A 54,084-nucleotide genomic window follows, 5' to 3' on the forward strand; every position below is an offset into this window, starting at 1 on the left:
GCGGCGAGCGCGGCGTTCCAACCCTGCCCACCGCCGATGTCCCACACCCGGTGCCCGGGCTCCAGCAGCAGCGAGTCCAGCATGTCCACCACCACCCCCTGCGCGGACAGGCTGGACGACGCCAGCCCCTCGCTCACCTGGGTGACCGCGGCCGCGGACTGGTCCGCGTACAACTCGCCGGCCCAACCCTGCGGATCGGCCCACCGTTCCACCGCCACGTACGCGTCCCCGTCCCACCGCCACAGCCGCTCCGGCGCGAACCAGTCCCGCGGCAACGCGGACACGGCCTCGCGCAGCCACGGAGCCCGCTCGGGCCAGGCCCCACGCGCCTCCATCGCCTCATCAAGGCCGGCCCGCCACCCCACGAGGTCCAGGTCCACGCTCAGTCCTTCTTCGGCAACCGGTGCTTCCCATCACTACCCGGATCCGGCTTGTCGACCTTCCCGTCCGCGTTCCCGGGCGGCGCCTTGCCCTTGTCCAGCGGCTGATCCTTCTCCCGCTTACCCATCAGGGCTCCCCCTCTGCGCACAGAACAACAACCCGGCCATCCTGACCGCTACGCCACGCAGACGGTAGGGGGCGCAGCAGCGCACAAGGGGCGCCGGATGTCGTACGCGCGCCCCCGGGAAAGCAAGCGGCCCCGGCAGTGCCCTGCCGGGGCCGCTCAGGCCTTCTCGGGACCACCGCACAACCTACTGGTGGGCACCGACACCGTCGTCGGGGGGAGCGGCGATGGTCAATGCGTCCAGAGCCTGCTGCGCCTGGCCTTCGTTGCCCCTGCCGCCACGGCGCGCCCCAGACTTGGCGTAGTGCGTGGCCATCTTCTCCGAGGCCCAGTCGCCGTCCGTGATGGCCAGGATCTCGGCCCCGCTGTACCCCTGTGCACCGAGGTCGGCCGGCACGCCGGCGCGCAGGCCGTGGCTGGTGGCGGTCGGCGCGTCGAAGTCCGGCGTGCGGGCGATCATCCGCTTCAGCGCCCGGTTCACGGCGTGCCCGCTCAGGCCGATCCCGGTCTTCGGTACGGGCATCAGGCCGCCCTTGGGGGTGATGCCGCGCAGCAGCGGCATCTCGGGGTCGGCCTGGCCGTACTCGGCGAGCAGCTCCAGATACCGGCGCACCACCGCGATGGCCACCCGGTCCCGCACGGTGTACTCCTTGCCCGTGGACCAGTGGTCGTTCTTCGAGGTGCGCTTGCCGACGATCATCTCCTCGCCGCCGTCCGCGAGCATCACGAACGCGATCGAGTCGATCCGGTAGGCGGCCTGTTCCGAGCGGCGGGCCCGAGTGCGATAGCCGAGATGCAGGATCACCAGGTCCCGGTAGCGCGCGAGTTCGCTGCTGGCCGTCACGCCCGCCTGGAGCTCGGCGACCCGGGCGCGGTCGACCGGCGGCGACGACCTCGGGACGCGCTTCTCCGCCGCGAACCGGGCGGCCTGCTTGCGGATCAGGGCGTTCGCCGCCCGCGTGGGCGGCCACTTCGCGAACCCCGCGTCCGCGTTGCGGTCCCGGATCGCCGCCATCGCCAGCCGCAGCGAGCTGACCGGCGCTCCCGTCCTGTCCCGGCCGCCGTGCCGGCGCAGGTGGGAGATGTAGGAGACCATCGTGGTCTCCTCGGTCCGCGGGCCCGGCCGGCGGCCCTCCGCCGCGCACCAGCGCTCGAAGTACCGCCACTGTTCGTTGTACGTCGTGCTGGTGCGCTCCGGCCGGGAGTCGGCCAGGTCCTCGGCCGCCTCGGCGGTCAACGGCTCCTCGGCGTCGACCCCGGGCAGCGCGAACTGCACGAGCGCCTGGTCGTCATCCTCGACCAGCTCGCCCTCGATCACCTCGACGCCCGCCAGCACCGGCAGCCTGTTCCCGCTCACGGCTCCTCCGCGCCCGCGACCACCCAGCCAGCCAGCGACTCCACCATGTGCGTGCCGCACCCGGCGCAGATGGCCGTCGGACGGGGATCGCGCAACTTCGTGGTCTCCACCGGACGGTGCTCGACGCACGTGCTGGTGCGGCGCAGCGCGACGGCCAGGGCGGCCGGGCTGCCTGGGACCGGCTTGATACCGAGCAGGTCGTGCTCCAGCACGGCGATCAGGGCGGGGTCCGCCCGCTCGGCCGGCGGCGCGGCCACGGCCGGGCGGCGACGGAACCACGTCACGCCGCCTCCAGAAAGTGGTTGAAGGGCTGATCGGCCGTTACCGGGTAGAGGGGGTGGCCGCGCCAGGTGTGTGCGGCCGCGGTCAGGATTGCCCAGGCCGTTGACGCGATGACACCGGCCTCGTAGGCCTCCTCATGGCCGGCGGTTGGCGGCATGTCCGCGAACCGGCTCACCAACTTCCTGGCCGCCCGGACGGCTTCGACCAGCGCGTGCTCCGGCTTGTTGTCGGCGCGCGCGAGAACCTCCTCCGCCACGCGGGCGAGCACGAAGTCGGCGACGGTGTCGATCTGCTCGCGGGTGATGTACACGGACATTCCCCTTCCGGTGCGGTTCCGCCGGCCCGGGCCGGGTGCGGCGGACGGGTCCAGCGTAGGGAGGGGTGCTGACGGCCCGTGGAGCACAGGATATCTGTACCAACCTTCGTGTTGCGTCCTCTAAATACAGTTAGAGGACGCAACACGAACCCTGGTACAAACGTCAGCGGGGGACCGGAGCGCCGTTGGCGAACCGCGCCCAGGCCGGCCGGTGGCCCGGGGCGTCGTGCCACGGAGCGGCCAGCTCCACCAGCGCGTCCCAGGCGGTGTGCCAGCGCTCCGATGCCGGATCCGGATCCTTCAGGTCGGCCAACAACGACGTCGTGAGCGTCACGGTGGCGTTCACCACGGCCCTGGCAGCGCGGTCGCCGACACGGACCCCGGACATGTTCTGGTTGTAGACGAACGCGCTCAGCGCCCGTACCTCGTCCTCGTCCGGTCGGGCGGGCGCCTGTTGCTCGGTCGTCATGGGGGAAGCGTACGGCGCGACCGGCGTCGACCGGTGCCCGCAAAAGGGCGGTTCACCCCTTCGGGCGGAGATCATCCGGCGCAGAGATCGGGTGGGACCACAGCGCATCCCAGTCCGGCCGGTCGCGCCACGGTCCGGCCATCCTCGCCAGGGTGCCCCAGAGGCGGACGATCTCCCGGGCGCAGGCGGCGGCGGTTGCATCGTCGGTCGCCCGGTCCCGCAGGGAAAGGGCGGCCAGCAACTCCTTCCGCAGACGCGCGGCGGCCGTCCCCAGCTGGTACGTCCCGATGTCGCCGGCCGGTGACGCTTGCAGCTCCGGGGCCCGCCGGGAAACGAACGTGGCCAGCATCCGGACGTCCGTCGGGGTGAGGCGGTCGGAGGAGACGGGCGGACACGGAAGACGGACCAGCTCGGCGTTCGTCATGCCTCCACCGTAGGGCGGTCCTCGGACAGTGTCGACGCCCCGAAAGGTCTGTCACCCGTCTACCACGGTTATTTGTGTTCAGGGCCCGGACCTGGGAGGGTGCGCGCCATGCGAATCACCGTCACCGTGGAGGACCCGACCCCCGAGGTCCTGGAGCGACTCCTGGCCTTCACCTCCGAGCCGGGTGCGGAGGTGGCCGCGATGCCGGACACCCGCTGGACTCCGGAGCGGGCGCGCGCCTACTACCTCAACCTGCCGCCACGAGCCCAGCAGATCCTGCGCGCGGTCGTCGCCGGCGGTGGCTGGTGCTCGGCGGACGTCGCCCGCGGGGAGGGTGGGCGCAGCCTGCGCGGCTGCACCGGCGCCTTCGCCCGCAGAATCCGGGAGGGGGCTCTGGTTGGACGATGGCCGGCGTCCCTGCCGGTTCCGGTGGAGACCGTCACCACGATGGGGGCGGTGGTGAGATTGGAGATGCCGAACCACGGCACCGAAGCCGACCCGCTGCCGGCCTTCCGAGCCGCGCTGTCCGACCTCCACGGTGAGGGCTGAGGGAAGGTCAGGGGGTCCTGCGAAACGAGCTGCTCGCCCCATAAAGGTTGCGATAGCGAAACCATTATGGCAGAATAATGGTTGTCGGAACGCAACTATAGGGGATACGATGCACAAGGATCTGCGGGCCCTGGTCAAGAAGCTCACCGTCCAAGGGTTCGAGGTGGAGGCCACCAAGAACGGCCACCTCACCGTCCGACAGGACGGGCGCCGGGTGGCCACCCTCCCCGGAAGCCCCAGTGACCACCGCTCCATGGCCAACTGCCTCGCAGTCCTGAAGCGAGCCGGGTTCAAGCCCTGACCCCCACCCCGGGGGCGCCCCCAGGGGTGCCCCCGGGCCCCAACCGCGCACCGACAGCCCACCGCCCAACTCGCCACCAGGAGAACCCAGATGGCCACCCACAAGACCGCATGGAACGCGTACATCGAGTACGCCACCACGGTCACCGACGACGTCCACGACCAGCTCTTCGACCAGCTCGCCGAGTACGCGGGAGCGCCCACCACCGCCCCCAACGGCAACTTCGCCGTCGAGATCACCCTGCCCGCCCCCACCGTCGAACTCGCCATCCCGGCCGCGCTGGAGATCGTGGGTGCCGCGCTGCGCGCCGCGCACGGATCCGCCCCGGTCGCCGTCATCGAGGTCATGAGTCGCGCCGAACGGAACCGTCGCACCCACGCCCCGGACATCCCCGAGCTGACGGGCGTACCCGGCGTCGCGACGATCCTCAACATCAGCGGCGCGGGCGCCCGCAAGCGGATCGCCTCCCCGGAGTTTCAGCGGCACGTCCCGGTCGCCGCCACCATCGACGGCCGCCCGGTCTTCATCGCCGACCAGGTGAAGCGCTACGCCGCCCAGCGCAGCGCCGGGCGCCCCCGCACAGCCGCCGAGCAGTGACCGACCACCAGGACGGGCCCGTTCCGTCCCCACCCGCCTCGAAGGAGAACACCATGGACCGCGAGCAGCTGGTCCAGGTCCTGACCGACGACCTGGAAGCGCTCGACAACGAGACCGGTGAAGGGCTGGCCGAGATGCCCTACCAGGACATCGCCGAAGCCCTGGCCGACTCGATCCTGCGGAAGGTCGTGACGACGTGACGCCCGAACTCCTCTGGGGCCGCTGGCTGCCCGGGCCGGCCGACACCGAGCCGATCGACCACGGCACCCTGCTGGAGTGGTGGCCGTCCCAGCGTGCCGCCGAACGCGCACTCCGCGAGCGCCTCGGTACACAGCCGGCCACCATCGACGGCATCGCTCGCAGCACCCAGAACCTCGCCGACGGCCGCACCCTCACCAACCAACAGTTCTACGGCGACAGCGGATCCCGGATCTACCTCTACGCCGTCACCGGTCGGCCCGGCCACCACCCGCAGGCCGAGCCGCGGCCCTACGGGATGCTGGAGTTCGGTCCCCGCGGTGGCGTCTGCTTCCGTAACCTGGTCGGCGCCGATTCGGTCACCGTTCACGTCGAGGTCGTCCACCAGGACAGCGGCCACGAGTTGTACCTGCGAGACGCCGTCGTCTACCCGTGGAACCTCGCCGCCTTCGGCAGGCCGGACAACCCGAACCGCTGGACCCGGTGGCTGCAGTACGTCGCCGCCCGCGGCGTCGCCACCCTCGACATTCGCGTACCCGGTCCACACCAGGCCACCGCCACCGATCTGGACACCGGCCAGCAGCTCGCCGCGATCACCGGCGACCTCACCCTGGAGCCCGCCCGATGACCACCGCCCTGGCTGTCCCGGACGCCCTGACGCTACCCCCGCTCGATCTCGACCCGCGCCCGGCCGAGCAGACCTTCGCCGACGGCCTGGCCGACGACCTCGAGCCCGAGACCTTCTTGTGGATCCGGATCCGTCAGCCCGACGGCGGATCCCACGTCCACTACCGATGGACCGCCGGCGGCCGCGAGCTTGGCGACCACATCGACCAAGCCGCCCTCGCCGCCGAGCTCGACAGCTCCGACACCCTCTACATCGCCAACCGGCACCTCACCGAACACGAGCACGGGGAAGTTCTCATCCAGGCCCACCCGCTGCGCCCGATCCAGGCTGACGTAGTGGCCGGCGTACGGGCGCCCGAGGGGGAGCGGGCGAAGCTGCGCAGGATCATCCAGCTCGCTGCCGAGCACAGCGGCCGGTACGACATCGCGGCCAACCCGCGGGTGCCCCGCTGGTTCGGTGTCGGGCCGAAGCTGTTGACCGGTCGGTAGCGGAACCGCGAACTTTCTGCGACCAGACCCTACGGGCCCCGCCCATGATCACAGTTGGTGCTTTCAGAGCTACACAGAGCTGAAAGGGGGTACCGTCCCGTGCACACGGGTCTAAGGCGCGCACGGGACGGGAGTACATCATGGCACCACCGAACACCATCAGCATCGGACAACGCATCAAGGCGTACGAGGACGAGCGCGGAATCAGCCATCTGAAGCTGGCCAAGCTCGCCGGCGTCTCCTACAGCCTGCTCACCAAGGTGGTCACGGACTACAAGCCGCCGACACCCGACTTCATCAACGCCGTCGCCCGTGCCCTGGGCGTCGAGCCCGCTGACCTGATGCCACCCCCGACGTACAGTGACGGTATGTCCGCCGATCCGCTGGCGCCGCTCATGGGGCCCATCCGAACCGCGCTCGACCTTTTCGACCTGCCGCCCCAAGAAGACGTCAGGCCCAGGCCGCTGGGCGCCTTACGAGCAGCGGTGAAGCGCATCAACACCCTCGCTCAGGCCGCCGCGTACAAGCCGATGTGCCAGACCCTTCCGGGCCTGATCACCGAGCTGCACACCGCTGCGCACGAATTCACCGGCGAGCAGCAACGACAGGCCTGGGGTCTTCTCGCCGAGGCGTACCGGTGTGGCCACTCGGTGGGTATCGCCATCGGAATGACCGACCTGTCCGCCACCGCGCTCGCCCGGATGGACTGGGCGGCCCAGCGTGCTGGCGACCGTGCTCCGGGCCTGCGAGCAGCCCGCGAGTACCTGAGAGTCACCGCCTACCTGCGGGAGCAGAACCTGGGTGCCTGCCGTCGGCTCCAGGCTGCCGGCCGTGCCCACCTCGAAGGCACGGACCCGGAGACCCCCGGCGTCTTGGCCGTGGGCGGCCAGCTCCACCTCGGCTCGGCGGTGGTGGCCGCGCGCTCCGGAGACACGGACCTGATGGAACACCACCTCAAGGAGGCGGGACGGGTCGCGGCTGTCACCGGGGAGACCGACGACTTCTCCCTGCACTTCGGGGGGACGAACGTAGGCGTGCACAGGGTGATGACGCTCGTCGAGTCCGGACAGCACGACAAGGCCGTCCGGGCCGCGCAAGGGGTTCGGTTCCCGCCGGGGTGGGCGCCCACCAGGATCGGACACCACCACATCGACTTGGCCCGAGCCAACTTCTGGCTTGCCCAGCCCGAAGCCGCGCTCGATCATCTCGACGCGGCCTACGAGGTGGCTCCTCAACAGGCGTCTCGCCATCCCCTGGTACGCGAGACCGTCACTGGTCTGGCCCGCGCGGGCGGACGGCGCAACCCCCGTTTGTCAACCTGGATCGTTCGCTCCGGGGTGTGACGATCTTTCACTTTTCGTGAAATTCAAGGGCTTTCATCTTCGGCAAGCTTGGTCATGCAGGGCCCGGTGCGCGGGCAGATCTCCCGCACCGGGCAGCCGCCCCAGCTGCCGATCGCCAATGGGAGCCCCACCATGGCAACTGCCTCCCCGCGACCGTCCGGTCGCACCCCCTCCTCAGGGTCCAGGTCCTCAACGGCGCCTCAACGCCGATTGCAACTGGCCAACGCCGCCAGCGGATGGGGAGCGAACTCTGTCACGGTCGCGTCCTATGTCGTCTCGCCCGGCCCCGGATGGCCCGCCCTGCAGTTCTCCGACTGCCGAGCGGCTGCCGAGCGGCACGGCTGGACCGTTGGCCGCGAGTTCACCGACTACACCCCGCCCGGCTTCGAACGCCTGGACCTCGGTGAACAGTGGCGAATGACGCTGCGCATGGCCGAGAGCGGCCTGCTCGACGGCATCGTGCTCCACGACCTCACCACGGTCACGAGCGACACCCAGGACTACCTCACCCTGGTCAACTGGGCCGCCGACCACTGCACCTTCGCCCTCGTCGTCAACGGAGGCGAGTACGGCCGTGACCACCTGATCGGCCGCCGGCCGGTGACCACCACGGCGGTGGCCTGATGAGCACCGCCGGAGAGCAGGCCGCCGCCCGGTTCAGGGCGGCGCTGGCGCTGACCGGCTGTTCCTGGCCGACCGTGGCGGCCTCCGCCTGGCCGGCCGGCCCCGACGGGGTGCCGCTGGTCGACCTCGGACACGGGCCCGCGCCCCTGCTCGACCAGCTGTCCGCCTGGATCGAGCAGCACGCCGACCCGGCGCACCCGTAGGCACGAGGCACAGGTGTTCCAGGTGCAGCTCCTCGTCGTCGCCCATGCCTCCCACGCCTGCGGGCTGCGCGAGCGGGTGCTTCACCGGCTCGCCGGCTGGGGCATCTGGTTGGACGCGGAGGCGTCGGACACCGTGCGCGTGGTCGTGAGCAACCTGTTCGCGGCCGCGCTGCTCCACGGAGTGCGGGGACAGACCGTCACGGTGCGGCTCTCCGCGAGCCGCGGGGAGCTCACCGTGGAGGTCATCACCGGCGGCACCGCCCACCCCCACCGGCGCCCGCGCGGAACCGTCGGCACCGGCCGGCTCCCGGTTGCCCTCGCCGTCTACGCCACGGCCGGCGGCGTGACCGACCATCCGCGGGGCCGCACCTTCTGGGCCACCGTGCCCGTGTCCACCCGACACCGCCGCACCGAGCGGGCCGCACCGCTTCGCTGCCGCCTTCCGTCCCGGGCCGCCCCCCCGCAGCCGGGCCTGACCCGACCATCCGCCGAACGACCGTGAGAGGACCACCGTGCACGCCGCACCTCCCGTCATCCCGCCCGCCAACGTCGCCGGGCTGCGCTGGCTCGCCGGCTTCCATCCCGACCCGATCGCCTGCCTGGACGCCTGGGACCGCGGCGACCAGGCCGAAATCCCGCTGCGCCACCTCGCGGCCGTGCAGGTGAGCGCGACCCTCGGGATACGGGCGGCGCAGCGGCTGGAGCCGATCGGGCCCGTGCTGCACAGCGTCGGCCGCGGCACGGTGGAGTTCCTCGTCGCGCCGACCACGATGGCCGTCGACCGTCCCGACGTGAGGCTGCTGACCGGCGGGGCGCTGCCGTGCCCGCCGCCGGGCCGAGCCCCGCAGCGGCGCCGGGCCCCGCGTTGGGTGGTCGAGCCGGACGGCCTCGGCCGGCTCATGGACGTCCGGGTTGTGCTGGACGCGGTGGTCGCGGAGCACGCCTACTTCGCGACGCTGCCGGACGACGCCGACATCCCCGTCGGTCGTGCGCCGTCCGCCACGGCGGCGGCCGCCTTCATCACCGCCGGCCGAAGAGCGGCCGGGCGGCCCTGAACTCCTGGCGGCTGTGCAGCGGCTCTGACCGGCCGCCAGGGACCGAACCCCGCCCACGACCGGGCGGGGCGGCGGGAGAACAGCGTGCCCCACCCCCGTGGGCACGCCACGTTCACCGCGAGGAGCGCCGTCTGCTGGACAGACGGGCGCTCGGTCGACCGTCACGCCCGGAGGGAACGTGGCGGCGGGCCAGACGGGGGTCCGGCCTTGGACGGGAGGCCGGGCCCCACCACTCGACGTAGGCGCAGCGGGAGAGGAAGCGAGCGGGGTGGGTGTGGACGACGAGTCCGCTGGGCGGCTGCCGGTAGTGGCCGCCGACGAGCAGTTTCGGATGACCGCCGAGGAGGCGCGGCAGCGTATCGCCGCGGACCTACGCCGCTGGGGCGCCCCGACACTCCTCCAACCCTCGACCGACCGCCTGGCCCAGGCCTGCGCCGCGCTGGCGCTCACCGGCCTGCACCTCGCCCTGCCCCCGGACGCGGTCACCTTCCTGCACGAGTGCAGGGACTGGCTCGACACCGCGGCGGACCTGGAACTGGCCGGCGCCGATCCCAAGCAGCCGCTGGAGGCGCTGCACCGTGTCTGCGGTGCGCTGCGCGCGAGCACCGCCCTGCTGGAAGGGCGGCGATGAGTTCCGCTGGCCGGGTTCCGATCCCCGAGCCGGCGGGCCGCACCGGAGGGCGGCGCGACACCCTGCCGCCGCGGGTGCGGCGAGCGGCGACCGGTACGCGCTCTGGGGAGAGTGCTGGGCGTGCTGGTCGTGCCCTGCCTCGGGCCGCCCGGCCCGGGGCAGGGGTTGCTCCGGGGGCTGCTCCGTGGCCCTCGCAGTTCCTGGCACCCGCACCCCGGGATCATTCGGTCACCTCGACCTGGCCCAGCCTGTTCACCGTCCTCCCGGTGACCGGTGACCCCAGACCACCGATCCCCGACGACCATCGGCCCTGGCGGGACCGCCCCCGCGCGCGGACCCAGTTCCGGCCCTGACCGGCCGATCGGCGCGGCCTCCGGCCACGCCCCGACCTCGACCTTCGGAGCCCACCCATGCTCTCCGTTCTACCCGCGGTGACCGGCCACCCCTGCCCCGCCTGCGGCAAGCCGGCCAGCCTGCGCCACGACCTGCACCAACTGCTCACCCGCATCGCCGTCGGCCTGACCAACCGGCGGATCGCCGCCGCCACCGGCCGCACGGAGTCCGAGGTCATCCGGTGGACCAGCACGCTCTACCAGGAGCTGCCCGCCCGAAGCCGGATCCAGGCCGTCGACGTCGCCTTCCGCGCCGGCCTGCTGCCGCTGAGCGCCGACGCCCGCCAGCCAGAGCAGGGCTTCGCGCCCACCACCCTGCTCGTCGCCACCCAGCGCGCCCAAGGCCTGCGCCTGGAGGAGATCGCGCTGCGCAACGGCCTCACGCTTGGCACGGTCAAGACCCACACGGACCGGCTCCACAAGCAGCTGGGCGTCGGCAACGGGGCCCGCGCCGTCTACGACCTGCACTCCCTGAACGCCCTGCCCCGCCCGCACCCCTGCCCATGCACCACCACCGGACGCCCGGACCACGGGCCCGGACCCTCCCGGCCCACTCCTGACTCCGTGGAGACCCTCTGATGTCCTCTCTGCCGAAGGCCGGCCGGCGCTGCCCGCGGTGCGGCGCCGCCCCCGTCCTCGAAGCCCCGGGCCACCGCGTGCTCGGCCTCCAGGCGTATGGCCTGACGCACCGGGCGATCGCCGGCCGTCTCGGGTGGTCGAGCGACACGGTCGGCGCGCTGGCCGGCCAGGCCCGCCAGCAGCTCGGTGCGGCGACGGCCGTGCAGGCGGTCGACATCGCCTGCCGCACCGGCCTGCTCGTCCCGCCGCCGGGCGACCCTCTCGTGGCGGCGCGGGTCACCGGCGGTCAGCTGACCGCGTTCGAGCCCATCACCCGCGGCCTCAGCCACCAGGAGTGCGCGAAGGTCCTCAGGGTCGGCACGGCGACCGTGGGCAGCCACCTGCGCCTCCTCTACCACCGGATCGGCGCCCGCACCGCTGCCCACGCCGCCTACCTGCTGCACGGCCTTCGTCGTCTGCCGTCCGGTCACCCGTGCCGCTGCCCGGGCCGCGGCACCGCCGACGCACCGGCCGTGACGGCGCCGGCCGCCGGGCTCGCGTCGGTCGGCCGGTGAACGCCCTGCCCGCGGTGCCCGGGCCAGGCCCGCGCCCGGGGGCCGGTGGGCGGGGGTCAGGCGGTGGCCAGGACCGTGCCGGCGCGGTGCAGGAAGTCCGCGACCTGGTCCTGGCCGCGCCAGGGGCGCAGCGCGGTGGTGACGTCGCGCAGGTAGGCGTGGGCGCGGGCGGAGCGGACCGGTCCGAGGATCGCCGTCGCGCGTTCGCCGGCGGCCAGCGCGGACGGGAGGTCGTCGTTCTGCAGGTGGGCGACGGCCAGCACGGTGCAGCGGATGCCGGTGGCGCGGGCGAAGTCGCTCGCGGACATCGGTCCGGCCTGGTGGCCCCAGCGCAGGGCGGCCTGCGGCTGCCCGAGATCCTTGTGGATCTCGGCGGCGTCGGTGCTGATCCGCTGGTGGGTGAGGTAGGCGAGGTGGGCCGGGTCGCGGGTGCCCGGGTGGATGGAGTCCAGCATGCTCTCGCACGCGACCAGCGCCCGTCCGGCGGCCCGGCCGTCGCCCGCCCGGCCGTGCGCGCGGGCCTCCGCGAGCTTGATGAAGGCCAGCACCCGGGGCGCGGCCGCGTGCTGGGCCTGCTCGTAGGCACCCTGGGCCATGTCGATCGCCTCCTCGGGGTAGCCGCGCAGCATCGCCTGCAGACTCATCGTCGCCAGGGTGTACGCCCCGGCCTCCCGGTCGCCGGCGGCGCGCGCCAGACGCAGCGACTGGACGAAGTCGCGCTGCGCGGCGCCGTGGTCGCCCATGTCGAAACTCGACCAGGCCGAGACGCGAGCCAGTTCGGACACCGCGGTGAGCAGCTCACGGCCGAGCTGCTCCGTGAAGTGTCCCTGGAGCAGCGGCACGGCGCGCTCGCGCAGCAGACGCGAGACGGCCGGCGCCTTCGCGTGGCCGCCACCGAACCGCGAGTCCCAGCGCCGTGCCTCCTCGGAGGCCTCCCACAGCTGATCCAGGTCGGTCCGTCCGACGCGGCGCCCGCGCGGGTCGGGGGTGACGGGGACGGCGTCGGCGGGCGTGCCGAGCCAGCGCAGGGTGGGCACCGTGTACGCGCCGATCGCGAAGGAGCCGTGGAGGAGGGAGCGTCGGTTGATCATGGGGGTGCTCCAGTGCTGGATGGCGCCGCGCAGGGCGGTATCGGGATCGCGGGGGAAATCCAACCCGACGTCGGGGCCCGCCTCACGCGCCTCGCCCATGCCGATCTCCGCCAGGGTGACCGGCCGCCCGAGGCGTTCGCCCAGCGCAACGGCCACGCACGCCGGCGCCGGGTCGCGCGGAACCATCCCCTTGGCCGTCCACCGGGATACGCCCGTATGGGTGTAGGCGGTCGTGACACCGCGCTCGGCGGCCAGCTCGTTGACCCGCCGGGCGAGCCACTTGTGGCTGACGCCGCAGGCCTCGATGAGCGCGGCCAGGTCCGTGTTCGGGCCCTTGGCCCGGGTGGTCGCCACGACGGGATCCCCCTGTTCGTCCGGGCCCGGCCCCGACGTGCGCGGGCCGGTGCTCCGAGCGTAGAACGCCCCAGCACCGCCCGGAGCCGGTTCGTGTTGTGTGCCCCCCTTGTGTGCCTCCCCGCAGGAGCGCCGCGGGTGTTCCCTGGACACCCACCCACCAACGGTCCAACCGAAGGGGAGCAACTCACATGCAGTCAGCCATATATGACGATTCGTAGGGTCGGCTCACGGGCCCGTAGGATTCGGCCCCATGAGCCAGAAGAAACTCCTTGTCACCGGGGGCGCCGGCTTCATCGGCGCGAACTTCGTCCGCTACACCCGCGAGCACCGCCCCGAATACCGCGTCCAGGTCCTGGACGCGCTGACCTACGCCGGGAACAAGGACAACCTCGCCGGCCTCGACGACGTCGACCTGGTCGTCGGCGACATCTGCGACCGCGACCTCGTCGACCGCCTCATCGCCGACTCCGACGTCGTCGCCCACTTCGCCGCCGAGTCCCACGTCGACAACTCCCTGCACGACCCCGAGCCGTTCGTCCGCACCAACGTCCACGGCACCTTCACCCTCCTGGAAGCCGTCCGCCGACACGGCAAGCGCCTCCACCACATCTCCACCGACGAGGTCTTCGGCGACCTGCCCGTCGACAGCACCGACCTGTTCACCGAGGACAGCCCCCACAACCCCTCCAGCCCCTACTCCGCCACCAAGTCCGGCTCCGACATGCTCGTGCGCGCCTGGGCCCGCTCCTACGGCGTCCAGGCCACCATCTCCAACTGCGCCAACAACTACGGCCCCTACCAGCACCCCGAGAAGTTCATCCCCCGCCAGGTCACCAACCTGATCACCGGCACCCGCCCCCGCCTGTACGGCGACGGCACCAACGTCCGCGAGTGGACCCACGTCGACGACCACAACGCCGCCGTCCACACGATCATCGACCACGGCACCCCCGGCGAGACCTACCTCATCGGCTCCGCCGACGAGCGCAGCAACCTCGAGATCGTCCAGCTCATCCTCGAACTCCTCGGGCACGACACCACGGCCTACGACCACGTCGCCGACCGCCCCGGCCACGACCTGCGCTACGCCAACGACAGCACCAAGCTGCGCGCCCTCGGCTGGACCCCCAGCTACGCGGACTTCCGCCAGGGCCTCGCCGACACCATCGCCTGGTACCAGAACAACCAGCCCTGGTGGCAGGCCCAGAAGACCCGCACCGAATCCAAGTACACCGAGATCGGGCGCTGACCCCACGGCACGGGGCCGGCACCCTGGAAAGGACCCGCCCCGTGCCTCGCACACTGATCGTCGGAGCCGGCATCGCCGGCCTGCTCACCGCCCTGCGCCTGGCACATGCCGGCCACAACGTCACCGTCCTCGACGCCGAACGCATCGGCTCCGGTGCCACCTGTGCGAACCACGGCATGCTCCACTCCGGCGCCCTCTACGCCCGCCAGGCTCCCCACATCGTCGACGCCTGCCGCCAGGCTCAGGAGTTCTACACCCTCCTCGCCCCCGACGCGCTCGTCCCCGCCGCCGAGGCCGTCTACGTCCTCGACCACGCCGACGAGCCCGAGTTCCGCACCGCCCTGGACACCCACCGACTCTCCCACCGCCGCGTCCAGCCCGCCGACGTCCAGCACCTGCGCCCCGAGGCGGTCGCCGGACAGCACCTGATCGCCACCACCGAACGAGCGGTCTCCTCCCGCCGGCTCATGACCGCCATCACCGCCCAGTGCCTGGCCGCCGGCGTGCGCTTCGTCCTCGGCACCGCCGCCCACTCGATCGTCCTCGACGGCAACCGGGCCGCCGCCGTACGCACCGGCACCGGGGACCACCTGGAGGCGGACCACACCGTCCTCGCCGCAGGACTCGGCACGACCCGCCTGCTGGCCGAGCTGGAGTCCAAGCACGCCGCTGACCTGCGCTCACGCCTGGACATGATGATGCACCTGCCCGGCAGCCTCACCCAGGGCATCATCTTCACCAACCAGTCCGGCCCGGTCGTAATGCCCACCCACGGCGCCGTCCTCGCCTCCCTCTACGGCGGCATCCAGCCGCAGATCACCGGATGCCGCCGCTTCCCGGTCACCCTGGAACGCACCCAGCTCCTGCTCCACCAGCTCGGCCGGCTCCTGGAACCCGGCGCCGTCGACCTTCCCTCGGCCACCGCCTACACCGTCGGCAAGACCGACTACGTGGCCACCCACCAGGCACTCGCGGGCCGATTCAACCCGGGCTGGCACATCATCGACCACACCGACCGCGACAACATCACCGGCCTGCACACCATCTGCACCGGCAAGATGACGCTGGCCGGCCACGCCTCCGCCGCCTGCGTCGAACAGATCCTCGGCCACCCCGTCGACCTCCTCATCCGCCCGCGTCCCGCCGTCGACGTCCCCACCGGCCTGGTGGCCGTCGAGCCCTGGGCCCCGGCCCTGGCCGCCTGAACCCGAAGGGAACAACCCCCGTGATCCCCCCGTTCCGCATCGAGTTCACCACCGCCCAGAAAGCCGCGTTCCTCACCGCCGCAGCCGCCATCCTCGACAGCGGCCGGCTCACCCTCGGCCCGCACACCGCCCAACTGGAGCAGCTGTTCGCGGCCACGACCGGCACCCGCCACGCCGTCGCCGTCTCCTCCGGCACCACCGCCCTCGAGATCGCGTTGCGCGCCCTCGGCCTCAACGACGGCGACGTCCTCGTCCCCGCGAACACCAACTACGCCACCGCCGAAGCCGTGATCCGCGCCGGCGCGCGTCCCGTCCTCTACGACGCCGCGCTCACCGCCACCGCCGACGCCATCGACGCCGCCCGCACCCACGCCACCCGCGCCGTGATCCTCGTCCACATCGGCGGCCACATCACCCCCGACCTCGACAAGATCACGGACCACTGCGACACCCACAACCTCCTCGTCGTCGAAGACGCCGCCCACGCCCACGGCTCCGCCACCGCCGACCACTCCGCCGGCACCATCGGCGCGGCCGCCGCGTTCTCGACGTTCGCCACCAAGGCCGTCACCACCGGCGAAGGCGGCCTCATCACCACCAACGACCCCACCATCGCCGACCGCGCCCGCCACTACCGCGACCAGGGCAAGGACTCGACCGGCCGCAACACCCTCTTCGGCAGCGCCTGGCGGATGCCCGAACTCTCCGCAGCCCTCGGCCTCGTCCAGCTCACCACCGCACCGAACCCCATGGAGCGCGGCCACGACCTCCTACGCGCCTACGCTCAGCAGATCAGCAGCCCCCACGTCGCCGTCCCCTTCGAACCCAGGCACCGCTACAGCGGCCACAAGGCGATCATCCAGCTGGCCAACCGCGCCCAGCGCGAAGACCTGCGTGCCCACCTCGAAGCCGCCGGTATCACCCCCGCGCGCGGGGTCTACGAACACCCGCTCCACCACCAGCCCGCGCTCGCACTGACCGGCAGCTACCCGCTTGCGGACCGCTTCGCCGCCACCCACCTCTGCCTCCCCCTGTGGCCCGGGCTCGCCCCCGACCAGCAGCAACACGTGATCAACACCGTCAACGCCTGGACACCACGACAGGAGTGAGCGACACCCGGGGGGCGGCCGAACGGCGGGCGCCCCCCGGCTCAGCTGGCCCTGAGTCGTGCATTTCTCCATTCCAGGGAGGTATACCGGGCCCGTTATTATCGTGCCACCAGAATCGGACACACCTCCTCGCCGAGAGTGGCGAGGGCCTAAGGGGCACTCGTGAAGGAACAAGAGCAGGTCAACGCCCCCTCGGTCCGTGACCTCACGGACGCCTACCAAGTTCTCCTCGGCAAGCCGGACCTGACGCGGGAGAACGCCCGCAAGTACGGCGCGGTCGTGCACGAGGTGGAGCAGGCCGTCCGGGAGGGCGTCCTGCCGAGCCGCGGCCCGTTGACAACCGAGGCCCTCGACGCCTTCCTCGCGGCCGCCGAGGACGGCCTCTACCGCTCGGCGGCCGCCGGCAGCGGGCAGACCGCCCAGGCGACCAACCGGGGCCGGGTCGGCTGCCTGAACGCCCTCTCCGCGCTCGCCGAACGGCCCCTGAACCTGGCCCACCGCACTCCGGCCCCCGGCCTGAAGCCGGGGATCACCACCCGCCAGGCCGGCGTGCTGCGCCGCTACATCAACACCCACAACGCGCTGGAGGGCCTGGACAGGGACCACCGGCGGATCCTGCTGGCCATCGGCCTGGTGCTCGACACCCGGGCCCGCTCCGGCGAGCTCGCCGCGATGCTCACCAGCGACCTGGCCGTCCAACCCCGGCCCCGGCGGCGGCCGCCGCACGTGATGACCGTCCCGCTCCGCCTGAACCCGCAACGTCGTCCAGACCCCGCCCGGATCCTCACCGAGCCCATCGAGCTGCACCCCTCGACCAGGGCCTCGCTGGAACGCTGGCTGCCCATCCGCGAACTCCTGGTCGGCGAGCTGCGCACCTGGCACCGGCAACACCCGGACCAGGACGTGGATCCGCACCACGACGCCCTGTTCGTCTCCCTGCAGCCGAACCACACCGGAGGTCAGCCCTCGGTCGAGGGCGGGACCCCTCTACGTCCGGCCGGCATGCCGCTCCAGGCCCAGGGGCTGCGGCGCGCACTCGACCGAGCAGCGGAACGGATCAACGCCGAACGCCGCTACCGGGGCCAGCCCCTACCCACCATGGAACAGCTACGACGAATCGTGGAGGCCTGAACCTCCGCCCGCTACACGGCATTCCACCGATGACGACGATGGGGGAGAGTAGGTCGTGATTGTTGCCCGACCCACGCCGGAGGATCTGGCCGACGCGCGGGAGACCGAGGCGAAGTATCTGCGCAGGGGCGACCTGGTGGTCTACTGGGACTGGGATGCCTCGCTGGACTTCGGAGTGGATGTGAAGTGCCGTGTCGTGGATTCCGGTTCGCAGTGCGTCAGGGTGCGGTACGTCGGGGAGGACGGGGAGGAGGGCTTCCCCTTCGATGTCGCGGGTGACCAGCTCCGTTGGGCTCGGTTCCGCCTGATCGGCCGGAGGGACGCCCCGCAGCCGTGAAGGTGAGGATGCCTGAACCGGGAGGCCCCTTAACCTCCGGTTCCTGGGGCGACCTCCGCCGGCGTGAGCGGGGCTTACCTTGGCTGAGGGCCCACCGGGGGCTGGCGGCGAGCAGGCGCGTTCTGTGTCATGCCGTCAGGGTGTGGGGGCGGGCGGACAACCGGGCCGGACCGCGCCGGGCGTCCGCCCCCGAAGCTCACACCTGGGGGTCGTGCGCGCTGCCGGTCAGGACGCGGTCGATGGTTGTGCGGGCGACGCGGGACGCCTTGTAAATCAGGCTCTTGGGAAGCCCCCAGGTCGCGGCCCAGCGGATCAGGAAGTCCCGGGTTGCCACCTCTTGACCACGGTCCCAGTCGGGGCGGTCGTCGTCGTTGGCCAGCAGCGACCAGCCACGCAGAAGCAGGCGTGGCAGCTCGGCGTTGTGGCTCTCCTGAATCTCCTTGATCTGCGCGACCTTGTACATCGGCGTCCATCCGAGTGTCGGGATGGCGGTGTCGAGGCTGGGCATGGCGAGTACGGCGTGACGGAGCGCGTCGTCCCGGGCGGTCACAAGGGCGGCGCGGTGCAGGGCGGCGCCTTCGACGAGACCGTGTTCGACGACGGCATCGGCCGGGACGAGGGCGCGGATGAACTCGCGCATACGCAGTACGTCGGGGTCCTTGTCAGGGTCGGTGTTGTATCCGGGGGACGCGTTGCGGACCTGCTCGGCCGCGTCCGCCCAGCCGTTGTAAGTCGACGTCAGCGTTTCGGCGGCAACGTGAGCTTCGGTGCTCGCCGCCAGTTGCGTCGTGGTCGTCATCCACGGGGCGACCCGATCGGCCTCTCGGTCGCACGCGTCGATGATCTGGCGCGTGGTGCCTTCGAACTCGGCGGTGGCCAGGGTGCGCCGGCCAACGCACAGCCACAGTTGCGCGCCCTTGGTGTGCTCCTGCACCCCGCTGGAAAGGAGGGGGCCGACGAAGGTTGCCGGGGTCCAGGTGATGTGCGGGCCCTCGATCTGTGCGGGGGCGTCGCCCTTCTCGTGCCGGTGCACGGGGATACTCGTCATGCGCTACATGCTACACGTAGCGCGTAGCGCATGACGGTGGAAATGGACGAAACCAAGGGGCCCTCAGCCAAGGTAAGTGCGGAAGGGGCCATGGCCCCTTCCGCACTTACCTTGGCTTAACCCCAGCTAGGCTCACCGGCTGTGACTGATGAAGACAGCGGAGAGCAACGCCCGGACGCGCGCCCGAAGATCCGGCTGCACAAGTTCGAGTTCGCCATGGCGATCCAGTGGCCCACCGCGCCATGGCCGGGCGGCTTGGACCGATGGCTGGTCACCTGGGGTTCGCCAGACGCCAGTTCCGAGTGGCGCGAGGAGAAGGAGATGCGGTTCGACCGCCTCGGTCCGGATGACGAGTGGATGGACCCGCTGGCCGACCACCACAAGGACCTGACGCCCTGGACCTCGGCGATCCGGCGTGACCTGCGGTCGATCGTCCAGATCCTCAACCGTCTGGACGATCACCCCTTCGGCTGATCCAACGCGGCCCAGGGCTTGAAGATCATGTGATGGGCCCTTTTGCACGTACCTTGGCTGAGGCTCACGGATGGCCAAGCTGGCCGACTTGCCAGCGCCCTGGACTGTCCTCCACGAACATCTCGTGCGCGACAAGCACGTCGCGTACAGCTGCCATCCGCCCGGCATGCCCGTTGCCCGGAACGGCCTCGCCCAGGCGTTCGACGATCGCCGTGCGGGTCAGCGGTCGCCGGGAGCCCACCAGGGTCCGGGCGACCCGGTGTAGCAGCGTGCCCCCGGGCGTTCCCAGCTCGGCCTGCTGCCATCGGTCCTCGCCGCGAGTGTGCCGCTCCGTGAGTGCGGCCACCTCCGTCGAAACACGCACCAGCACAGCAGGAAGCAACGGCTGCCGCTGCGACGGAAGCCGTGGGCGCTTCTTGTTCCACCAGTACAACGCCCCGGCTGTCGCCGCGCCCGCCGCCGCCACCGTCGCCAGCTTCTTCGGCGGCAGGGCGATGGTTCTCGCCACCCCGCGCACCACGAGGGTCACCACCGAATCGGCCTTCTGCTCCAGGTCGGCCATCCGGCCCTCCGTCACTCCCACGTCCCCCAAGGCGGAGCGCAGGGACGCCCAGTCCCGAACCGCGAGGCCGCTGTCAATCAGGTCGGAGTCGGCTCCGATGATGACCACCGGGGCGATCACCCCGGCCAGCAGCAACATCGGCACGTCGGAGGCATCCCGGGCCGCGAGAATCTGAGCGTGCGGGGTCATCGGCAGGTCAGCGGCCTTCACGACGTACAGGACAGGCGCGTACTGGGAGCGCCACAACTCCAGCGCCAGGTCAAGGTCGAACCGTCCGCCCTCCTGGTGGCGGTCGGCCAACACCCGTGGGACCTCGTCCCACACGTGTTCCGGAATCAGGCACCGCACTGTCCCGGCCTTCGCCCCGGCGATGAACGATGACGGGTTCGGCCGCCGCGTCGCCGCGATGATGTCCGTGGTCAGCACCGAGGTGTCCAACAGGGCGCGGCGCAGGGAGCCGCGTTGGTGCAGGGTGCGCCGACCGGCTGTCCCCAGTTCGCTCATCCGCGCATCGTAGTGCGAGCGTTGGTCAGTCCGTGGGGGGCTTTCGGCGGCGCCGGGCCCGTTATTACGGCTTCAGTCGGAGCCGCCGAAAGCGGGGCGGGCCAGGAGTCGGGTGATCTCGTCGCGCATCTGGCCGGCGGCCCGCACCGCGTCCGCGACCTGGACGCCGGCGGTGATCAGCTGCTGCTGTGCCTCGGCGAGCTGCGCACGGGTCTCCGCCAGCTGCTGCTGAGCCTCCGCGAGTTGCTCGGTGGCTCGCCGACGTTCCGCTCGCTGCAACGCGGTCTCGGCGAGGGCGGCGGCGAGCTGTCGTTGGACCTGGTCAAGCTGCCCGGCCAGGCGGGCCCGCTCGGCGTGGAACTCGACCTGCTGAAGACGGCGCTCCTCCTGGAGAGCGGCGCGCTCTTCCTGTAGGTCGTCGGTCAACCTGCTGTAGCCGTCTTGAGCTGTGACCTTGCGCTGGCCGAGGTAGCCGAAAGCCGCTGTGACAGCACCACCGACGCCCAGCCCGCTGAGCGCGCTGATGATGTCGACAGCGGCCATGGCTTACTCCTTGAACGGGATCGGGGGGGGTGTTACCGGCGGGCGCGCGGGCTGGTGGCGCGCTCAAGGGCCGGCGCGAGGCCGGAGGGCTTGAACACCGTGGTGTAGGCGGTGGTGGAGACCAGGACGGCGAGCAGGATGGCGGAGACGACGCCGCGGCCGGTGAACGCGTCGGCGAAGTAGGCTGACCCGGTGCCGATGGCGGCGGCGATCACCACGGCGACGGCCGTGCGCCAGAGCTTCGTCCATCCGGGCTGCTGCACGAGCGCGATGGCGGCCGGGGAGAAGAAGGCGACGAGAGCGGCCCACATCTGAGCCTCGGTCATGTTGTACATGTCAGGTGTCTCCTTGGGGTGGTGGGGTGGAGCACGCCGAGGTGGCCGGCCGAGCGGGCCGGCCGGCCACCTGCGGTCAGAGCTGGTCGATGACGGCCCAGGACCGAGCGCCGACGTAGCCGTCGTGCTGGCTCTCGCCGGCGTCCCACGTCTCGGGGTGGTCCCGCAGGGCGCGGGTCACCAGGGCGCGGGTCTCCTCGCCGTAGTAGCCCGTCGCACCGTTCGGGTTGAGGTCGGCGGCCGCGGCCTCGCCGACGACGTCGCGCAGACGGAGCTGCAGGCGGGTGTTGGCGTCGTGGGTGTAGCCGTAGCGCACGGGCGGGGAGCCCGGCCAGGCGCCGAGCGTCCCCCGCCCGTGGGTCGGCGCCGGGATGTTGTTGCCCTGGCCGGTCACGAGGTACTGCCACGTGGTGGGGCCGGGCAGACCGTCGGCGTCGCCCCCGCTCCAGCCCTGTGCGACCTGGAATGCCTTGGTCGCCGCCCGGTCCGACTCCGACCAGGTCGGGCCGGGACCCTCGCTGTAGAAGCGCCCGGCGCCGCGGCGCACGAGCATCTCGCCGAGCCGGGTGACGAACGCGTTGTGCGCGCCCGGGCCGAAGGCGTCCGAGCCGGGGAAGGCGTCGGGGTCCGGTGTCGGCTGCGGCTCGGGGGCCGGGGCGGCAGCGATGTTGTTGCCCTGGCCGGTCACGAGGTACTGCCACGTGGTGGGGCCGGGCAGGCCGTCCGCGTCGGCGCCCGACCATCCCTGCGCGACCTGGAACGCCTGGCAGGCGTTGCGGTCGGCATCGCTCCACCGCGGCCCGGGGCCCTCGCTGTAGAAGCGGGCACCACCGCGGGCGACGAGCAGTTCGCCGAGCCGGGTGACGTACGCGTTGTCGGCGCCCGGGCCGAACTTGTCGGCGCCGGGGAAGGCGTCCGGGTCCGCCGGGGGCGTCGGCCGCGGCGCCGGTCCGGTCCCGCCGGGCACCTTGCCGGTGTCGATGTTGCCCGGGTCCCAGTGGTCGTTGCCCGGAACGTGGCAGTGGCCGTAGTGGCCGCCCTTGGACTGCCAGATGTCGCGGGAGCGGTTGGACGGCGCGGACGGCGAGGCCGCGGGCGGTCCGGCCGGCCAGGTGTCCGGCACGCCGTGCGCCCGGGCGGCCGCGATGAGGCGCTGGTAATTCGGCTTGGCCTGCGGGTCGAAGCCGTCGGTCCAGGGCTGGCCGGCGCGGGCGACGACCTCGACCTGGATGTTCACCGAGCCCTCGCGGTTGGTGCGCCGGGCGCCGTCGTTGCGCAACGCGCGGCCGGACTGGGTGAGCGGCCCGAACTGCCCGAGGCGGTCGCTGGCGGGGTCGTAGAGCACCTGGGGCTCGACGCCGGCCGAGGAGAGGTAGGAGCCCATCGACGCGAAGTAGCCGGCGCCGGAGGGGCACTCGGTGGTGTGCCAGGTGACCCGGGGCCCGGACTCGGGGTGGTCCATCGCCCCGCCGATCGCCTGCCGGCCGAGGCGTTCGACGCCGTCGATGTACGTGGGGCCGGAGAGCTTGCGGGGCCGGCGGCCGGTGGTGGCCGGGCCCGGGTCGGGCTCGTGGATCTCGTACGGGGCGGCGTCGGTCGGCACGTAGTGGTCGAGGTCGCCGTCGTCGCGCAGCACGAACAGCGCGCCGGGCTGGCGCGGGTGCTCGCGCAGGAACCGCGGGGAGTCGTCGAGCGCGGCGATCGCCCGGACCTGGTCGACGTGCTCCTGGTCGACGATGCCGCAGTAGGTGGTGGAGCCGTCCGGGTGGACGACGGACGCGTGGAAGTCGGTCACGGGGACCCCCTTCGTGGGGTGAGGGGTGGGGAAGGGCCGGCGGCGGGTCAGGCCGCGGCGGCCGGGCGGAGCTGGATCGCGTCGATCTCGCGACGCAGCTCGGCGTAGATGTCGAGGGGCAACATGAAGTCGCCGTCCAGGCCCCAGGCGGCGCCCCAGGAGTTGCGCACCCGCAGGACGGTGCGCCCGAGGTCGAGCCGGCCGAGCCTGTCGTAGGTGACCCGCTCGATGCCGGTCGCGCACACCTCGTGGCCGCCGGCGACACCGGAGCGCTTCCAGTCCCGGCAGTCAGCGACGTTGCCGTTCGAGGGGACGTCGAACCAGGCGTTGTACCAGGGCAGGCCGAGAAGCACCGGGCCGTGCTGCAACAGGTCGACCAGGCCGTTGGCGGTGCGGGCATGGACGTAGGAGTCGACGAGGCCTCGGGCGCGGGCGGCGCGGGCGACGCCCAGGCCGGAGGAGCCGCAGTCGTCGGCCGGCCACTGGCGGGCGAGCCACTCGTCCTGGCGGGTGGCCTCCGCGTACAGCTGGATTGCCCAGGTCTCCGCTTGCACCGGGTCGTCAAGGTCAAGGCCCGCGGTCGCGCACTGCTCAGGGGTGAGCTGCGCGGAGAGCGCGGCAGTGGCCGCGTTGGCGGTGCAACTACCGAGCGCGTCCACATCCACGACGTCGCCCATCAGGCGGCTGACGCTGATGCCCTGCTGGAACAGGTTCTGCTGGTCGAGCACCGCTACCCGGGGCTGCCAGTGCACCGGCCGTGCCTGCGCGGGTGAGCCGCAGTACAGCCACTTCAGAGACCGGGCGTCGAGGACCTGGTGCCGGCCGAGAGCCGGGTTGGCGGTGTCGTACAGGCGTACGGAGACGCCATGGGTGGTGGTCATGCGGGGCCGCTGCTCCCGTGTCCGTGGTGGACGTACCGGATGGTGGCCCGGGGTGGGGTGCCCGAACGTCCCTCGGGAGCGGTGCGCGGCGGCGGGCGGAGGGTCGCCCGTGCTTGATCAATGATAGGGCGGGTGGGGAGTGCCCTGGTCCTGGCCGGCGGCCGCTCCCCGGTGGGCGGTCAGTCGAGGTCCCAGACGCAGCGGGAGAAGCTGACGAAGCCGTCGGCGATGGGGGCCTTGGAGATGAGTTCGATCCGGCCGTCGGGGTGGATGAAGGCGTTCACGCCGCCGTCGCCGGAGGAGACGGGGAAGGGCTCAGGGACCTGCGGGGCGTAGCCGTCGGGGAGTTGGCCGATGGTGCCGGAGATGAAGTCGCTGGGCACCGTGGCGATGCCGCGCATGGCCACGGTGCCGTCGGCCTGCTTGCGGACCTGGACCGTCCGCCAGCTGCCGGGGGTGCCGTCGCCGAGGTTGCCGAAGCCAGTGGCGAACGTGATGTCTTCCCAGGTCTCGTAGGTGGTGATGCGCGAGTGCGCCCCGAGGGCCAGGTTCGCCGAGGGGCCCACCGTCAGGTCGCCGCCCTGGACCTTGACGGCGCTGTTGATGTACACGCCGCCGACGGTGTCGTAGATCAGCCGGGAGTCGTCCGCGAGGGTGAGCGTGAAGGAGGTGGGGCTCAGCTCCAGCATGGCGTCGGCGGCCGGGTTGTCCTTGCTCCTGATGCGGAACTGGATGCTGCCCTCGCGGTCGTCGATTCCGGCCGTCCCGGTGAGGGTGGCCGCGCCGTTGAGGCCGCCGGCTCCGGTCGCCTCCAGCGAGAAGGCGGTACGACCGGCGAACCCGCGGGGGGCGCGTTCCAGCCGGTCGATGCGCTGCTCGATGACGGCGATGCGGCGGCCGAGGTTGTCGGTGCTAGCCAACGGTGCTCCCGTAGGTGAAGGACCCGGAGGGCTCCAGGTCGATGACGAAGGTGTCGGTGGCCGGGCGGCAGGTCCAGCCGGTGATGCGCATCCACGTGTCCAGGTCGGTCCAGGTGTCGTGGACGGTGACCCGTACGTCGTCGCCGACCTGCCAGCTCAGTGCGGGTGCGGCCTTGTGGTCGCGCACGACGATCTGTTCGACGGCGCCGAGTTGCTGGCGTGCTGTGCGGGTGGCCCGGGTGAGGGAGTTGAGCAGCGACTGGTCGGCGATGTCGGTGCGGGACAGGACGCCTTCCAGGCGCAGCCGGCCGTCACGGACGGAGTCGTCTGATCGGATGGCGCTCACGCCTTCACCGGCTCCGAGGCCGATGACGGCGTTGGCGTACCGCTCGTAGTCGTAGACGACCGGGGGCGCCTGGATGATGTTGACGCCGGTGGCGAAGGTGATGTCGGTGCGGCGGCGGCCGAGCCGCGGGTAGGCGAGGGGGATCCGGCGCACCGGCCGGCCGGCCGAGTCGGTGTCGACGGTGTGGGTGTACTCGGGGTGGTCGGCGGTCTGGACGTGGGTGTCGATGATGTCGCCGAGACGCGGAGCGCTCCACGAGGGGTAGGTGATGGGCTGTTCGTTGGTGCCGACCCGTGCCGGGCTGGATGCCTCGTCGACGAGGACGCGGATGTCGCCGTCGGCCGCTTCTCTGGCGTAGTCCCAGACGTCGCGGATGATGCGGCAGGGGTCGGCGTTGACGTAGGGGCCGCGGCCGTTGAGCTCGCCGTGGGTGTCGTGGCGGTACTGCAGGTAGCTGGGCCAGCCGGCGCCCTCGATCTGGTAGACCTCGCCTTCGGGAGCGGCACGCCAGATCATGTATCCGTCGCGGATCTGGGTGTCCCGGACGGCGTAGAGCGCGGTCGGTCCGTTCGACAGCAGGGTGGGGTTGGCCTTGACGAACCGGGGCTTCAGCTCGGCCCGGAACGAGCCGGGGCCGTTGAGGGCCGGGCCGAACTCCACTTCCTGAAGGGGCAGTGCGGGGTGCAGCACCTCGTCGGTGAGGATGTCGGCCAGGACGTACCGCCACAGGGCCGCGCCGGGGTTCACAGCAGGCCCTCCTGCCACTCGACGTCGAGGAAGAGCCGGGTGGCGCTGTTGGTGTCGAGCGTGCCGGGGTCGTTGTGGACCCGGGTCTGGATCTTGAGGGTCTGGGTGGTGCCGCGTAGTTCCTCGGGGATCACGAGTTCGTCGCCGATCTCGTGGTTCATCCGCCGGAAGCCGGTGCCGCCGTCGTCGTCGATCTGGCTGTCGGCGCCGGCGGTGCTGGCGAGAAGGTGGCGCAGGTCGGCGAACACGGATCCGCCGGACACTCGCAGCCCGGAGAGGTTGGTGCGCACGATGGCCTTGACGGCCCATGGGGGGATCGTGAGCTGCCAGATCGCGGCGCTGGGCCAGTCCTGCCACGTGTCGTCCGTGTAGGCGATCGGGTCGTAGGGCGCTCCGATCTTGGGGAAGACGCGGCGGTCCCGGCGCGGGTTGGCCATGAACCGCAGGTCCTTGACCATGTCGGCGGTGATCACCGACGTGCCGGGGGGCATGTCCACCCGGGCCAGGGGGATCCCGGTCCAGCCGGCGGGCGGCATCGTCGCGCTGTCGCCGACGTTGGGGGCGACGGCGAACTCCACCGTGGCGTCGTTCATGGGGTCGCGGCCGCCCTCGTACTCGGGGTCGAGGATGCGCACGCACACCATGTCGGATCGGGGCGAGGAGCCGGTGGGGGCGATGTCGACGTTGAACGTGCCGATGTTGTAGAAGCTGTAGTGCCCCTGCCAGGGGTCCATGCGGCCCTTGGCGATGCCGGAGCCGTCTCCGACCTGCACCTTCGAGCCGGGCACGGTGAGCGCGCGGACCTTCAGGTCGCCGCCGCTCGTAACGCCCTCGGCGCCTTGGGCGAGGTCGCGGATCATCAGCCGGAACGACTGGGCGGGGTGGCTCGCCCCGTTGATCATCAGTGGAGTCTTGGCCAGCATCAGAGCGGCTCCTGCTTCTTCAAGGTCTTCCAGGCCGGCCACCAGGTGGCCGTGAGTACCGCGGTCGTCGTCGGGTCCGTGGCTTCGAACCTGAGCCGGCTGCGGCCGGGTGGGATCACGAATTCGTCGATGCGGTCGCCCCAGCGCAGCAGGGTCGCCACGCTCGCGCCGTTGTCGCGCAGCACGGTGCGCCAGCCCGGGCGGGTGTCGATCTCGACCCACTGCCCGGCCAGCAGCGCCACCGTCAACGCCAGGCTGCGGTCGCTCTCCACGTGGGTGATCACCGGGTTCACGCACGGCCCGTTGATACGCAGCACCGGCCACGTGGGCGCCGTGCCAGCGTTGTCGAGTACGCCCGGGAGCTGCCCGGTCGGTACCTGGGCAGTTACCACCGGGGCGATGGCCGGTGCTTCGAATCCGCCCCGGCTGACCGCGCTGGGCAGGATGCTCTGCTGCAGCGGCTGGTCGGTGTAGAACAGCGGGTCGGTGGCGAGGAACTCGATGTCGATGGGTAGCCACCCGTGCTTCAGCTGCTCCTGGGTCTCCTCGGCCTTGCGCAGTCGGCCGCGCAGCATCCGCACCGGCCGGCCCGGGTACTTCATCCGCAACTGCACGGTCTCCCCCGCCGCCAGGCGCACGCCGTCGGGGTCGGCGTGCTCGACCAGCGCGGCGAGGATGTCGAGCGCGGCTCCTGGGTCGCCGGGGCAGCGGACCGCGCAGTCGATGCGCACCAGGCGACCGCCGTAGTAGTCCGCGGCCGGCCGCAGGCCGTCCTCCCGGGCGGGTTCGACGTCGTTGCTGCGCTTCTCCGGCTGTCCGATCCCCTGGATGTCGCGGATGACGACGTTCGTGCCGGCGCCGATGCGGACACCGGCGAGGTCGTGCTGCCAGTCGATCAGGTCGGTCATCGCCGGGGCACCCCTCCGCGCTGGGCCTTGCGAACCTGGTAGGCGACGGCCGAACTGATCTGCTGCTCGGTGGCGCCGGGCCGCTGGATGTTGATGGTCTGCTGGCCGATCAGCGGCTGTCCTTCGGCCTGGTCGCGGACGACGACCACGGTGGTGGTGGTCTGCGGGCGGCCGGCGACGAGCTTGGCGGCGGTCGGCGCGGGGATCTGCGGCAGGCCGGACCGGGCGGAGGCGTAGGCGCGCGGCGGCGCCGCGGGGGTGAGGCCGCCATCGGCGAAGGCCTGCGGACGGGCGCCCCCGAGGCCGTAGACGACCTGGCCGCCGAAGCGCTGCGCGACCTCGTTCAGGATCTTCTCCGACCGGGCCCGCTTGGCCATGGCCATGGGGATGTAGGCCTCGCCGCCGCTCTCGTCCTCCGCCCACACCCGCCACTCACCCGGTCGGGCGATCTGCGCGATGTGCTGCTCCCGGCGGGCGCCCTTGGCGAGCTGGCGCCCGTTGAGGCCGCCGGCCGCGAAGGCCTTCGTCCGGATGCCTCCGTCGGCGAACGCGGAGCGGATCCCGCCGTCGGCCTCGATCTCCCGGTTCCCGTAGGTCATCCGCCCGCGGGTGCCCGCGACGGGCACCTCTTCGACGTTGACGTGCACGGTCTTGTCCCGCAGGGCGTTGAGGGCGCCCTGGATCTTGTCGATGCCGGCCTGCGCCGAGCTGGTGTTCGCGGTGACCTTGACGTCACCGCCGGGCAGCGTCTCGACCTTGAACCCGAGGTCCTTCAGCGCCTGCTGCGCCTCGGCGGTGAGGGCGTGGATGGTGACGGTCTTGTCCTGGGTGTTGCGGATCTCCCGCTGCACGTCGGTCAGGCCGGAGATCGCGGAACGGGTCTCCGCGGACATGGTGATCGTCTTGTCGGCGATACCCGACTGGGTCTTGATCAACTGGTCCAGGTTCGCCCGCGCCGCGTCGGTCAGCGCGCTGATCCTCACCTCGCGGGTGCCGGGGATGGTCTCCACCGTCAGCCCGAGCGAGCGGAGCATGATCTGTGCCTGGTCGGAGAGCGCCTCGACCTTGATCTCGACTGCCTTGGGCTGGGCCTTCACCTGGGTCTGCACGGCGAGCAGGTCCGCCAGGGTGCTGTCGACGCCCTCGGTCTTGAGCAGGATGCCGACCTGGCCCGGGATCAGGCCCAGGCTGTCGGCGACCTTCTCGGCTTCGTCCTTCGTGAGGCCGTAGGACTGTGCGAGGTCGATGGCGGCCGAGCGGCCCTTGGCCATCTGGTCCGCTGCGGCCTGGATCGAGGAGGTGACGTTCTGCCCGTGCGCCTTGGCCAGGCCGTAGGCCTGGATCGACGCGGCCGCTGTGGCGTCCACCAGGCCGTTCAGGTTGTTGTACAGGGTCTGGCCGTTGCGGCTGGTGGTGTCCACCGCGCCCGAGGCCTGCACCAGCGCCTTGCCCCAGCCCTCGGCCGCGTTGACGCCGTCCTTGATCGCGTCGTTGCCGGCGAGGATCGCGCTGTTCAGCCGGGCCTCGGCGGCCTGCATGCTGACGGTGCCGCCGTTGAGCAAGTCCAGCGCTTCCTTGAGGCTGCGCGTGCGCTGGTCGGCGTCCCCGGTCGTGTCGCTGAGGCCCTTGACCGCGGTCTTCAGCTTGTCGAACGCGCTTGTCCCGTCGCCGGCACCGCGCTGCGCCTCGGCCATGCGCTTGACGTTGTCGATACTGTCCTGGAGCTCGCCCTTCATGCCGTGCAGCGCGTCGGCGGCGTGCTTGGCCTTGAGGCCGGTGTCGGTGTAGCTCTTCACCGCGCCGGAGCTGGTGGCCACCCACTCAACGTTCGCCTCGGCGCTCGTCCGCAGCTGGGATTCGAGCTGGTCCAGGGAACTGCCCTGCCCGAGGTAGGCGTCGGTGAGCTGGCGGGTGGTGACGCCGGCCTTCTCCAAGGTCTTGACCAGCTTGTCCTTGGTCTCCTTCACGTTGGTGTCCATGAGGACCTGGACGGCCTGGGCGCGGACGTTGTCGTTGATGACGCCGCCGCTCTCCTTGAGCGCGGAGGTGAGTGTCTTGACGCGTTGCTGGTGTTCCTGGGCAGCCTGGGCGGCTTGCTGCTGGCGCTGCGCCAGGATGCCGAGGCCCAGGCTGACGCCGAGCATGGCCAGGCCCCACGGGCCGCCCATGAAGCCCATCAGCCCCGACATGGCGCCCCGCAGGCCGGTGCCGAGCGCGGTGGCCGCGCCGGCCACGCCGCCGGCGAAGCCACCGACGCGTTCCTGCGCGCTACGGAATGAGGCGGACATCGCGCCGATGATCGGCACCCTGGTCTCCAGGACGGCGAAGGCGGCGCCCATCCGGCCGATGCTCACCCCGGAGGCCTCGGCCAGGCTGCGCTGCACCACCATCTGCTCGTTGAGGCCTCGCCAGGCTCCGGTGACGCGGCCGCCGACCGTGCCGGCGACGCCTTCCATGACGGGGCTGACCCGGCGGGCCAGCAGCATCGCGGCGATCGCCATCTGGACCGGGGCGGGAAGCTCGGCGAACAGGGTGATGATGTTGCCCAGGACCCGGCCGATCGGAACAAGGGCCGAGGAGACCAGGACGATCGCGCGGCCGGCGACGTCCATGCCGGTGGCGACGAGTTCGAGCACGCCGACGGAGTCGCCGCCCTCGCGGTTGAACGAGCCGAGTGCGCGGACGACCGGCTCGGCCCCGCGTGCGAGGTTGCGCAGGACGTCCACGACGGTGCGGCCCACGATGTAGAGGCCGCGCAGGCCGGTGGCGGCGATATCCCAGGCGGCGTCCTTCAGTGGCCCGGCGAGGTCGCGCAGGTAGGTGCCGACCTGTCCGAGGCCCGAGCGGGTCTTCGCTGCCATCTCCGGCCCGTACAGGGTGGTCAGGTCGTGCCCGTAGGCGATGACGCCGCGAAGGGCGGGCGTGCCCTCGGCCAGCATCCGGGTCATGCCGCGGGTGACCCATTCCAGGCCGGGCGACATCTCGGTGTACAGCTCGATCCCGGTCTGGCGGACCTGTGTCTTCAACTGGGTCATGGCGCCCGCGAGGCCCAGACCCTTTGCTTCGGCGATCTGCGCGGCCGCACCGCTCTCACGGACCGCCGCGTTCAGGGCGTCGAAGCTGTCCAGGCCCTGATGAGCCAGTGCCATCGCTCCGCCGAGCGCCGGCTTCCCGAACGCGGCCGCGGCGGCGGACGTGAAGTCCTTCTCGGAGAGGGTGTGGGCGGACTTCTGGAGCTGCTCAATGACGTAGCGCAGGCCCCGGAAGTTGCCCTCCGCGTCCCACGCGTCGATCCCGAGCTCCTTGAGCCCGGCCGCCGCCGCCTTGCTCGGCTTGGCCAGGTTGACGAGGATGCCGCGCAGCGCGGTTCCGGCGGTGGAGCCGAGGATGCCGGCCTTGCCCAGCATGCCGACGGCGGCCGCGGCCTCCTCCATGCCGATGCCGAGGCTGTGGGCGACCGGCCCGGCGTACTTCATGCTGTAGTAAATGTCGACAATGTCACCGGACGCGTTGTTCGCGGTCGCGGCGAGGATGTCGGCCGCCCGGCTCGCCTGGTCAGCGCCGAGACCGAACTGGTCCATCATGTCGCCGAGGTACTTGGCCGTGTCGGCGGCGTTCAGGTTCGCGGCCGACGCGAGCGTGAGAGCCGCGCGCGAGGCCTCGATGCCCTGCTCAGTGCGGAACCCGGCCTTCGCCAGCTCGGTCATCGCCTCGGCGGCGTCGGCGGCGGTGGACTGGGGCAGCTTCAAGTCGGCGCCGAGCTGCAACGCGGTCGCCGACGCGCGCCGCATCTGCAACGCGTTCGCGCTGGTGACCGCCCCGAAGGCGTTGAGCCCCTTCTGGTAGTCGTTGCCCTGCTCGACCAGGTCGTGCAGGCCGAGCACCACGGAGCCGCCGGCGAGCATGGCACCCATCGACATCAGGTGCGACTTGACGCTCTGCGCGATCCGGTCGACCCGCCCCAGGTGCTCGTCGCCGGCGTCGCCGATCCGGCGAAGGCCCCCAACCGAGGAGTCCGCCGCCGACCCGAGCCCGCGAACCTCCCGCGCGGTGGCACGCAGGTCCCGCACCAGGCCGCGCAGCTCGGTGGACGCTGCCTGCGAGCTGGTGGCGACGCCGCGCTGGGAGCGGGCGGCGAGCTGGCCGGCGGAGGCCGTCTCGCGCAGGTTGGCGGCGGCCGCGCCGGCGGCCTGGCCGGCTTCACGCTGCTGCGCGCCGGAACGCTGGGCGTCGGTGCCGAGCGTGCGCAGGTCCCGGCCCGCCTGGCGGGCGTAGGTGCCGCTCTGGCGCTGCTCGCGGCCGGCGAACTGGGCGTCGGTGCCGAGGTCACGCACACGGCGGGACGCCCACTGGGATTCGTCGCCGAGCGCGCGCACGCCGCGCTGGGAGGTGGTGGTGTCGCGGCCGAGGGCGCGCGCGGACTGCCCTGCCTGCTGCAAGACGTTGGCCAGGTCCCGGCCGTCGCCGCGCAGCCGCAGGAGCAGGGTCCACTCCGCGCCCACCGGGCCACCTCTCCCCGGGCTGCGGCCCGGACTTGTCGTCAGGTACTGCTGTGCTGGCGTTGCTGCTCGCGGAAGTGCTGGTAGAGGGCGTGCTGCTCGGCGTCGACCAGGCCGAGCTTCAGGCCGGCACCGGCCGGGCCCTCCGGCAGGCCTTCGCGGTGGCGCTCCAGGAGCTGGCAGCCGAAGCACCGGTTCGTGGTGACCACGTAGGCGTGCCGGTCTCCGCCGGCCTCGGGCTGCCACTCCTCCTCCCGGGTGCCGCACTGCGGGCACACGAGGCGGGCGAACTCGGCGTAGGCGAGGGCCTTGGCCCGGTCGGCCGGCGTCCACCGGCCCGGCTCGCCCCCGAGGAACTGCGAGTGCGGGATGCCCCAGCGGTCGCACAGCTCCAGTTCGGCGCGCAGCCGCGCATCAGCCCTCAGCCTTTTCCCAGGTCACCCCGGCTCTGGCTCTGCACGGACAGCGCCGCCTGGAACAGGTCCACGCGGTCCGCGTGCCCCCAGGAGCGCATGAACTCGGCGGCCAGCTCCTCGTCGATGCCGTCGGTGTTGGAGGCGGCGATCAGGGCGGCGGGGAACGTGTCGACGTTCCACGACACCTCCGGGTCCTCCTCGACCTGCTCGGGCGTCGGCGGGTGAGCCCTGACCAGGTCCGGGTAGGCGCTGCCCGGCAGGGCCCGGAACGTGAGCGTCGTGGCCACCTGGTCGGCGCCGGCCTTCGCGTCCGCCAGTTCGGCGGCCGCCGCCTCGGCGACGATCCGGCGGGACTCGTCCTCGGGCGTGGCCGCGGCCATCAGCGCGGCGCGCGCGGCCCGCTCCTCGATCGCGTTGAACGCCGTCTTCAGCGCGACGTCGTCCCACAGCCGCAGCACCGCGGTGGCGAGCGGCCGGTTGCGCAGGCGCTCCAGCTTCGCGGCCCAGTGGGCGTCCGCGGCGACGGCCGCGGCCGGCGGCTCGGGAAGGGCCGTCTCAGCGGTCGCAGTAGTGGTCTTGGGCATCGGAGTCCTCCGGAAATGCGGTGAGGGGAAGGGGAGCCCGGCCGGGCCTCTCGCACGTCCCCTCGTGCGTGCGAGGGCGCCCGGCCGGGAGCGTGAGGGCCGGTCAGGAGGCGGCGGGCACGGCTGCGCCCTGGACCGGGCGCTGGGTGATGCTGAAGTTGACGGTGAACTTCGCGGCCTCGTTGTCGGCGGAGAACGCCGGCGACTGCGACCCGACGCGGACCTTGAAGATGTCCATCGACTTGTTGGTCGGGATGTCGCCCTTGCGCAGGATGACGACGTACCCGACGGTCCCCTTCTTCAGGAGTTCCTCGAGAACGGAGGTGGTGTTGTCCTCGTAGAAGGTGAAAGAGGAGTCCGCGGCCTTGTCGCTACCGGGGATCGAGCTGTCGTAGTCGTCCGACATGTCGGGCGTCTCGATCGCCTGGTTCTCCGTCGTCCAGCCGTCCATCTCGCTGATGGCGGCGGAGAGGTTCGTGCCGGCCACCAGCTCGGGCCGGGTGGGCACCATGGTGGTGGCGACGATGGTGGGAAGGAAAAGGAAGACGGACGTCCCGCGCCGGGAGAACTTCTCGACCGGGACCGGTGCCGGAATGGTGGTGGGCATGGTGGACCCCAGAGGTTCCTTGGGGTCAGCCCGACGAACGCGGCCCTGCCCCTGTGGACGGTGAGGGGTGGCCACCCGGCAAGGGGGTAGCGTCCGCGTTCGGGCCGCCGCGGTGCGGGTCGTGCAGCAGCGTCAGAGCTGCATGGTCCGGGTCGTCAGATCGAACCGGAACCTGATCATGTAGTCCACGATACCGTCGCCCGGGACCGGGTCCGTCCCTACGTCGACGTCCAGCGACCGTCCCCGACAGATCACGCCGGCCGGCAGGTCGAGCGGATAGCGCCACAGGCCGGTCGACGGGTCGCGTTCCAGCACACCCGCGCGGGCACGGTCGGCCAGCCACTCCGCCTGATCGGTGCTCTCCGCCACGCACACGACCTGGTAGACGGCACTGGCGTCCTCGGAGAGATCGCTCATCGGTGCGCCCTGGACGGTCCACCCCGCCGGGTGCAGGACGGTGTACGGCGGCGGAACCGGCCCGGTACCGGTCCGAGGCAGGACGCCGGGGCCACAGGGGCGGCCGACGGCCTCGGTGAGCAGCTTCGCGACGGCCTTGGTGACAGGGCGGCGGGCGATCACGGCCCGCCTCCCTCGTCCGACGCTCGACCAGCGCGGGCGCGGTGGACAATCAGCCCGTTGACGGCCTCGTCGGCTCCGGCTCCGGGGATCAGTGGGACGTGGCCGGCCGTCACATGATCACCTGTTCGGGGACGGTGCGCAGCTGTTCGTCGACCTGCTGGCCGAAGGTGTCGAGGGCCGGGCCCACGTGCGGAAACGGCGGCTGGTTGTAGCGGCGGCCGAGCGAGTCAACGCCGCTGAAGCCGAACTCCAGCCGGCGCCCGTAGGGCTTGCGCGTGCCGACGGCGGCTTCCGCCAGCTCTCCGGCGGCCCCGGCTTCGATGGTCCAGGAGTCACGGTAGCCACCCGTGATGACGTTGGGGCCGGGTCTGCCCGAGGCCCTCGCGCGGATCTGCTGGCGCAGCAGGGTGGCCTGGTGGCGTACGAGCGAGGTGACGGCCGGACCGACCCGTTCCGCGGCCTTGTCGAACGCCGCGGCCAGGTCGGCCGGGTCGGTGAAGGTGCGGCCGGTCACGGTGTGCCCTTGCTCTGGATCTCGTCGCACCAGGCGACGCGCACCGCGATGAGGGTGTTGCCCTGGCCGGTCTGGGCGACGCGCCAGCGCCGGGTGAGGAGTGTCGGGTCGCCCTTCGGGTGCACTGCTGCGACGGTGAGGATGTCGTCGCGCATCGCCACCGGTGCGGCCGGCGGGGTGAGCAGCCGGTAGCCGGACTTGGGGTCGTTGACGTGCTCGACGAGGTCGAGGGGCACGACGCGGCCGATCGGCTGCGACCCTGGCCCGACTACCGCGCCCGGTCCCTCGTACACGACGGTGCCGGGGACGTCCTCCAGTTCACCGGTCTGCTCGTTCAGGACGCGACCGGCCCCCGGCCGGGTGAGACGGACCGTGTCGCCCATCACCAGGTCTTCGACCAGGCCGGCGAGGCCGGACACGTCGATCAGGGACGCCATCAGGGCCTGCCCTTCGCCCAGTCGAGGAGTTGGCGCAGCGCGGCCCGGGTCAGCTCGTTGCGGCCGCCATCCAGGTCGGTGCGCTTGAACACGGCGGCTGCGAGCTGGTCGGCGTCGATACCGGCCAGGAACTCCGCCACGGCGTCCGCCTGGTCCTGGGGCTGGTCGTCGGCGACGGTGACCGTGGCGAGGCCGTCGAAGACGACGCCGATGCCCTCCTTGGGGTAGATGACGACCTGCGCCGGCTCGCCGGCGAGGTGACGGACCCCGTAGCCGCGGACGGACTTGCTGATGTCCGCGCCGTTCAGGTGGAACGACCCGGAGAGGCCATCGCTGGTGATGACGACGTGGTGCTGCTCGGGATCGCTGAGGCTGCTCACAGGTCCTCCTGGTAGGTGGGCCGCAGCCGCGTTGAGGGCGCGGCTACTGTGGTAGACCGTCACGCCGTCGGCGTAGGTCACTTCGGCCACCCCGGAGCGGGGCGGGCGGGGAAGGAGGCGACGAGGTCGGTGAGGTCCTGCCAGTAGGCGGGTATGCCGTCCCACGGGTTGCCGGCCGGGGTGTACGGGGTGGAGTGCATGAAGACGGTGTGGCACCCGTTGGCCCGTGCCAGAAGGACCGCCTCCCGGGCGTCCGCCCAGGTGGTGACGCCGTGAAGGAGGTGCACCTGCTTCTCCGGCTTCCACTCGCGCACCCAGGCCGGCAGCGCGGCGAGGGCCTGCCGGTAGGCGACCAGGTCCCCCTCGAAGGTGACGACCTGGTCGGCGATCTGGAAGAAGCGCTCGTCGGCGGGCACGGCGCCGCAGTTCAGGACGACCTGCTTGGCTCCGCGCTTGCGCAGGCCCTGGATCGTGACGGCCACGGCCTGGACGTCGGAGGACTTCGTGGACACCTGGTCGAGGAAGATTCCGTCGGTGATCCCGCGCGTGACCCAGGTGTCGGTCTGCTGGAACACGGTGAAGTCGACCACGGCGCCGTAGCCGTGGTTGACGTAGCCCAGCACCGGTACGCCTGCGGCGCGCACCGACCGACCGGCGTCGTACAGCACCCCGTCCTCGCTGGCGCCCGGGCCGCTGGCTTGGTTGAGCACGACCCAGCGCACCGGAGCGCCGGTGACGGTCAGGGCGTCCCAGGCCGCGGCGTCGATTCCGGGATGCTGGTACAGGGGCACGCCGAGCCCCATGGTGGCGAGCGTCATGCCGCCCCCTCCTCTTCTTCGCTGGCCGGCTGGCCGGCCTCGATGTCGGTTCGCCCGGCCAGGTCGGGTCTGGGGATCAGCGCCCGGATGCATCCGGGGTGGGCGATCGGGTGGACGGCGGCGTCCTCGACGTTGCGCAGCGTGCCGTTGGCCCGGTCGGGATCGCTGTGGCCGGTCCATCCGCACTCCGGACCGTCGACGACCTGCACCCACTCGGTGGCGAGGTCGTCGACCGCGGTACGCAGCGCGGCGATGTTCGCGGCCGCGGCGGCCTGGGCGGCGATGGCGCTGCGGGCCCAGGCCGCGGCCGGGTACCGGGTGTTGTCGGCGTAGACCACGGTGTCCAGTCGGTGATGGCGTGCGAGGTCGGCGGGGGAGGCCGCGTTGCGCCGGCGGATCGTCTCAGCGACAGCGCGGTGGAAGGCGCGAGCGCGGCGGATGGTCTCGGTGACCCGGCGCGCCAGCACCTCGTACGCGCCGTTGGAGAGGCGTTGCAGTTCCTCTTGGCGGCCGGGCGTCCAGGCGAACGCGGGACGAGGCTGCGCGTTGGGCCAGGGGGCGCTGTGCAAGGCGGCTTCGGCGCCGTGGCGGTAGGCGATCGGCAGTTCGGTGCTCGACCACCGCTGCACGACGCTGATGGCAACGGCGTCGAAGGCGGCGACAGCGGTGTTGAAGCGGGTGAGGGCGGCGCGCAGCATGGCGGCGCGGCGGCGGGTGTCGGCGGTGGAACGGACGGCGGCCAGAACGGCCCGTTGTGCCGTGGTCAGCGTCGTCCAGGCTGCGGTGAGCTCGGCCGCGGTGGTGTCGATGAGCCGGTGGAGTTCCTGGTCGCGCCAGGTGGTGGGGTCGGTCATCGGCGCGGCCGGGCGTTCAGCTGGAGGATGCCCGGGCCGACGTCGTCCGGGCCGGCCGGCTGCGGGTCGTCGGGAGCGGGCGGCGCGGCCGGGTCGACGAGGCTGGCGATCTGGCGTTCGATCGCGGCGACGTTGGCGGAGTTGTCGATGGAGACGACTCCCGACAGCGCGACCTTGAGCGGCTGGGCCAGGAGGGTCTGTCGGCGTTCGCGCAGGACTTCGAGGGCGACGGCGCGGGCGGACCGCAGGCGAGCGTAGCGGGCGTCGAGGTCGGCCGGGTCGGTGGCGGTACCGAGTTCGGCGAGTAGCCAGGCGCGGGTGGCGGTGTCCAAGGGGTCTCCCGTCCTGGTGAGGGGTGGGGGCTCGTGGCCGGGCCGGGGAGGACGACCCGGCCCGGCCACGAGGGTTCTACTCGGCGCCCTTGCGGCCGCGCCGGCTGGCCGGCTTGGCCTCCGGGGCGGACTCCTGGTCGAGCACCGGAACGGCCTCGGTCTCCGGGGCCGGCTCCTGGTCGAGCACCGGGACGGCCTCGGCGTCCGGGGCCAGCTCCTGGTCGAGCACCGGGGCGGCGATCTCGGTGGCGATCTCGCCGTCCGAGGTGGCCAGCGCGGTCGGGCCGCCTTCGGGGGTCCCGTCGCCCGGATCAACGGGATCGAGGTCCGGCAGCCTGCCGCCGACCCACGCGGAGGCGTTGGTGACCAGGCGGGCGAGTCGCGGTTCCGGCTGGCTCCCGGCCGCCAGGACAACGGTCTCGTGGGTGTCCGGGTCAACCACGAACACGCTGCTTCCCAGCTCAGCCATGGTCACCACACCCGCGCGGAGATGTGGATGTCCGGCACGTACATCACCGGCATCGCGACGGCGGAGGCCTTGGTGTAGACGGTCGGCGGGTCGTCGGTGAACCCGTGGGTGATGACGATGCCCGGGGCTTCCTCCTTGAGGATCGCCGGGTTGGAGCCGCTGGAGAGCACCAGCGCCTCGGCCGTCACCCCGTACTGGGTCTCCGCCCACTCCCTCGGGTTGGGCGGCAGCATGCAGAACAGGTTCTCCGGCAGCACGCGCGCGTTGCCGCCCGCCTCCGACGGGAGCTGCAGGTCGTAGATCGTGATCGGCGGCAGGTTGTAGCGGGCCCGGACGACGTTGACCTGGTCCGGGGCGAGCATGGCGGTCGGCAGCATCGAGCCGGCCACGTTGTAGTACGCGGCCCGGTAGGAGTCGTTGCCGGCCATGAGGGCGGCCGCCTTGTACGAGGTGAGCACCCGGTCCGGGAGCGGCGCGCCGATGCTCCGCAGGTACTCCTTCCACGCCATCTCGTCGCGGAGCATGTTCGCGGTCGGATCGGTCCAGGGCACCTGGGCCACCGGCATGTTCGCGGCCGGCACCTGGAAGTCGACCTCGACGGTGATGCCGTTCTCCCCAGTGAGGGTGAACTTGCCGTCGTTGAGGAGGTCACCGGCGGCAATCTCCGCGCGGGACTTGATGGCGAGGACGTGCGCGGCGGCGTCCTGGTAGATCTCGTCGACCAGGTCGCCCTCGTCCATGCCGCGCGAGGTGTTCAGCAGGATCGTCTCGAGTTCACTGACGATGTACTTCTGACCCAGGGGGGGAAGTTGTCCCTCGGTCTCGATCCGGGTGATCTCGCGGGCCGCGATCGGCGCGGCCGCGTCGAACGCGCGGTACTTCGCGGGCAGGACGCGGCGGCTGGTACGGCGAGTCTTCCACTTCACGCTGTTGATCGTGCGCACCGGCATGACGGTGTTGGTCAGCTCGTAGTCCGCCGGAGTCTTGACCGCCCTCGCGAAGGCGTTGATCTCGGTGGCGTCGATTCCGTGGAGGAGGTTCTCCAGCATCTCGTTGGGCATGGTGGGTCAGCCCCTCCCTCAGGTGGTGACGTAGATGATCTGGGCCGTGCTGTAGCCGGGCAGCGGCTGCACGAACGGGACGGGTAGCTTCGCGGGGTTGATCAGGCCGTGCACTCGCATCGGGCCGACGGCCCGCGGCTGGCCGGGGACGAACTGCACCTCGAACTCCAGGAAGCCGGCGAGGACCTCGGTGCCGTCGGTGGCGCCGGGGGTGCCGCCGCCGATCGGGGTGGTGACGTTGACGGCTGGGGTGGTGCCGCCGGTCAGGCCTGCGGCGTTGGCCGTCATCTGGGCGACGTTGTCGCCGGCGAAGTTGCCCGCGAACGCGACGGTGTAGGGGCCGCCGGCATTTCCGGTCACGGTGATGTCGCCGGCGGCGATGTTGTTGAGCGCCTCCAGCGCGGCCTTCACCGCCGCGGCGGTCGCGTTGTACGCGATCGCGGCGGTCGACTGGCCGGCGAACGTCAGGGTGAAGGTGCCGCCGGTCGGGCCGCCGGTGATGGTGACGGTCTGGGTCTCGCTGCTCGGCCCCGTGTACGGGGCGTAGAGCCCGGATTCGGTGAGGCGCCCGAGCGGGATGCCGGACTTGATGAGGCTGAGGGGCTGCGCCAGGCCCGTGCCCGGCGTCCAGTGGGTGCCCTGGGCGAACTTCGCGACGTCCAGGGTGATGGTCTGGTTGGTCTCGGTACCGTGCGGCGACGCGAGCCACAGCCGGTTGGCGGTGGACGTCGTGGTGGTGGTGATCGGCGGCATGACCATGCCGGATCTCCCTCCCTGGGCTGGGTGCCTGCGGGGTGGTCGGGGCACCGGATGGTGCCGTCCACGGGAGGGAAGGGCGTGGTCCCTGGGTACTGCGCGAGGGTCAGGTGAGGCCCATGGCCGCGGCCCGGGCCCGGCCGTGGTCGCCGGGCTTTCCGGACTGGGGGGTTCGGGCGGGCGGCCCGCCGGCCGGCGCTCCGCCGGGCGCGGGCGGTGTGCCCGGCGCGGCCTTGGCCCCGGTGAAGAGCACCGGGCGGGCGGTCTTCAGCGCCTCGGCGGCGGCCAGGACCGTGGCGTCGTCGGCGTCGTCGGCCAGCTCTCGGGTGAGGAACGCCTGGGCGACGTCCAGGTCGGCGGCGGGCACGCCGAGCTGCGCCAGGATCGCCTGCTGCTTGGCGTCCCGGAGGAGCTTCTGCGCGGTGGTGGCGGCCGTCGTCGCGGCGGCTTCCTTCGCCGCGACGGCGGCTTCCCGCGCCTCCAGGTCGGCGGCGCGCCGCTGTTCCTCGGTCAGTGCGGCGTCGCGCGTGGCCTTGGCGTCGGTGAGCAGCGCCTTCAGGACTTCGTCGGTTGTGGTCTCGGGGTCGAGGCCGGCGGCCGTGGCGAGGTCGCGAAGCGTGGCCGTCGCCCCCTGCTTCTTCTCCTTCGCCATCGCCTGGTTCAGCCAGCGCTGCGGGACCTGAAGCACCTGCTCCCCCGGGTTCGCCGGGTCCCCCGGCACGGGTACGGGCCCGGGCGGCGTCGGAGTCGGGGCCGGCGGAGTCGGAGTCGGCGCGCCGCCACCGGTGGGTGCGGGTCCCGGGGTCGGCACCGGCGGGGTGTTGTACAGGGTGGCCGCCGCCAGGAGCTGGCGGCGCATGACGGCACGGCGCATGGATGTCCTCCACCGTGAACGCCCCCGCGCCACTATCGAGTGTAGGGGCGATCATGGTGTGCTCTGTCGCCGAGTCAGCCGCTCGTTCCCTGTTCACGAGCCTTGCCGTCGCCGGGAGTGGGCGCGTTGCCGGGCTGCGGCGGCTGCGGGACCTGCTGGGGCAGGACCACGGTGGGCGGCTGCTCCGGGGGCGGCCCTTCGATGTGCAGGAAGTCGCGAACCGCCTGCGGGTCGCCAGTGGCGTCCGCGAGTTCTCCGGCCTGGGCGAACTGGCGGCTCTCGATCCGCCGGATCTCCTCGTCCAGGTCGTCGATGTCCCAACCGGCCTCGGTGAGCAGACGCAGCGCGGTCTCCAAGCTGATCAGAGCGGCGCTGTAGGCGGTGGCGATGTCGGTGAGGATGCCGGCGGTGTCGGCGGGGGTGTAGGCGCCGAACTCCAGGGTGGCCGGCACGATCGGGCCGGCCCAGTCGGGGTGTTGGCCGGCCTGGTGGAGCCGCTGGACGAGCTTGAACATCAGGGCGTACTTGTGGGCGCGGGCGAGGCGCCCGGAGGCGACCATCATGTCCAGCGGGCTCAGGGTGAGGGAAAGCGCGTAGCCGGACGGCATCTGGCCCTGGTCGGCGGTGCCGAGGGCGACAGCGGGCATCCGCAGGTTCGTGGAGAGCCGGTCGAGGAGATCCTGGCTGGCCTTGCGGAGTTCGGCGAGCTGCGGGGCGGTGTTGAGGACGTCCATCCGGCCACCGGGCTCCAGTTGTAGCAGCAGGCCGGCGCGGACCTGCAGATTGTGCTGGCGGGTCTGCAGGCCGGACGCGGAGATGACAGGCATGCCGGTGGTGGCGGAGGCGTGGGCGGTGTCGGTGTCGGCGCCGGCGAGGTCGTCCAGGAGCTGAAGGACGCGGGCGAGCGCGGGCCGACCCCAGTGCTCTTCGGCGTCGGGCACGGTGTTCGGGACGTGGATCACCGGAATGAAGTCGATCATCAGGTCGAGGCGGTCCAGGATCTCACCGTCCGCGCGGGCGGCGTAGCGGGCGCGGTTTCGCGGCAGGGTGTGCACGTCGACGTCGCCGGTGAGGTCCTCCATGAGCCATGTCGCGTCGCTGAGGTAGCACGTCCATACGGACGGCTCGTCGTTCCACGCGTACTGGCGGGAGATCAGACCGGTCTCGGGGTCGTAGACGTCACCAGGGGTGAGCGCCAGCGTGGCGTCCTCCTGCTCGACCGGGGCGCGCATCGGCCCTGCGTTGGCGTCAACGACGGAGTGCAGCGCGGGTCCGATGAGAGCGAGTTCCCACGTGATCCGGCGGACCCTGGCCTTCAGGCCCTTCGCCGGATCGGCTGGCAGTTCCCAGGCCAGGTGAACGCGGTTCGGGAAGTGGTTACCCGGGTCTTCGCTCGTCTCGACGAAGTAGAAGCCGGGGTCGGTGGCGACCAGCCGGACGCGCCGGCGCTCGGGGTCCCACGCCAGGTAGTAGACGCCGTCGCCCTGGACCACGGCCTTGCGCTCGGCCTGCTGGAGCCGGAGCCCGAACAGCTCGTCCTCGGCCCACTGGCGCAGCCGGTCCTGGACCGCTTGGGCGTGAGCTCCTTCCGGGCCGTTGTCGTCGGTGGTGCTGTCGGCGCCCTTGACGACGATGTGCTGCTCGCGGCCGAGGATGTGAGCCTGGATCGCCTCGTGGAACATGCCGACGTCGCCGTACTCGCGGCGCTCGTCGTCGGTGCCGTTCTGGATCGCGGCGAGCGTGCCGGCCTGGTTCGAGTCGTAGGCGACCATCGTCTTGTAGGAGGCCAGCCGTCGGGCGTCCTCGGCCGGCACCCAGCGGGCGTGTGCCTCGGGGTAGGCACGCCGGTTCGGTGCGCCTCCCTGGCTGGAGAACACCGGCTTGAAGTTGAGCCAGCTCCAGCTGTCGAGCACCCAGTCCCAGAGCTTCATGTTGGTCCTCCTCGTGGTCAGCGGCGGCCGGTGAGCGGGCCGCGGGTGTAGGTGCCGGCGCCGGGGCTTCCGCTGGCGGGGTCGGCGAGTTCGGTGATGGCGTGTACGGCGGCGTCCATGCGGTCCGGGGAGTCCATGCCGGGCATCCACGTGACCATCTGGCCCTCCAGCTCGATGTGCTCGCCGACGTGGTGGACCAGGCCCTGGGCGTAGAGCTGGGCGATCGGTTCGGCGCGTAGGCGTTTGCCCTGCTTGGCCCAGACGTCGACCAGGCGGGGCCGGAGCAGTCCGCGGGTGGCGCCTTCGCGTTCGAGTTCGGCCCAGGCCTGGCTGATGACCTGGCGTGCCATGTCGCCGCCGAAGTTGTTCTCGACGCCGATGACGTCGGCGGCCAGGTCGACGGCGAGTAGGCAGGCCTGACGGCCCCATTCGTGGGCGCCGAGCTTGGCCGACCGGTCGGCGACGACGTAGTACTCGCCCTTGGCGTCGCGGCCAGCGGCGACGATGCCGACCTCGTCGCGCATGGCGTCGCCGCCGCTCGGGTCGATGAAGACGACCACGCGGGTCAGGGGGATCCCGAGGAGCTGTTGCGGGGTGATGCGGTGGTCACTGATCCACTTCCATTGCCACACGCCGCCCTCCATGGGGCGGGGTTTCTGCTGGTAGAGGGACCACCAGATGCGTTCGCCGACGGCTCTGCGGGTTTCGGCGAGTTCCTGTTCGTCGTAGCGGGAGGGCCAGAGGGCGGCACCGATCGGCCGGCCGAGGATGTCGTCCGCGGAGTCGGCGATCGCGGGGAGGTTGATGCGCTCCCAGCCGTCGGGGTCCTGCTGGAGGATCCGGCCGCAGAGGTCGTCTTCGTGCCAGCGGGTGTTGATGATGATCTGGCTCGCACCGGGCGCGCGGCGGGTGTAGAAGACGGAGCGGTACCACTCCCACACCCGGTCCCTCTGGCTGGGCGAACCGGCGTCGTCAGAGCCCTTGAACGGGTCGTCGACGATGCCGAGGTCGAATCCCTTGCCGGTCAGGGAGCCGCCGACTCCGGCGGTGACCATGCCGCCGCGCACCGCGGAGCGCGGCGGCGCGATGAAGTCGAAGCGGTTCGCCGCCCGGCTACCGGGGTGGAGCTTGATGCCGAGGAGGTCGGTGTGCTCGTTGACCAGGTCGCGGACCCACCGGCCGTGGTCGTCGGCCAGCTCGCTGCCGTAGGAGGCGAGCATGATGCGCTTGAGCGGCTGGCGGCGGGCGAACCAGAGCGGCCCCCACCGGGACGCGCGCTGGCTCTTCCCGTGGCGGGGCGGCATCTCGACCATTGCCTTGATGCGTTCGCCGGCTTCGATCCGTCGGTACAGGTTGTCGATGAGGTCGAGGTGCGGGGCCTGGAGCTCGATGCCGTCGGTCAGCACGGCCGCCATCTGACCGGGCGAGCGGTCCATGAGCATGCCGCGCTCGACCCGGGCCAGGTGCGCGCGCATGGGGGCCTTCACCTGCCCGGCCATGACGGCCCGCTGCGCCGGCGGCAGCTTCTTGTACTCCTCGACGACCGCGGCGAGTTCGGCGTCCGGGTCGCGACGCTTCTTCTTACCCACCGGCCGGTCCTTCCTGCTGGTCGGCGGCCGCGTTGAGGGCGATCAGCTTGCGCAGTTCCTCGACCGACTCGAGGTCGATGAGCGGGGCGCCGTCGGCGCCGGTGACCTCGGTGCGCGCGGGGCGGGGGGTGCCCTGGACGACGTCGAGACGGGTGAGGATGCTGACGGCCTGGGCGCGGGCCTTGAACCGGCGCTCGGCGGCCTTGTTCCGGTCCTCGGGGTCTTCCCAGACGTCGGGGTCGGTGTCGCCGCTGGCTTCCTCCAGCGCGGCCCGCAGCAACTGCTCGTACTGGGCGACGCGAAGGCGGCGCAGCGCGTCGACGTCGTGGTCGTACTTGGTCTGGCGGGCCTTCAGCGTGCGCGCGATGTCTCGGGTGACGAGCTGGGCGAGGCGGGCGTCGGTGAGCGGTGGTTCGCCGGCCCGGTAGCGGTCGGCGCCGTATCCCTCGGGCGTGGCCTGGCCTCGGCTGTTGTGCGCGGGGTCGGCGTAGAGGTGGCGGCCGATCTCGAGAGGCAGCCAGCCGAGGGTGAGCTGAAGGCGCACAGCTTCGGCGCGCCGGGCCTGGAGGGCCTGGCGCGCTGCTTCGTGCCCGGGGGGTCCGGCCATGCCTCGCTCCATGCACCCCCGCGCACTCTGTCCATGATCCCCTACGGCTGGTGGTGCTCCGGTCTGCGGTTCCGGGTCAGTTGCAGATCCGCGGTTCCGGGTTCGGGGGCGGGGGCCGGCTGGGATGATCCGCCGCATGATGGGGATACGGATACGAACGGTGCTGATGGTGGGCACGGTGGTGGCCGGGGTTGCGGGGTGCTCGGGGCTCGGGGGCGGAGCCGGGGAACCGGTGAGTTCGGCGCCGGCGAGCGCTTCGGGCACCGCGGCGGTGTCGGCCGGGGCTGCGGCGTCGGGGGCGGTGCGGGGGCGGGAGCTGGTGGCGCGGTTGGAGGAGCAGCTGCGGCCGCCGATGACGGTGCAGTGTCTGGCCGGCGGCGGGCGCGAGTGCGCGGTGTGGCTCGGCGGCGCGGCTCGTCTGGCCGCGGTGGACGCGCCGAACCTACTGGACCGGTTCCCGGTGGCTGGGGACCGTGCCGCGAAGGTGGCACAGCTGGTGGAGCGGGTGGGGGCGGCGGGTGATGCCTACAGCCGCGCCGGGTGCGAGCAGGTGCCGGTGTTCGCGAAGGGCTCGTCGTGCGAGGAGGCCGCGGCCGGGCTGGTGGTGGGCGCCCGGCTGCTGGCGGACGAGCTGAAGGCGCTGTGGCCCGGAGGGCAGGCGGCTTGAGCTGGGGAGTGACGCGCGGCCCCGGTGCGGGTTTCTACTGTGCACGGGGGGGGTTCACAGTTCGGAATCGAACCGGGGCCATGCGCGCGTCTCGATGGTGAGGGACGTCGGTGGAGCTGTCAAAGCGGCCCAGGAGACGGGCCGGCGGCTTGCCCACGACGCGACCCTGGTGACGCTCAGCGGGCCGCCGCGGCCGACGAGGGCTTCTGGTGGCGGAGCTGCTCGATCAGCAGGCCGATGTTGGGCGTGGTGGGCCAGGCGCGGGCGGCCCTGGCGCAGCGGATCGTTCGCGAGGTCGCTTCGATGGGGACGTCCTCGACGGGGGCGGACGACACGCCTGCAACTGAGGGTTGCCTAACTTCACTCGAAATGTTTGAATCGCGTGCGTTCGTTGCAATTCCCATCTACACGGCTCCCTTGTTAGGGTCTGGCTTGGGTGGTGGGATGAGGCGTCCCCCCGAGGCAGATTGTTCCCCACGGGTAGCGTGCATTCATAGGGAGAATTCTTCCCTACGAAGGGTTCCTATGTGGCCGCCGATCCGGCCACCTGAAACGCCATCAGCGAGGGACGGGTCAAGGGTGGACAGACGGGCGCTCAAGCTGTTCCTGACGAAGCTGCGCGGAGCGATCGATCCGACGGAGCTCGGGCTTCTCCAGCCGACCAGGACCCTCCACAGCAGCACCGGCCGGCCGCCGCGGAAGGGGCTGCGCCAGGCCGACATCGACCTGCTGACCAACCGGGCCGACGGCACCTACAACAGGTTCGAGACCGGCAGCGGGCGCACGGCGGCCACCCCGGAGTACCTCCAGGACCTCGCGAGCGTCCTACGGATGACCGAGGAGGACTGGCGGGCACTGTGGCTGTACTCACGCAACGATCACCCCCCCTACCCGCTGCACGCGGAGACGGTCCCGCCCCTCGGCGAGCACTGGCAGACGGTGGTCAACGAGCAGAACCTGGCGACCTACATTACGGACCGTGCCTGGAATGTCGCGTTCTACAATCAGAAGTTCGCTGACATATTTCCCGGCGGGATAGCGCCGACGAATACGATGGAATGGATGATCCTCTCCCGGTACGCCCGGGAGATCGGATTGCCGAACTGGGAGAACGGGTGGGCGCGCCTGGTGCTCCCTCAACTCCAGGCCGCACACAACCAGTTCCCCGCGAACCGCGGCCTCGGGAAGCTGGTCCGCAAGGTGGAACAGGACCCGGTGGCCGGCCCGCTCTACCGGGAACTCGACGAGGCGTACCGGCAGCCGGACGGCGACACGCGATTGCTGTGGCACGCGAAGTGGAAGCGGGAGGTGTCCGTGACCATGGCGCCGGCCATGCCCCTCAGCGTGCAGGGCGCGCTCCTCATGCACCTCATCTTCGACAAGACGTCCTCGAACTCAGAGTGGCGTAACAAGCCGTCCTATTTCACCCTCGCGATCCCTACCGTTGATCCGCCGAAGGAGAGTTGATCATGCCGTTCGTATCAAGGCCCTGCGTGGTTCTGCCTGAACACAGGGTCGACCGGCAGCAGGTGGCGGACGACGTGCTGGCCCAGCACGCGGATCACCCGCGGCTGGAGGTCATCCGGCGAGTGATGGCGCAGGCGCCGCGTACCCGGTACTTCAGCCAGCCTCTCGACGTCGTGCTGTCGGAGCGCAGCGCGAAGGAGCGGAACTGCACGGCGTACGAGGACCTGTGCGCGATGGCCGAGCGGGCCGCCCGCGGGGCGCTCGACGCGAACGGCCTGGACCCCCTCGACATCGACTACCTCGTCACCACCCACGCGACCGGGGACGCGATACCCGGTCTGGACATCCACCTTCAGCACGTCCTGGGGCTGCGCCCGACGGTCGCCCGTCGTCCGGTCACCCAGTTCGGGTGTGGTGGCGGAGCCCACACGCTAGTGATGGCCGAGGCCTACGCTGCGGCCTGTCCGGGCGTGAAGGTCCTGGTGGTGGCCGCAGAGTCGCTGTCGAGCATGTACACCCACCGGGGCGCCGGCCGGGACGGCATGGACCAGATGGTCTACAAGGGCCTGTGGGGCGATGGTGCGGTCGCCATGGTCGTGTCGTCCGAGAAGCTCGGCCCGAGCCTGGAGACGCACCAGACCCTGGAGTACGTGCTGCCGGACACGGCCGACCGCTACCGCAAGGTGACGGACGAGTTCGGGGTGCACTTCGTCTCGGACCGTTCCGCGCAGCGCTCGATCAAGCAGATGGCGCCGGCGCTGCTCGACTGGCTGGCGAAGGGCCGTAGCGACCGCCGGCGGACCACGGCTACCCGGACCGGGCCGGGCCGGCCGTGGCCGGTCGACTTCATCGTCGCGCACCCCGGTGGCCACCAGGTGATGAACGACGTGGAGAGCGTGCTGTCGTTGCCGCCCGAGGCGCTGCGCCACTCGCGGGCCCAGTTCGAGGAGGAGGGCAATCTGGGCGGGCCGTCGGTTCTGTCGGTGCTGGCCCGGACGTTCGACGACCCGCCGCAGGACGGTACGGAGGGCCTGCTGGTGGGCTTCGGGCCCGGGTTCACCACGGATGCGGTGATGGTGACGTACCGGGCGTAGCTCGGCCGCAGGCCGGCGCCGGGGCTCGGATGTTCGAGGCGGCCGGGGTCGCGACGGGGTCGTCAGGCCGTCGGGGGCGGGGGTCAGGGTAGTAGGGGGTGGTGGCGCAGCGGACACGGGACCGGTGGGCGCTGTGGGGCGGGGTTGAGCAGCGGGCCCGCGGTCAGTCGGTCTGCGGCGGCCGCGGCCTCGGTGGCGATCAGCGTCCAGGCGCGGTGGTCGCAGCGGGCTCGGGGGTCGCGGGGCGGGGCGGGGGTGGGCAACGGGTATCTCCTGGCGGGCGGTGGGACGTCCGGCCGGGTGCAGGTGCCCCCGACCGGACGGGTGCTCAGCGGACGCGGACGCGGATACGGATGCGGCGGCGCGGAGTGGGACGGCGGAGGTGAGACGAGTCCGTGTCGTCCTCGGGCAGGCTGGGATCCACCAGGGCCAGGCCGAGCGCTTCCCGCTGCTCGTCGTCGAGGTGCAGTTCGGCGCGGCGCCCGTCGGACAGCGTGAGATGGACGGTGGTCGGCCGCTGCGGGTCGCGGTTGTAAGTCGGCAGGTCGGTCCAGGTCGCGGCGAGCGGGGGCAGTTCGGAGGGCGCCGGGTCGTCGTCCACGGGGGCGCCGAACAGGGCGTTGTAGGCCTTGAGGGCCTGAGCCCAGAGCCGGCCTTCGGCCTGCGGGTACTCGGCTTCCACGCGGTCTTCGTAGCTCGGGAAGCCGGCCCCCTCACCGTCGCCGTCGTGCTCGGGCTGGTGGTCCATCCACTCGGCGATCTGGTAGGGGTCGTCGGAGACGAGATGCAGGTGCGGGGTGTGCTGGACGTACGGGGCGCAACGGACGGTGGTTCCGGGCACGTGGGCGGTGGTGGCCATGCGTCGGCGCAGGTGGTGAGCGATGGTTTCGGCGGTGAAGTCGTTCTCGATGGGTCCGATACGGATGTCGCGATATTCGCCGGGCCGGTCAACGATGACGGAGTACATGGCGTTCCTCTCTGAGGTTGCGGGGGCGGGCCCTGGTAGAGGGACCCGGGGCCTGCGCGGGTGCGGGGCGGGCCCCAGGGCGGTTTCCTGGGGCCCGGCAGCGGTGGGGTGGATCAGGGGTGGACGTAGCCGAAGTGCTGGCCGATGAGGCAGTGCGGGGCGCAAAAGGTCCGGGGAGCCGCGCGGCACTCCTCGCACGGGTTGTCCAGGACGGCGATGCGGGCCGTTGCCTCTGCCAGCCGCTGCTCCTTGATGAGCTGGTGCTTCTCGCCGAGGGCGGCGAAGGTGAAGGAGGTGGGACGGACGTGCCGGAGTGCGAGGTCGTCGTCGCGGTCGCGCAGCTCCCAGCGGGGGCCGTCGTCCTCGCACTCGGGGAACTCGCAGGTGCAGGGGAACGCGGTGAACGTGAGGTCGTGGTAGGCGGCGAGGCTGCCGTGGTAGGTGATGGTGTCACCGGGCAGCACGGTGGTGGTGATGGTGGTCATTGGGGGTCCCCTCCCGGTTGGCGGTGGTTCGTTGTCGGTGGACCCACTCTCGCATAAACAACTTGCATTGCGCAAGTCGTTTATGGTGGTTTCGGGCCGTGTCTCCCCCTGCCGGAGGGGCGGGGGTTCGTCGGCCGGGCACTCGTTGGGGCGGGTGCCCGGCCGGACTTGCTGCGACGGTGCGCAGCGGTGCGCCGTGCGGTACGGCGCTGGGCCCGGGTCGGGCCGAAGGGGTGGGCGGAGTGGGCGGGGAGGGGAGGTTCGCCGCCCGGGGTCCGCGTTCGGCCTCCGGCCCGGTCCGGGGGTCCGCGCGGCGCGCCGGGGGCCTCTGCCCCGTGTCGGTTCGGGGTCTGGACCGAAGGGGGGGTCGGTCCGGGCCGCGCCCGGCGCGCTGCGGGCGGGCGGCGTGGGGTGGCCGCCCGGTCTGTGGGTTACTCGGTGGTGGGGGTCTGGATCGCGGGGCAGTTGACGTTGTGGCAGCGGGGGTCGTGGCGGCAGCAGGGGTCGCAGTCGCAGTCTTCGAGTCGCATGGCGGTCTGTGTCCTTCGGGTTGGCGTTCCCTCGCGGTGTGGCTCCATCCTCACATAAACAACTTGCTTCATGCAAGTTAGATATGGGGATGCCGCCAGGGGCCGGCCCGCCCATCGGGAGGCCGGCCCCTGAGCTCACCGCCGATGAAGGTCCGCCGGACCGACAGCCCGGAAGGTGGCCAGCACAGAATTCACCTGATCCACGCTCAGCGGCGTGAGGCGCTTCGTCACGGGGTCGACCGGCCCGGCCAGGAGCGCGGTTCCATGAATGCCGTGCAGCGCTTCGTCAACGGCGGGCAGGTGGCGGCGCAACAGGATCAAGGCGCGGTGGTTACGCGGCCTGGTCTCGTCAGGATTCGACGGCCGGTACCAGAGGGTGCGCCGGGTGGTGAGGTCGAGCGACGAGAGCTGCGGTGCGTCCGCGTCGTCGACCGCGAGCGCGCCGGTCAGGCCGCACCCTTCGACGTCGCTCCCGACGGGCAGGTGGAGGGGCAGGTGGACGGGCACCAGGGCCGCCTCGACGGGCAGCACCAGGGCGTTGGGAATGTCGGACATGGTGAACGTCTCCAAGGGGGTTCTACGGGGCGTGGTGGACCCGGCCGCGCCCCGGAGGGGTGGGGGCGCAGCCGAGGGCCGGGAGGGGGCCGTCACGGGCACTGGTGGCCCGGGGCGCGCGGGCCGTCAACTACCGGCGGGGATGGAGTTGCTGAGGATCGCGCGGCGCACGTGGCGGATGCTCGCCACGGTGTGGATGACCGGGCTGTCGGGCGTGCGGGCCGTGATCTGGCCGAAGAGGCGGACGCGGCCGGGGGCGCAGCCGCGCGAGTGCCAGCACAGTTCGTAGGTCCACCGGTCCATGCGGCGCTCGGCCGCCTCCTCCCGCGTCAGGACCCGTCGGACGATGACCTTGACGTGCGGTTCCACCCCGGGCTCGACCGTCCACGCGTGCTGGCTGTCCCAGCCGCTCAGGTATGCGCAGGCGAGCAGGTCGGCGGCGGCCCGGGGCAGGGTGTACCCAGCCGGGGGGCGCTCCATGAGTACCAGCAGGCGTCGCGTCACCCGCGTGAGTCGGTCGCCGTAGAGCGGGTGGGTTCGAGCGTCGGCCGGGAGGCGGCGCAGCCGCACGTGCTCGTGGCTGAGCCGGGAGATCTCGATGCTGTCGGCGTCGGTGCGGGTGGGGATGGGGTAGATGTCGAGCATGGTGGCGGATCCTCTGCGGGGTGGCGTGCGGGTGGCCGATGGGGGCCGCCCCGGGTTGGGGGCGGCCCGGGTTGGTCAGTGGGAGAGGAGGTCGGCCAACAGGGCCACGGGGTCGGCCAGTTCGGCGCTGGTGATGTCCGGGTTCAGGAGGAGCGCGACCGGGTCGCCGGGGTGGTTCAGGGTCGGCGCGGCGGGGGCGTCCTTGGCGCTGTCGGTGAGTTCGACGCGGTAGGCGGTGCGGTGGACGGTGATCGCGGAGATGCGGTCAAGCCGGAAGCTGCGGGACTCGCCGGTGGCGCGGTCCATCGCCTTGACCAGGACGTCACCGGCCTTGGAGACGGTGAAGTCGTAGATCTCGATCGTGCGGACCGAGTGGTCGCCGTTCTCCTTGGTGTAGCTGATGGTGACGGGGTGCTGACGGTCCATCGCCTTGATGAGTCGGGTGCTGGTGGCGGCGGCGGTGGTGGTCTGGATCATCGGGGTCCCCTCCCGGGCGGTGGTGGTGGCTCGTTGTCGGTGGCACCACTCTCGCATAAACAACTTGCATCGCGCAAGTCGTTTATAGGGATGATCTTGAACCACTTCCCGGGGCAGCCGCCGGCCCCGCCCCACGGCCGGCTGCGCCCCACCCCCACGTCGCGCTCAGAGACAGGGCGCAGCCGAACAGACCTACCGGTCGGCGAGGATCTCGAAGGTCACACCGAGGCGGGCCAGCGCCTCGATCCGCGCCCTGGCGGCCTGCTCACTCATACTCTCCAGGGGCTCATAGGCGAGCGGCTGGTAGCACACTCCCGTGAGGGTGGTGGCCAGGGAATCCAGGTGGGACCGCCACTGCGGGGGAGGCTTCCGGGCGGCGGCAGCGATCTGCGCCGCCGCCCGGGCCTCCGTGGCCCGCCGGGCTTCGACGTGGGCGGTGATGGCAGCTGCGGCCGTGGTACGCCCACCCTTGCCCCAGTCCTTGCCCTTGGCTCCCCGAATGCACGTCCACTCGGTGGGGCGGGAAGCGACCGAACCAGCACGGGGATCGCGGGTGACGTACCAGCGGATGGTCGACGCGGTGCCCGTGGTGACCCGCCGGGAGGCGACGTGGAGGGTCATGCCCTTCCAACTCGCGGTGACTCGCCACTTGGATTCGCCCACGACTGGCAGGCGTTCCCAGTGCAGGGTCACGGGTGCTCCGGCGTCCGGCGCGGGGGCGTTCTTGCCTGTCATGGGGGTGGCTCTCCGGGGTCGCGCGGGCGGTGGGGACGGTCGGGCCCGGGTGGTCTCCCCGGGCCCGACGGGCAGCATCTACTGACTCGCGCGGAGGTCGGCCATGTACAGGGCGCCGACGCCGTAGCCGACGAGAACGATCGGTGCCCCGAAGCTGACGCCCTTGGCCACGGAGTAGCCGCCCTTGTGGATAGTGCTGCCGGGGCGGGCGCCGACGGCGGCGCGCCACAGCTCCCACTGCTGAATCGTCTCGGGGCGTACCGCGATGCGGACGGCGAGCGTTCCGGCGCTCACCGACAGGGGGGAGGGAAGGCGTCCGGCCGCGACTGCGCCCAGGATCGCGCCGGTGGCGTTCGCCACCGTCCGCAGCGTGTCGGGCTCCACCGCGAACAGGGTCTGAGGCAGCGTGCCGAGCGCGTGTTCCTCGGCATGCTGGGCGGCATGCTGGTCGGCGGCCGCGAGGAGTTCGCGGGCGGTGCGGGCGGTACGGGTCCAACGCAGCCACGGGCTGGTGAGAAGCCGGCGGTAGCGGTCGCGCTGCTCGGTGGGCAGCGGGGTGTGAATGGACATGGCGGGTTCTCCCGGGCGGTGGTGGTTCGTTGTCGGTGGCACCACTCTCGCATAAGCAACTTTCTTAGTGCAAGTTGTTTATAGGGATGATCTTCTCTCTCGTGATACCAGCACCCCGCCCACACCAGCCGAACGGTCAACACAAGCACTCTGACCTGCGGCTATGCGTCAACTCCTCCCAGGCGCAGCCCGACCGAAACGCACCCACCCACCACGACGACAGGGCCGACGACGACGGACGGACCACAACCCGACCCCGTCGTACGGACAGGGCTCACGGGCCCCGCGGCCGCTCGCACCGGCCCGCGCCGCGGGGTGGGAAAGCGTCCGCCCGGACGGTTCCGGGCGGACGCGAGAGGCAGGTTCAGCAAGCGTTGGGGTCGATCAGCGCGGACGGCGGAACCGACTCCGCGAGGGGCCGGCCTTCCCACTGGACGCGCACCAGCCGTTCACCGGTCAGCGGCTCGGTCGAGTGGCCGAGCACCCGACCCGTGCGCCCGTCCACGTGTCGGACGTCGCTGCCGACCATGAACCGGTCAGCGGGACCGGTCCGGCCCACGGCCGGGCTCTTCGCGGCGTCGGCGCGCAGCAACTCCAGTGCCGGCCGCCACCAGGACGCGGTGCC

Annotated in this window: 67 protein-coding genes and 1 pseudogene (1 of these 68 only partly in view); 23 read left to right on the forward strand and 45 right to left on the reverse strand. The window is 71.8% G+C overall.

What is annotated here, in order from left to right:
- The 7 genes and pseudogenes from ACIF6L_RS34515 to ACIF6L_RS34545 form a co-directional block, all read right to left on the reverse strand.
- Positions 1-380: pseudogene (locus ACIF6L_RS34515) on the reverse strand (protein-L-isoaspartate O-methyltransferase); the annotation flags it as partial.
- Positions 381-382: 2 nt separating this feature from the next.
- Positions 383-508: a hypothetical protein gene (locus ACIF6L_RS34520; protein ID WP_396491621.1), complete on the reverse strand. Its 126-nt coding sequence runs from the start codon at positions 506-508 to the stop codon at positions 383-385.
- Between the two features lie 184 nt (positions 509-692).
- On the reverse strand, positions 693-1,862 hold the full coding sequence (locus tag ACIF6L_RS34525; RefSeq protein ID WP_396491620.1) for a hypothetical protein: 1,170 nt from the start codon (positions 1,860-1,862) through the stop codon (positions 693-695).
- A complete protein-coding gene (locus ACIF6L_RS34530) occupies positions 1,859-2,146 on the reverse strand; it encodes a hypothetical protein (protein WP_396491619.1) in 288 nt (95 codons plus the stop codon). The genes ACIF6L_RS34525 and ACIF6L_RS34530 overlap by 4 nt, the downstream gene beginning before the upstream one ends.
- Positions 2,143-2,454 carry a hypothetical protein gene (locus ACIF6L_RS34535; protein ID WP_396491618.1) on the reverse strand — a complete coding sequence of 104 codons (312 nt, stop codon included), beginning with the start codon at positions 2,452-2,454 and terminating at the stop codon, positions 2,143-2,145. Before ACIF6L_RS34535 ends, ACIF6L_RS34530 begins: the two co-directional genes overlap by 4 nt.
- A 169-nt stretch (positions 2,455-2,623) precedes the next feature.
- Entirely contained in the window at positions 2,624-2,929 is a 306-nt protein-coding gene (locus ACIF6L_RS34540) for a hypothetical protein (RefSeq protein ID WP_396491617.1), read from the reverse strand.
- A gap of 52 nt (positions 2,930-2,981) precedes the next feature.
- Complete coding sequence (locus ACIF6L_RS34545) at positions 2,982-3,353, reverse strand: hypothetical protein (RefSeq protein WP_396491616.1); 372 nt, start codon at positions 3,351-3,353, stop codon at positions 2,982-2,984.
- A gap of 108 nt (positions 3,354-3,461) precedes the next feature.
- Between ACIF6L_RS34545 and ACIF6L_RS34550 the strand changes: the two genes are divergently transcribed.
- From ACIF6L_RS34550 to ACIF6L_RS34615, 14 genes are all read left to right on the forward strand, one after another.
- On the forward strand, positions 3,462-3,902 hold the full coding sequence (locus tag ACIF6L_RS34550; protein WP_396491615.1) for a hypothetical protein: 441 nt from the start codon (positions 3,462-3,464) through the stop codon (positions 3,900-3,902).
- A 109-nt stretch (positions 3,903-4,011) separates the two neighbouring features.
- Complete coding sequence (locus ACIF6L_RS34555; protein ID WP_396491614.1) at positions 4,012-4,203, forward strand: hypothetical protein; 192 nt, start codon at positions 4,012-4,014, stop codon at positions 4,201-4,203.
- Between the two features lie 90 nt (positions 4,204-4,293).
- A complete protein-coding gene (locus ACIF6L_RS34560) occupies positions 4,294-4,800 on the forward strand; it encodes a hypothetical protein (RefSeq protein WP_396491613.1) in 507 nt (168 codons plus the stop codon).
- Between the two features lie 53 nt (positions 4,801-4,853).
- A complete protein-coding gene (locus tag ACIF6L_RS34565; RefSeq protein ID WP_396491612.1) occupies positions 4,854-5,000 on the forward strand; it encodes a hypothetical protein in 147 nt (48 codons plus the stop codon).
- Complete coding sequence (locus ACIF6L_RS34570; RefSeq protein ID WP_396491611.1) at positions 4,997-5,626, forward strand: hypothetical protein; 630 nt, start codon at positions 4,997-4,999, stop codon at positions 5,624-5,626. Before ACIF6L_RS34565 ends, ACIF6L_RS34570 begins: the two co-directional genes overlap by 4 nt.
- Positions 5,623-6,114 (forward strand): hypothetical protein, encoded by a 492-nt coding sequence (locus ACIF6L_RS34575; protein WP_396491610.1) that lies wholly within the window; start codon positions 5,623-5,625, stop codon positions 6,112-6,114. Before ACIF6L_RS34570 ends, ACIF6L_RS34575 begins: the two co-directional genes overlap by 4 nt.
- A gap of 140 nt (positions 6,115-6,254) precedes the next feature.
- Complete coding sequence (locus ACIF6L_RS34580; protein ID WP_396491609.1) at positions 6,255-7,457, forward strand: helix-turn-helix domain-containing protein; 1,203 nt, start codon at positions 6,255-6,257, stop codon at positions 7,455-7,457.
- Positions 7,458-7,667: 210 nt separating this feature from the next.
- Positions 7,668-8,081, forward strand: coding sequence for a recombinase family protein (locus tag ACIF6L_RS34585; protein WP_396491608.1), 414 nt, complete (start codon positions 7,668-7,670; stop codon positions 8,079-8,081).
- On the forward strand, positions 8,081-8,284 hold the full coding sequence (locus tag ACIF6L_RS34590) for a hypothetical protein (protein ID WP_329492500.1): 204 nt from the start codon (positions 8,081-8,083) through the stop codon (positions 8,282-8,284). The genes ACIF6L_RS34585 and ACIF6L_RS34590 overlap by 1 nt, the downstream gene beginning before the upstream one ends.
- A gap of 22 nt (positions 8,285-8,306) precedes the next feature.
- Positions 8,307-8,786 carry a hypothetical protein gene (locus ACIF6L_RS34595; RefSeq protein WP_396491607.1) on the forward strand — a complete coding sequence of 160 codons (480 nt, stop codon included), beginning with the start codon at positions 8,307-8,309 and terminating at the stop codon, positions 8,784-8,786.
- Between the two features lie 10 nt (positions 8,787-8,796).
- Positions 8,797-9,339, forward strand: a complete 543-nt coding sequence (locus ACIF6L_RS34600) for a hypothetical protein (protein WP_396491606.1) — start codon at positions 8,797-8,799, stop codon at positions 9,337-9,339.
- 268 nt (positions 9,340-9,607) lie between these two features.
- Positions 9,608-9,970, forward strand: a complete 363-nt coding sequence (locus ACIF6L_RS34605; protein ID WP_396491605.1) for a hypothetical protein — start codon at positions 9,608-9,610, stop codon at positions 9,968-9,970.
- Between the two features lie 410 nt (positions 9,971-10,380).
- On the forward strand, positions 10,381-10,941 hold the full coding sequence (locus ACIF6L_RS34610) for a helix-turn-helix transcriptional regulator (protein WP_396491604.1): 561 nt from the start codon (positions 10,381-10,383) through the stop codon (positions 10,939-10,941).
- A complete protein-coding gene (locus ACIF6L_RS34615; protein WP_396491603.1) occupies positions 10,941-11,495 on the forward strand; it encodes a hypothetical protein in 555 nt (184 codons plus the stop codon). Before ACIF6L_RS34610 ends, ACIF6L_RS34615 begins: the two co-directional genes overlap by 1 nt.
- A 56-nt stretch (positions 11,496-11,551) precedes the next feature.
- Here the strand turns inward: ACIF6L_RS34615 and ACIF6L_RS34620 are convergent, their stop codons facing one another.
- Positions 11,552-12,940, reverse strand: coding sequence for a sporulation protein (locus ACIF6L_RS34620; RefSeq protein ID WP_396491602.1), 1,389 nt, complete (start codon positions 12,938-12,940; stop codon positions 11,552-11,554).
- Positions 12,941-13,193: 253 nt separating this feature from the next.
- Here ACIF6L_RS34620 and rfbB point away from each other — a divergent pair, with 253 nt between their 5' ends.
- The 5 genes from rfbB (at position 13,194) to ACIF6L_RS34645 (ending at position 17,974) form a co-directional block, all read left to right on the forward strand.
- Positions 13,194-14,192, forward strand: a complete 999-nt coding sequence (gene rfbB / locus ACIF6L_RS34625; RefSeq protein WP_396491601.1) for a dTDP-glucose 4,6-dehydratase — start codon at positions 13,194-13,196, stop codon at positions 14,190-14,192.
- Positions 14,193-14,233: 41 nt separating this feature from the next.
- On the forward strand, positions 14,234-15,397 hold the full coding sequence (locus tag ACIF6L_RS34630) for an NAD(P)/FAD-dependent oxidoreductase (RefSeq protein ID WP_396491600.1): 1,164 nt from the start codon (positions 14,234-14,236) through the stop codon (positions 15,395-15,397).
- A gap of 20 nt (positions 15,398-15,417) precedes the next feature.
- Positions 15,418-16,506 carry a DegT/DnrJ/EryC1/StrS family aminotransferase gene (locus tag ACIF6L_RS34635; RefSeq protein WP_396491599.1) on the forward strand — a complete coding sequence of 363 codons (1,089 nt, stop codon included), beginning with the start codon at positions 15,418-15,420 and terminating at the stop codon, positions 16,504-16,506.
- 162 nt (positions 16,507-16,668) lie between these two features.
- The gene (locus ACIF6L_RS34640; protein ID WP_396491598.1) at positions 16,669-17,637 is read left to right on the forward strand and encodes a hypothetical protein; all 969 of its coding nucleotides are present in this window, start codon (positions 16,669-16,671) and stop codon (positions 17,635-17,637) included.
- A gap of 55 nt (positions 17,638-17,692) precedes the next feature.
- A complete protein-coding gene (locus ACIF6L_RS34645; RefSeq protein ID WP_396491597.1) occupies positions 17,693-17,974 on the forward strand; it encodes a hypothetical protein in 282 nt (93 codons plus the stop codon).
- Between the two features lie 196 nt (positions 17,975-18,170).
- On the opposite strand, the gene ACIF6L_RS34650 is transcribed toward ACIF6L_RS34645, so the two are convergent.
- A complete protein-coding gene (locus ACIF6L_RS34650; protein WP_396491596.1) occupies positions 18,171-19,022 on the reverse strand; it encodes a hypothetical protein in 852 nt (283 codons plus the stop codon).
- A gap of 141 nt (positions 19,023-19,163) precedes the next feature.
- Here ACIF6L_RS34650 and ACIF6L_RS34655 point away from each other — a divergent pair, with 141 nt between their 5' ends.
- Complete coding sequence (locus ACIF6L_RS34655; protein WP_396491595.1) at positions 19,164-19,496, forward strand: hypothetical protein; 333 nt, start codon at positions 19,164-19,166, stop codon at positions 19,494-19,496.
- Positions 19,497-19,560: 64 nt separating this feature from the next.
- Here ACIF6L_RS34655 and ACIF6L_RS34660 read toward each other — a convergent pair whose 3' ends face one another.
- The 27 genes from ACIF6L_RS34660 to ACIF6L_RS34790 all read right to left on the reverse strand — a co-directional run bounded on the left by ACIF6L_RS34660 (position 19,561) and on the right by ACIF6L_RS34790 (position 45,267).
- Positions 19,561-20,562 carry a PIN domain-containing protein gene (locus ACIF6L_RS34660; protein WP_396491594.1) on the reverse strand — a complete coding sequence of 334 codons (1,002 nt, stop codon included), beginning with the start codon at positions 20,560-20,562 and terminating at the stop codon, positions 19,561-19,563.
- Between the two features lie 72 nt (positions 20,563-20,634).
- Positions 20,635-21,105 (reverse strand): hypothetical protein, encoded by a 471-nt coding sequence (locus tag ACIF6L_RS34665; protein WP_396491593.1) that lies wholly within the window; start codon positions 21,103-21,105, stop codon positions 20,635-20,637.
- Positions 21,106-21,137: 32 nt separating this feature from the next.
- On the reverse strand, positions 21,138-21,440 hold the full coding sequence (locus ACIF6L_RS34670) for a hypothetical protein (RefSeq protein ID WP_396491592.1): 303 nt from the start codon (positions 21,438-21,440) through the stop codon (positions 21,138-21,140).
- A gap of 76 nt (positions 21,441-21,516) precedes the next feature.
- Positions 21,517-23,235 carry a peptidoglycan-binding protein gene (locus ACIF6L_RS34675; protein WP_396491591.1) on the reverse strand — a complete coding sequence of 573 codons (1,719 nt, stop codon included), beginning with the start codon at positions 23,233-23,235 and terminating at the stop codon, positions 21,517-21,519.
- Between the two features lie 47 nt (positions 23,236-23,282).
- Positions 23,283-24,116 carry a hypothetical protein gene (locus ACIF6L_RS34680; protein ID WP_396491590.1) on the reverse strand — a complete coding sequence of 278 codons (834 nt, stop codon included), beginning with the start codon at positions 24,114-24,116 and terminating at the stop codon, positions 23,283-23,285.
- A 179-nt stretch (positions 24,117-24,295) separates the two neighbouring features.
- Positions 24,296-25,036 carry a hypothetical protein gene (locus tag ACIF6L_RS34685; RefSeq protein WP_396491589.1) on the reverse strand — a complete coding sequence of 247 codons (741 nt, stop codon included), beginning with the start codon at positions 25,034-25,036 and terminating at the stop codon, positions 24,296-24,298.
- Entirely contained in the window at positions 25,029-26,129 is a 1,101-nt protein-coding gene (locus ACIF6L_RS34690; protein WP_396491588.1) for a hypothetical protein, read from the reverse strand. Before ACIF6L_RS34690 ends, ACIF6L_RS34685 begins: the two co-directional genes overlap by 8 nt.
- A complete protein-coding gene (locus tag ACIF6L_RS34695; protein ID WP_396491587.1) occupies positions 26,126-27,052 on the reverse strand; it encodes a hypothetical protein in 927 nt (308 codons plus the stop codon). Before ACIF6L_RS34695 ends, ACIF6L_RS34690 begins: the two co-directional genes overlap by 4 nt.
- Positions 27,052-27,960: a hypothetical protein gene (locus ACIF6L_RS34700; protein ID WP_396491586.1), complete on the reverse strand. Its 909-nt coding sequence runs from the start codon at positions 27,958-27,960 to the stop codon at positions 27,052-27,054. The genes ACIF6L_RS34695 and ACIF6L_RS34700 overlap by 1 nt, the downstream gene beginning before the upstream one ends.
- Positions 27,957-32,462 (reverse strand): phage tail tape measure protein, encoded by a 4,506-nt coding sequence (locus ACIF6L_RS34705; protein ID WP_396491585.1) that lies wholly within the window; start codon positions 32,460-32,462, stop codon positions 27,957-27,959. Before ACIF6L_RS34705 ends, ACIF6L_RS34700 begins: the two co-directional genes overlap by 4 nt.
- Positions 32,463-32,500: 38 nt before the next feature.
- Positions 32,501-32,737, reverse strand: a complete 237-nt coding sequence (locus ACIF6L_RS34710; protein ID WP_396491584.1) for a hypothetical protein — start codon at positions 32,735-32,737, stop codon at positions 32,501-32,503.
- 143 nt (positions 32,738-32,880) lie between these two features.
- Positions 32,881-33,459 (reverse strand): hypothetical protein, encoded by a 579-nt coding sequence (locus tag ACIF6L_RS34715; RefSeq protein WP_396491583.1) that lies wholly within the window; start codon positions 33,457-33,459, stop codon positions 32,881-32,883.
- A gap of 103 nt (positions 33,460-33,562) precedes the next feature.
- Complete coding sequence (locus ACIF6L_RS34720) at positions 33,563-34,066, reverse strand: hypothetical protein (RefSeq protein ID WP_396491582.1); 504 nt, start codon at positions 34,064-34,066, stop codon at positions 33,563-33,565.
- Between the two features lie 132 nt (positions 34,067-34,198).
- Positions 34,199-34,645: a hypothetical protein gene (locus ACIF6L_RS34725; RefSeq protein WP_396491581.1), complete on the reverse strand. Its 447-nt coding sequence runs from the start codon at positions 34,643-34,645 to the stop codon at positions 34,199-34,201.
- A gap of 109 nt (positions 34,646-34,754) precedes the next feature.
- Complete coding sequence (locus ACIF6L_RS34730; RefSeq protein WP_396491580.1) at positions 34,755-35,159, reverse strand: HK97 gp10 family phage protein; 405 nt, start codon at positions 35,157-35,159, stop codon at positions 34,755-34,757.
- Entirely contained in the window at positions 35,156-35,596 is a 441-nt protein-coding gene (locus ACIF6L_RS34735; RefSeq protein WP_396491579.1) for a DUF6093 family protein, read from the reverse strand. Before ACIF6L_RS34735 ends, ACIF6L_RS34730 begins: the two co-directional genes overlap by 4 nt.
- Positions 35,596-35,976 carry a hypothetical protein gene (locus ACIF6L_RS34740; protein ID WP_396491578.1) on the reverse strand — a complete coding sequence of 127 codons (381 nt, stop codon included), beginning with the start codon at positions 35,974-35,976 and terminating at the stop codon, positions 35,596-35,598. The genes ACIF6L_RS34735 and ACIF6L_RS34740 overlap by 1 nt, the downstream gene beginning before the upstream one ends.
- 77 nt (positions 35,977-36,053) lie before the next feature.
- On the reverse strand, positions 36,054-36,794 hold the full coding sequence (locus ACIF6L_RS34745; RefSeq protein WP_396491577.1) for a spherulation-specific family 4 protein: 741 nt from the start codon (positions 36,792-36,794) through the stop codon (positions 36,054-36,056).
- The gene (locus ACIF6L_RS34750) at positions 36,791-37,648 is read right to left on the reverse strand and encodes a hypothetical protein (protein WP_396491576.1); all 858 of its coding nucleotides are present in this window, start codon (positions 37,646-37,648) and stop codon (positions 36,791-36,793) included. Before ACIF6L_RS34750 ends, ACIF6L_RS34745 begins: the two co-directional genes overlap by 4 nt.
- Entirely contained in the window at positions 37,645-37,980 is a 336-nt protein-coding gene (locus ACIF6L_RS34755; RefSeq protein WP_396491575.1) for a hypothetical protein, read from the reverse strand. Before ACIF6L_RS34755 ends, ACIF6L_RS34750 begins: the two co-directional genes overlap by 4 nt.
- Positions 37,981-38,056: 76 nt before the next feature.
- Positions 38,057-38,449: a hypothetical protein gene (locus tag ACIF6L_RS34760; protein ID WP_396491574.1), complete on the reverse strand. Its 393-nt coding sequence runs from the start codon at positions 38,447-38,449 to the stop codon at positions 38,057-38,059.
- A 2-nt stretch (positions 38,450-38,451) separates the two neighbouring features.
- Positions 38,452-39,510, reverse strand: a complete 1,059-nt coding sequence (locus ACIF6L_RS34765) for a major capsid protein (protein ID WP_396491573.1) — start codon at positions 39,508-39,510, stop codon at positions 38,452-38,454.
- A gap of 18 nt (positions 39,511-39,528) precedes the next feature.
- Positions 39,529-40,269, reverse strand: a complete 741-nt coding sequence (locus tag ACIF6L_RS34770) for a hypothetical protein (RefSeq protein WP_396491572.1) — start codon at positions 40,267-40,269, stop codon at positions 39,529-39,531.
- A 103-nt stretch (positions 40,270-40,372) separates the two neighbouring features.
- Complete coding sequence (locus tag ACIF6L_RS34775) at positions 40,373-41,140, reverse strand: hypothetical protein (RefSeq protein WP_396491571.1); 768 nt, start codon at positions 41,138-41,140, stop codon at positions 40,373-40,375.
- A gap of 74 nt (positions 41,141-41,214) precedes the next feature.
- Positions 41,215-43,071, reverse strand: coding sequence for a hypothetical protein (locus ACIF6L_RS34780; RefSeq protein WP_396491570.1), 1,857 nt, complete (start codon positions 43,069-43,071; stop codon positions 41,215-41,217).
- A 17-nt stretch (positions 43,072-43,088) separates the two neighbouring features.
- Complete coding sequence (locus ACIF6L_RS34785) at positions 43,089-44,660, reverse strand: terminase large subunit domain-containing protein (protein WP_396491569.1); 1,572 nt, start codon at positions 44,658-44,660, stop codon at positions 43,089-43,091.
- On the reverse strand, positions 44,653-45,267 hold the full coding sequence (locus tag ACIF6L_RS34790; RefSeq protein ID WP_396491568.1) for a hypothetical protein: 615 nt from the start codon (positions 45,265-45,267) through the stop codon (positions 44,653-44,655). The genes ACIF6L_RS34785 and ACIF6L_RS34790 overlap by 8 nt, the downstream gene beginning before the upstream one ends.
- 124 nt (positions 45,268-45,391) lie before the next feature.
- On the opposite strand from ACIF6L_RS34790, the gene ACIF6L_RS34795 reads away from it, so the two are divergent.
- The gene (locus ACIF6L_RS34795; protein WP_396491567.1) at positions 45,392-45,934 is read left to right on the forward strand and encodes a hypothetical protein; all 543 of its coding nucleotides are present in this window, start codon (positions 45,392-45,394) and stop codon (positions 45,932-45,934) included.
- Positions 45,935-46,110: 176 nt separating this feature from the next.
- On the opposite strand, the gene ACIF6L_RS34800 is transcribed toward ACIF6L_RS34795, so the two are convergent.
- The gene (locus ACIF6L_RS34800; protein ID WP_396491566.1) at positions 46,111-46,269 is read right to left on the reverse strand and encodes a hypothetical protein; all 159 of its coding nucleotides are present in this window, start codon (positions 46,267-46,269) and stop codon (positions 46,111-46,113) included.
- Between the two features lie 244 nt (positions 46,270-46,513).
- On the opposite strand from ACIF6L_RS34800, the gene ACIF6L_RS34805 reads away from it, so the two are divergent.
- Both ACIF6L_RS34805 and ACIF6L_RS34810 read left to right on the forward strand, forming a co-directional pair.
- On the forward strand, positions 46,514-47,401 hold the full coding sequence (locus ACIF6L_RS34805) for a helix-turn-helix domain-containing protein (RefSeq protein WP_396491565.1): 888 nt from the start codon (positions 46,514-46,516) through the stop codon (positions 47,399-47,401).
- A 26-nt stretch (positions 47,402-47,427) separates the two neighbouring features.
- Positions 47,428-48,495 (forward strand): PhlD, encoded by a 1,068-nt coding sequence (locus tag ACIF6L_RS34810; protein WP_396491564.1) that lies wholly within the window; start codon positions 47,428-47,430, stop codon positions 48,493-48,495.
- 328 nt (positions 48,496-48,823) lie between these two features.
- On the opposite strand, the gene ACIF6L_RS34815 is transcribed toward ACIF6L_RS34810, so the two are convergent.
- From ACIF6L_RS34815 to ACIF6L_RS34850, 8 genes are all read right to left on the reverse strand, one after another.
- Positions 48,824-49,462 (reverse strand): hypothetical protein, encoded by a 639-nt coding sequence (locus ACIF6L_RS34815; RefSeq protein ID WP_396491563.1) that lies wholly within the window; start codon positions 49,460-49,462, stop codon positions 48,824-48,826.
- 113 nt (positions 49,463-49,575) lie between these two features.
- Positions 49,576-49,947: a hypothetical protein gene (locus tag ACIF6L_RS34820; protein WP_396491562.1), complete on the reverse strand. Its 372-nt coding sequence runs from the start codon at positions 49,945-49,947 to the stop codon at positions 49,576-49,578.
- 665 nt (positions 49,948-50,612) lie between these two features.
- Entirely contained in the window at positions 50,613-51,032 is a 420-nt protein-coding gene (locus ACIF6L_RS34825; RefSeq protein WP_396491561.1) for a hypothetical protein, read from the reverse strand.
- A gap of 126 nt (positions 51,033-51,158) precedes the next feature.
- Positions 51,159-51,677 (reverse strand): hypothetical protein, encoded by a 519-nt coding sequence (locus ACIF6L_RS34830; protein ID WP_396491560.1) that lies wholly within the window; start codon positions 51,675-51,677, stop codon positions 51,159-51,161.
- Positions 51,678-51,752: 75 nt separating this feature from the next.
- Positions 51,753-52,154 (reverse strand): WYL domain-containing protein, encoded by a 402-nt coding sequence (locus ACIF6L_RS34835; protein ID WP_396491559.1) that lies wholly within the window; start codon positions 52,152-52,154, stop codon positions 51,753-51,755.
- Between the two features lie 192 nt (positions 52,155-52,346).
- On the reverse strand, positions 52,347-52,889 hold the full coding sequence (locus tag ACIF6L_RS34840; RefSeq protein ID WP_396491558.1) for a hypothetical protein: 543 nt from the start codon (positions 52,887-52,889) through the stop codon (positions 52,347-52,349).
- Between the two features lie 78 nt (positions 52,890-52,967).
- Positions 52,968-53,459: a hypothetical protein gene (locus ACIF6L_RS34845; RefSeq protein WP_396491557.1), complete on the reverse strand. Its 492-nt coding sequence runs from the start codon at positions 53,457-53,459 to the stop codon at positions 52,968-52,970.
- A gap of 364 nt (positions 53,460-53,823) precedes the next feature.
- Positions 53,824-54,084, reverse strand: partial view of a hypothetical protein gene (locus tag ACIF6L_RS34850; protein ID WP_396491556.1) — the 3' portion only. It continues 3,186 nt past the right edge of the window; the window shows 261 of its 3,447 coding nt (coding positions 3,187-3,447); the start codon falls outside the window, past its right edge; it ends in the stop codon at positions 53,824-53,826.

This window comes from Kitasatospora sp. NPDC086009, assembly GCF_044540385.1.
GTDB lineage: Bacteria > Actinomycetota > Actinomycetes > Streptomycetales > Streptomycetaceae > Kitasatospora.

Excerpts from the sequence above, each read along its gene's own strand:
- ACIF6L_RS34695 (WP_396491587.1), bottom strand. The coding sequence starts at position 27,052 with ATGCTGGCCAAGACTCCACTGATGATCAACGGGGCGAGCCACCCCGCC.
- ACIF6L_RS34820 (WP_396491562.1), bottom strand. The coding sequence starts at position 49,947 with ATGACCACCATCACCACCACCGTGCTGCCCGGTGACACCATCACCTAC.
- ACIF6L_RS34565 (WP_396491612.1), top strand. The coding sequence starts at position 4,854 with ATGGACCGCGAGCAGCTGGTCCAGGTCCTGACCGACGACCTGGAAGCG.
- ACIF6L_RS34665 (WP_396491593.1), bottom strand. The coding sequence starts at position 21,105 with ATGGCCGCTGTCGACATCATCAGCGCGCTCAGCGGGCTGGGCGTCGGT.
- ACIF6L_RS34825 (WP_396491561.1), bottom strand. The coding sequence starts at position 51,032 with ATGTCCGACATTCCCAACGCCCTGGTGCTGCCCGTCGAGGCGGCCCTG.
- ACIF6L_RS34540 (WP_396491617.1), bottom strand. The coding sequence starts at position 2,929 with ATGACGACCGAGCAACAGGCGCCCGCCCGACCGGACGAGGACGAGGTA.
- ACIF6L_RS34780 (WP_396491570.1), bottom strand. The coding sequence starts at position 43,071 with ATGAAGCTCTGGGACTGGGTGCTCGACAGCTGGAGCTGGCTCAACTTC.
- ACIF6L_RS34700 (WP_396491586.1), bottom strand. The coding sequence starts at position 27,960 with ATGACCGACCTGATCGACTGGCAGCACGACCTCGCCGGTGTCCGCATC.
- ACIF6L_RS34750 (WP_396491576.1), bottom strand. The coding sequence starts at position 37,648 with ATGACCGACCCCACCACCTGGCGCGACCAGGAACTCCACCGGCTCATC.
- ACIF6L_RS34715 (WP_396491583.1), bottom strand. The coding sequence starts at position 33,459 with ATGCCCAAGACCACTACTGCGACCGCTGAGACGGCCCTTCCCGAGCCG.
- ACIF6L_RS34735 (WP_396491579.1), bottom strand. The coding sequence starts at position 35,596 with ATGGCGTCCCTGATCGACGTGTCCGGCCTCGCCGGCCTGGTCGAAGAC.
- ACIF6L_RS34720 (WP_396491582.1), bottom strand. The coding sequence starts at position 34,066 with ATGCCCACCACCATTCCGGCACCGGTCCCGGTCGAGAAGTTCTCCCGG.
- ACIF6L_RS34835 (WP_396491559.1), bottom strand. The coding sequence starts at position 52,154 with ATGATCCAGACCACCACCGCCGCCGCCACCAGCACCCGACTCATCAAG.
- ACIF6L_RS34745 (WP_396491577.1), bottom strand. The coding sequence starts at position 36,794 with ATGACGCTCGCCACCATGGGGCTCGGCGTGCCCCTGTACCAGCATCCC.
- ACIF6L_RS34830 (WP_396491560.1), bottom strand. The coding sequence starts at position 51,677 with ATGCTCGACATCTACCCCATCCCCACCCGCACCGACGCCGACAGCATC.
- ACIF6L_RS34520 (WP_396491621.1), bottom strand. The coding sequence starts at position 508 with ATGGGTAAGCGGGAGAAGGATCAGCCGCTGGACAAGGGCAAGGCGCCG.
- ACIF6L_RS34845 (WP_396491557.1), bottom strand. The coding sequence starts at position 53,459 with ATGTCCATTCACACCCCGCTGCCCACCGAGCAGCGCGACCGCTACCGC.
- ACIF6L_RS34840 (WP_396491558.1), bottom strand. The coding sequence starts at position 52,889 with ATGACAGGCAAGAACGCCCCCGCGCCGGACGCCGGAGCACCCGTGACC.
- ACIF6L_RS34560 (WP_396491613.1), top strand. The coding sequence starts at position 4,294 with ATGGCCACCCACAAGACCGCATGGAACGCGTACATCGAGTACGCCACC.
- ACIF6L_RS34680 (WP_396491590.1), bottom strand. The coding sequence starts at position 24,116 with ATGACCACCACCCATGGCGTCTCCGTACGCCTGTACGACACCGCCAAC.
- ACIF6L_RS34815 (WP_396491563.1), bottom strand. The coding sequence starts at position 49,462 with ATGTACTCCGTCATCGTTGACCGGCCCGGCGAATATCGCGACATCCGT.
- ACIF6L_RS34575 (WP_396491610.1), top strand. The coding sequence starts at position 5,623 with ATGACCACCGCCCTGGCTGTCCCGGACGCCCTGACGCTACCCCCGCTC.
- ACIF6L_RS34660 (WP_396491594.1), bottom strand. The coding sequence starts at position 20,562 with ATGAGCGAACTGGGGACAGCCGGTCGGCGCACCCTGCACCAACGCGGC.
- ACIF6L_RS34760 (WP_396491574.1), bottom strand. The coding sequence starts at position 38,449 with ATGGCTGAGCTGGGAAGCAGCGTGTTCGTGGTTGACCCGGACACCCAC.
- ACIF6L_RS34590 (WP_329492500.1), top strand. The coding sequence starts at position 8,081 with ATGAGCACCGCCGGAGAGCAGGCCGCCGCCCGGTTCAGGGCGGCGCTG.
- ACIF6L_RS34795 (WP_396491567.1), top strand. The coding sequence starts at position 45,392 with ATGATCCGCCGCATGATGGGGATACGGATACGAACGGTGCTGATGGTG.
- ACIF6L_RS34545 (WP_396491616.1), bottom strand. The coding sequence starts at position 3,353 with ATGACGAACGCCGAGCTGGTCCGTCTTCCGTGTCCGCCCGTCTCCTCC.
- ACIF6L_RS34555 (WP_396491614.1), top strand. The coding sequence starts at position 4,012 with ATGCACAAGGATCTGCGGGCCCTGGTCAAGAAGCTCACCGTCCAAGGG.
- ACIF6L_RS34790 (WP_396491568.1), bottom strand. The coding sequence starts at position 45,267 with ATGGCCGGACCCCCCGGGCACGAAGCAGCGCGCCAGGCCCTCCAGGCC.
- ACIF6L_RS34770 (WP_396491572.1), bottom strand. The coding sequence starts at position 40,269 with ATGGTCATGCCGCCGATCACCACCACCACGACGTCCACCGCCAACCGG.
- ACIF6L_RS34765 (WP_396491573.1), bottom strand. The coding sequence starts at position 39,510 with ATGCCCAACGAGATGCTGGAGAACCTCCTCCACGGAATCGACGCCACC.
- ACIF6L_RS34775 (WP_396491571.1), bottom strand. The coding sequence starts at position 41,140 with ATGCGCCGTGCCGTCATGCGCCGCCAGCTCCTGGCGGCGGCCACCCTG.
- ACIF6L_RS34610 (WP_396491604.1), top strand. The coding sequence starts at position 10,381 with ATGCTCTCCGTTCTACCCGCGGTGACCGGCCACCCCTGCCCCGCCTGC.
- ACIF6L_RS34615 (WP_396491603.1), top strand. The coding sequence starts at position 10,941 with ATGTCCTCTCTGCCGAAGGCCGGCCGGCGCTGCCCGCGGTGCGGCGCC.
- rfbB (WP_396491601.1), top strand. The coding sequence starts at position 13,194 with ATGAGCCAGAAGAAACTCCTTGTCACCGGGGGCGCCGGCTTCATCGGC.
- ACIF6L_RS34650 (WP_396491596.1), bottom strand. The coding sequence starts at position 19,022 with ATGACGAGTATCCCCGTGCACCGGCACGAGAAGGGCGACGCCCCCGCA.
- ACIF6L_RS34670 (WP_396491592.1), bottom strand. The coding sequence starts at position 21,440 with ATGTACAACATGACCGAGGCTCAGATGTGGGCCGCTCTCGTCGCCTTC.
- ACIF6L_RS34550 (WP_396491615.1), top strand. The coding sequence starts at position 3,462 with ATGCGAATCACCGTCACCGTGGAGGACCCGACCCCCGAGGTCCTGGAG.
- ACIF6L_RS34580 (WP_396491609.1), top strand. The coding sequence starts at position 6,255 with ATGGCACCACCGAACACCATCAGCATCGGACAACGCATCAAGGCGTAC.